The organism is Stenotrophomonas sp. P5_A8, from assembly GCF_056400545.1.
The window spans coordinates 1-47598 of record NZ_JBFULB010000002.1; the positions used below are offsets into that span (position 1 = coordinate 1).

Consider the following 47598-nt stretch of genomic DNA (forward strand, 5'->3'; position numbering starts at 1 on the left):
GAGTATCACGCCAGTGCGCGCAGTGGCGTCTACGGCGGATACCAGGACTGGATCGATCGTCCGGGGCGGTTCCGCTCGCTCGGGGACGGCCAGATCGACTTCAAGGCGATCTTCTCCAAATTCGCCCAATACGATTTCCCCGGCTGGGCGGTGCTGGAGTGGGAGTGCTGCCTGAAGCACCCGGAAGACGGCGCACGCGAAGGCGCCGCCTTCATTCGCGACCACATCATCCACGTGACCGAGCGCGCCTTCGACGACTTTGCCGACAGCGGCACCGATCCTGGATCACTGCGCCGCATGCTGGGGATCTGAGCCATCACTGCCTGGGAGGGCAAGCCATGAGGCACACCATGTCGCGCTTGGGCGCGATGATGTTTCTGCAGTTCTTCATCTGGGGCGCGTGGTTCGTGACCCTGGGAACGTACCTGGTGCAGGGGCCGTTGCAGGCCACTGCGAGCCAGGTGGCGACGGCCTTCCTCAGCCAGTCCATCGGCGCCATCGTCGCGCCGTTCCTGGTCGGCCTGATCGCCGACCGCTACTTCGCGGCGCAGCGCATTCTCGCGGTGCTGCATCTGGCCGGCGCGGTGCTGATGTGGCTGGCGTCCACGGCAACCGACTTCCGCATGTTCTTCGCCTGCGTCATGGGCTACATGCTGCTGTTCATGCCGACGCTGGCATTGGCCAACAGCGTGGCGATGCGGCACATGCAATCGCCTGAGAAACAGTTCCCGCTGGTGCGGGTGGCCGGCAGCGTCGGCTGGATCGTGGCGGGCGTGCTGATCGGCTGGCTGGGCTGGGAACAGGCACACCGGCTGGAGCTGACGTTCCAGATGGCCGCGATGGCGTCGCTGGCCCTGGGCCTGTATGCCTTCACCCTGCCGCACACGCCGCCGCTGGCGCAACAGCGCGATGCCGGTCTCGGGCAGATCCTGGGGCTGGATTCGCTGCGACTGCTGAAGTCGCGCGCCTACCTGGTCTTCTTCCTTTCCTCCATCGCCATCTGCGTCCCGCTGGCGTTCTACTACAACTTCACCAATCCGTATCTCAACGATCTGGGCGTACGCAGCGCCGCCGGCCTGCAATCGCTGGGCCAGGTGTCCGAGGTCCTGCTGATGCTGGCCATGCCGTTCCTGTTCGTGCGGCTGGGGGTCAAGACCATGCTGGCGGTGGGCATGGCCGCGTGGGTGGTGCGCTACGTCCTGTTCGCCTTTGGCGATGCGGGCGGCGGTTTCTCCCTGCTGGTGATCGGCATCGTGCTGCATGGCATCTGCTACGACTTCTTTTTCGTCACCGGGCAGATCTACACCGATGCGCATGCCGGCCCTGCCGCACGCAGCAGCGCGCAGGGCTTCATCACCCTGGCCACTTACGGCGTTGGCATGCTGATCGGCACGTTCCTGTCCGGCGCGGTGGTGGAGCACTACACCACGGCGGCGGGCCCGGACTGGCAGAAGATCTGGCTGTTCCCGGCAGGTGTCGCGCTGGTCGTGTTGGTCGCCTTCCTGCTGCTCTTCCGCGACCGGCCGGTGGTCGCGGTCGCCCCTTCCACCCCCTGAGGACCGCACCCGATGCCCAAGCTTGGAATTGCCATCGTCGGTACCGGCATGATCGGCGCCGTACATCGCCGCGCGGCGCTGCTGGCCGGTGCGGAGATCCGTGGCGTGGCCGCCTCGTCACCGCAACGCGCACGCGACGTGGCGCAGGCGTGGGGTGTTGCGCATGCCTATCGGGACATCGAAGAGGTGGTCGCCGATCCACAGGTGCAGGTGGTGCACGTCTGCACGCCCAACCATCTGCACCGCGCCATGGCGCAGGCGGCACTGGAAGCCGGCAAGCACGTGGTCTGCGAAAAGCCGCTGGCGACGACGCTGGAAGACGCCCAGGCCCTGGCTGCACTGGCCGCCTCGAACGGGCTGGTCGCCACGGTGCCCTTCGTCTACCGCTACCACCCGGTGGTGCGCGAGGCACGAGCACGCATCGCGCAGGGCGAACTGGGGCCGCTGCACCTCATCCACGGCAGCTACCTGCAGGACTGGCTGCTGGACCCGGCCAGCAACAACTGGCGCGTGGACCCGGCGCTGGGCGGCGCGTCGCGCGTGTTCGCCGACATCGGCTCGCATTGGTGCGACCTGGTGGAATGGGTCAGCGGCGAGCGTTTCGTCGACGTCAGCGCGGCCTTCGCCACCGTGATCGCCGAGCGCAGCACCGACACCGGGCAGAGCTTCACCACAGCGGCGGCCGGTGGCGCGATGCAGGCGGTTGCGAGCGAGGACGTGGCGGCGGCGATGTTCCGCACTGGCGCCGGCACATTGGCATCGTTGACGGTCAGCCAGGTATCGGCCGGGCGTCGTAATCGCCTCTGGTTCGAGATCGACGGTGCCAGGGCCAGCGTGGCATTCAACCAGGAAGACGCCGAGCGGCTGTGGATCGGCCTGCCCGACCAGCGCGAGGAAGTCTTCGTCCGTGGGCCGGGCGCCGGCAGTGCCGAGCAACGCCGGCTGTCGGTGTTGCCCGCCGGGCATGCGCAGGGCTACGGCCAGTGTTTCGAGGCGTTTGTCGCCGACACCTATCGCGCCATCGAAGGTGAGCACCCGCAGGGCCTGCCCACCTTCGAAGACGGCGTGCGCTCGGCGCTGATCGTCGACCGCGTCATTGCATCGGCCAGGACACGCGCCTGGACCACCATCGGCTGAATCCCGGGAGACCCTCTTGATGAACACCTCTGTTCGCGGAACTGCAATTCTCGCCCTGCTGCTCGCTGCCCTGCCCGCCTTCGCGCACGACGTCGTCGCCCCGCGAGCGCCCATCGCGGTGCAGATGTACTCGTTGCGCAACGCCGGCTCGCTGGACCAGCAGCTGAAGATCGTCCATGACGCGGGCGTGGGTGCGGTGGAAACGGTGGGCACGCAGGGCGTCAGCGCCGCCGAACTCAAGCAGCTGCTGGACCGATACGCGATCAAGGCGATTTCGTCGCACGTGCCCCTGGCCGAGCTGCGCAAGGACCTGGCCGGCGTGGTGGCCTTCAACCGGTCGATCGGCAACACCACGCTGGTGGTGCCTTACCTGGACGCGAAAGATCGGCCGACGGACGCCGCGGGCTGGACCGCACTGGGCCAGGAACTGGGCCGGATCTCCAAACAGGTACGGGGCGAGGGCATGCGCCTGGCCTACCACAATCACGACTTCGAGCTGGTCGACTTCAATGGCAGGACCGGTCTGGACCTGTTGTTCGCCGCCGCCGGGTCTGACCTGCAGACCGAGCTGGATCTTGCCTGGGTGGCGCGCGCCGGCTACGACCCGGCGGTGATGCTGGGCAAGTTCCGCGGCCGGCTGTTCGCAGTGCATGCCAAGGACAATGCGCCCAAAGGCCAGGCCGAAGACGAAGGCGGTTTCGCCGCGGTCGGTCAGGGCGTGCTCGACTGGAACGCGATCCTGCCCGCCGCAGCGGATGCCGGCGTGCAGTGGTACATCATCGAGCACGACCAACCCCGTGATCCTGCCAAGGTCATCAAGACCGGTGCCGATTACCTGCGCGAACACCTGACCGTCAGCCCGCCCGCCCGCGCACCGCGCTAGCCCGCAAAGGAGCCCTGCTTGAAAACGACCCTGACACTGACGCTGGCCCTTTGGGCGGTAACGCATGCGCCATCGGCGTGGTCCAAGGACGACCCGGCTGCGGGCGCGACGCTGTATGCGGCCCACTGCACGGCCTGCCACGGCGCGGATCGCGCGGGCATGCCCGGCGCATTCCCCGCGCTCACCGACATCGGCAAGCGGATGACGCCTGTGCAGATCAAGGAGAAGATCAGCAAGGGCGGCGGGTTGATGCCGCCCTTCTCCCACTTGTCAAAGCAGGAGATCGATGACATCGCCAGTTTCCTGGCGAAGTAGCAGGCCGGCGTTGGCGCCGGCCCTGCGCCGTCAGAGTTCGCGTACCCAGATGTTGCGGTAGCTGACCTTGGCATCGTGTTCCTGCAGGTAGAGCGGCGCGCACCCATGCGGCGCGTACGACGGTGCGCCGATGTACTCGGTCCTGCCCGAGATGACGGTGTCGTCCTGCACCAGCACGCCGTTGTGCAGCACGGTGATGCGGGCCGGTGAGGTGAGTCCGCCGCCTGCCGAGAATCGCGGCGCCCTCCAGACGATGTCGTAAGCCTGCCACTGCCCCGGCGCACGCGAGGCATTCACCCGTGGCATGGCCTGCTTGTAGATCGAGCCGGCCTGGCCGTTGGCGTAGGTCGGGTTGTTGTAGCTGTCCAGCACCTGCAGCTCGTACAGTTCCTGCAGGAAGATGCCGCTGTTGCCCCGGTTCTGACCGTCGAATCCCTTCGTCTCGGTGGGCGTGCGCCACTCGACATGCAGTTGGATGTCGCAGAAGCGCTGCCGGGTGCGGATGCCCTTGCTGCCCGGAACCACTGTGAGTGCGCCATTGGCTACACGCCAAGGTACGCGTCCGCCCTGCTCCGACTCCCAGGCGGAGACATCGTCGCCGTCGAACAGCACGATCGCGTCGGAGGGCGCCCTCCCTTGAGGCGTGGACACGACTGCAGGCACGGGCGTCCACACCTCGGTCTTCGCTGGATCGCGCGCGGGATCGGTCTCGGCCTGTGCAAACACGGAGGCCGTGGCCAGCAGGCCAGCTGCAACCTGGAGAAGCCTGATCAACGTGTTGCGGTTCATCAGCTGGTCCCCCAGGCGGGCGTGCCAGGCACATAGGGCAGGTCGCCGTCGTAGCGGCCCGGTACTGCGACGTAGCGCAGCACGTCGGTCGCGCCGACCTTCGAGGTGAAGAAGCCGAAGATGGCGAGCTGCTTGATCATGGTGAAGTAATGCGGCATCGCTTCTCCTTCCGCGGCGGTGCCGGTCTCGGTCACGTCGACCGCGTGTTTCCTGGCCTCTGCATCCAGCGCGCGCAGGAGCTCGGCACGGGACTGCGGCGCGAGCGACGCGAACCGGCCGCCAGCGCGCTTGTCGATATCGGCCAGCCCTGCGCGGAACGTCGCCTGCTGCCGGGGCGTGTAGCAGTCGGCAACGAACCGCGCCATGAACAGACCGGCACCGGCGTCCTTCGCCCCCGGCGTTGCCGTGCGCGGCAGGATGGTCTCGGCGATTTCATCCAACGTGCCCACATCGGCGTCGGAGAAAGGCGTCTTCGCCCCTGCGGCGGGCGCCTGTCCCTGGACGAGCGCGGGCAGGCCGACCATGGCCGCGCCGGTGGCGGCGACGATCATCTTCAGGAGTTCGCGGCGATCCATCAGAGGTTCCCCGCTTTCAGTTCGCGCACGGCATGGTCGGCGGCCCGCGCCGTCAGCGCCATGTAGGTCAGCGAAGGATTCACGCAGGCGCTGGAGGTCATGCAGGCACCGTCGGTCACATAGACATTGGGCGCATCCCAGACCTGGTTGTGCTGGTTGAGCACCGAGTTGCTGCGATCACGCCCCATGCGCGCGGTCCCCATTTCGTGGATGCCTTTGCCCGGCGCGTAGTCGTTGTCGTGCATTTCCACGTCCCTGACACCGGCGGCCTCCAGCATCTCGGCAGCATCGGCGGCCATGTCCTTGCGCATAGCCTTCTCGTTGTCGCGCATGGACACGTCCATCGCCAATACCGGCAGGCCCCACTTGTCCTTGCGCTCGGCGTCCAAGCGGATCGTATTGTCGTGGTGCGGCAGCATTTCGCCGAAGCCGGTCATGCCGATGCGCCAGTCACCGGGAACGGTCAACGCCTCCTTCAGGTCGACACCGATGTTGAGCTCGGCGATCTCGCGTGACCACCCGTTACGGCTGGCACCGCCCTGGTAACCGAACCCGCGCAGGTAGCCGCGCTTGTCCGCAGCGACGTTGCGGAAACGCGGAATGTAGAAGCCGCAGGGACGACGGCCGAAGTAGTACTTGTCTTCATACCCGTCGACCCGGCCGGAGGCGCCCGCGCCGAAGTGATGGTCCATCACGTTGTGCCCAAGCTCGCCGGACGAGGAGCCCAGCCCACCGTCCCAGACATCGGTCGCCGAGTTCATCAGCAGCCAGGTCGAATTGAAGGACGACGCATTGAGGAAGATGACCTTGGCCGTGTACTGGTAGGTCTGGCCGGTCTCGGCGTCGATGACTTCCACGCCGCGCGCACGCTTGCGGTCCTTGTCATAGAGCACGTCCTTGACGATCGAAAACGGCCGCAATGTGAGGTTGCCGGTCTTCATGGCCGCCGGCAGCGTCGCCGACTGGGTCGAGAAATAGGCACCAAAGGGGCAGCCCAGGATGCACTTGTTGCGGTACTGGCAATTGACCCGGCCCTGTTCGGGCATGGGCTGGGTGATGTTGGCGGTGCGCGAGTGGATCATATGCCGCGTTCCGCCAAAGGCTTTCCGGATCCTCGCGGCCACATCCTTCTCGACGATATTCAGCGGGATCGGCGGCAGGAACTCGCCATCGGGCAGCACATCCAGCCCCTCCCGGGTACCGGCAATGCCCGCGAACTTCTCCACATGGTCGTACCAGGGTGCGATGTCGGCATACCGGATCGGCCAATCGGTGGCGATGCCGTCCTTGAGGTTCGCCTCGAAATCCAGGTCGGAGAAACGATAGCTCTGCCGCCCCCACATCAGCGAGCGACCGCCGACGTGATAACCGCGGAACCAGTCGAACCGCTTGGTTTCGATGTACGGCGATTCCTTTTCGTTGGCCCACATTCCCTCGAGGTTCTCGGCAAGCGCGTAGTCGCGCATCAACACCGGGTAGTCGGCCTTCATCGCTTGGGTTGGCCGGTTGCGGTGTGGAAAATCCCACGGCTCCTTCATCGCGTTGACGTAGTCCTTGACGTGCTCGATGTTGCGTCCGCGTTCCAGCATCAGGACCTTGAGGCCTTTCTCGGTCAGTTCCTTTGCCGCCCAACCGCCACTGATGCCGGAGCCAACGACGATAGCGTCGTAGTGATTGTCTGCCATGGGTTCTACTTCACCTTGGTGGATAGCGTTTCAGACGTCGCAGAGGCGGATCGCCTCGCGCAGCGAGCCGACGGGATCCGGCGCCGCAGGCATGAATTCCTGCGCCAGATAGCCATCGAAACCGGTGTCGCGGATCGCGCGACAGATGGCGGGATAGTGGAGCTCCTGTTGATCTCCGATCTCGTGCCGGCCAGGCACGCCTGCGGTGTGGTAGTGCTTGAAGCACGCGTGATGCTTGCCAATGGTGGCGATGATGTCGCCCTCCATGATCTGCATGTGGTAGATGTCGTACAACAGACCAAAATGATCCGAGCCGAGCCGTTGGCACAGCTCCACGCCCCATGCGGTGTGGTCGCACAGGTAGTCGGGATGATCGACCTTGGAGTTCAGCAGCTCCATCACCAGCACGACGCCGCGCTTCTCGGCGTGCCCAAGGATGCGTTTGAGCCCTGCCTCGGCATGGGCCATGCCCTCCTGGGGGTCCATGCGGTTGCGGTTGCCGGAGAAGCAGATGAGGTTGCGGTAGCCGGCATCGGCCACCAGGTCGATGTGCTGCGTGTAGCGCTCGACCAGCTCCTCGTGGAACTCGCGGCCGGCAAAGCCCTTGGTCAGGCCCAGCTCTGCGCCGTTGCACATCGCGCTGTCCACGCCATGGGCCTTCAGCGTGGGCCAGTCCGCCGGCCCCACCAGATCGATGGCGGCGAACCCGATGGCCTTCACCGTCTGGCAGAGCTGGGCAATCGATTGCTGCGGGAACGTCCAGCGGGCGACGGAGTGCTTCAGGTTGCCCTTGAGCGGCGCGGTGGCTGCGAACGCAGGCAAAACGCCCGCAACCCCCAAGCCAACGCTCCCGATCACCGCCATGCGCAGCGCATGGCGCCGTGTGAGCCCCGGGGCTGGGCCTGGTCCGATCAAATGGATAGGCATCCACTTTCCGGCCTCCCAACCGGTATGACACGCTGACGATTCGATTTAATGCAATCGATTGCACCATAGAGGAGCGCGTCTTTTTTTTGCAAGACGCAGTGCACTAAAACCCATGCTGCAGAGCACAAAGCCCACGGACGTTTGGCTCGACCTTAGGGCTTACGTCGGTATCGTTGAGCGCTGGGAGAAGCCGACCAACGGTCGGCTCTACGGGTGTGCGTACGGTCTTCCCGCGCACACAAATCCGGTTTCAAGGTCGCCTGCGTTGCCCGAGCCGTTGATCGATCTGCGTTGACCGAGCCGTTGATCGATCTGCGTTGCTCCCTGTGAACAGGCGAAGACCCACAAAAAATCCCCGTAAGAACGGGGATTTTCTTGAAGCTCTGCCGGGACGTACCGGTGCGTTTTGCTTGAAAGGGTTGTGCCTACCAAAAAGGTAAACAACTGCCACCTGCGCTGGCATGCAATGCACCCAGCGTACTACTGCCTCGCGAGTGTCAACAACTTCGCCTACCAGATAAACTTATTGACATCCTTGCCCCCTATCCACTGGGAACACCCGCAATAGCTGGAAGCCAAATCGCACCCTTCCCCTCTGCTGGCATACGACCCAACGAGACGCGTTCGACGCCACCTTTCCAACTCTGGACGGGACGGTCGGATTGACTCAATCATCTGGATCGTCGTGCAGCGGCCGGAACGTTTTGGGTTTGTTGGGGATTCTGCCTRCCGGCGCGTTTCCTGTTGTTCAAGGACCCGACTGCGCTCCGCTTCGGTGCGTGCCAACCCTCCGATCCAGAAACTCCCGGATTACCGGAATGATCTCGTCCGCATGCGTCTCCAGCGCGAAGTGCCCGGTATCGAAAAAGTGGATTTCGGCATCGGGAATGTCGCGCTTCCACGCCTCTGCACCGGCGGGCAGGAAGTACGGATCGTTTCGCCCCCACACGGCAAGCAGCGGCGGCCGATGCGTCCGGAAGTAGGCCTGGAACGCGGGGTAAAGCCGCACATTGGAGGCGTAGTCCAGCAGCAGGTCCAGCTGGATATCCGCGTTGCCGGGCCTGGATACATGCAGCCCCTCAAGGGTGTAGCCATCCGGCGCCACCAGGCTGGGGTCGCGCACGCCTTCCAGGTACTGCCATTTGATCGCAGCGGCCGTGGGGAACTCAGCCAGGGCAGCGCGGTTCTGCGCACTGGGATCGTTCCAGTAGGCGCGGATCGGATCCCACCCTTTCGCCAGGCCGTCCTCGTACGCGTTGCCGTTCTGCGAGATCAGGGCGGTGATCCGCTCTGGATTCGCGCTGGCAAGACGCCATACCACCGGGGCGCCGTAGTCGTGCACTACCAGCGCGTAACGCTCCAGCTTCAGCTGCTCGGTGAAGCGCTGCAGGGTCGCGGCCAGGGTGTCGAAGGTGTAGTCATACGCGCCACGCGCAGGTGCCTCGGTGTAACCGAAGGAGGGCAGGTCCGGGGCGATGACGTGGTACTTGTCCGACAGCGCCTCGATGACGTCCCGGTACATGTACGACGACGCCGCGAACCCATGCAGCAGGAGCACGGTGGGGCCCGAACGGGGGCCGGCCTCCCGATAGAACACCTTGACCTCGCCCACCTGTTCGTAGCGGTACTGGACTTGGGCGTGCGCGGTGGCGGTGGCGGTGGCGGCGAGCAGGGCAGCCGTCGCGCCGAATCGGGCGAGCGTACTCGAAGGAGTCATGAGCGTTTTATGTAACCACATTGGAGTTGATTTGAAGGTTACGCACGGCAGTGGTAACCTGTCAACAACATTTAAAGGGGTTACGAATGATCGACTCAGCTCCATCCCCCGCGCTGTTCGTGGCCAATGATCTGGCGCTCGACTTCATCAACTCGGCCTACGGCCCCAGTACGGCCATGGTGGACGTGTTTCAGGGCGACCAGGCGGCAGTCGACTGGCTGGCCGCGGCGGGCGTCCTGGACGCAGGCGCGGTCCCCATTCCGAAGGGCGTGGCGGCGCTGGCGGCCGCCCTGCGCGACGAAGCACGCGAACTGCTGGCGGCTGCACGGGCAGGTCGACCGTTCCAGGCACCGGTGGTGAACAGGGTGCTGGAGGCTGGCCGACCGATCGTTCAACTGCAGTCGTCCACTGACGGTGCAGGCCCTTGCGTGGTCGAACGGCGCCGCGATGACAGCGCAGAAAGCCTGCTGGAGCCCATCGCAGTGGCGCTGAGCCGGCTCCTCGCCGGTGGCGACCTGCAGCACGTACGCGAGTGTGAAGCGCATGACTGCACACTGCTGTTCCATGACACGACCAAGTCGCGAAAGCGCCGTTGGTGCAGCATGGCGCTGTGCGGGAACCGGATGAAAGTGGCGGCGTTCCGGTCTCGCAAACTGAATCCCCCCGGGTTCGGTGGAGGCCAGTAGGTTTACGTCAGGCCACCACCGCGGCGGCTTGACTGGCTAGTTGCCGATAGTAGTTTGCCTCGGCTTCGGCAGGCCGGATATAGCCGATGGGTTCCAGCTGTCACTGATGGTCGTGCGCACGGTCTTGCCTGGCCTCACACCTTGCAATCCAAGGCGGCGCATCAGTCCCTCGACGGTACAACGCGCCACCGCCGTTCCCTCGCGAGCCAGTTGACGCCAGACCTTCACCGCGCCGTGGACTTGCATGTTGGACTGCCAGACACGCTCGATCTGAGGAGCGAGGAGGTCGTCGCCGTGCGCACGCGAACAGCGCTGTTGCGGATCGCGCCGAAGCGCCGCATACCGTCGATACCCAGACGGGAAATCTGCAGGATCTTGCAGATCGGCTCGCCCCCGAACGCATCCCGATGCGTATCAAAAAGAGCGGAAATGCTTCCCGATCTGGAAGCACCGGGGAGCGTTCACCGRACGCGAACAGACCAAGCCGAACACGGAATTCTGGTGCCATCGTTTACATCCTCTACAAATGGAAGATGGAAACGAGATCAGCACATGGGAGAGCCGCGGCCGCAAATAGCAGAAACCCCGGTAAGTACAGGTACTTACCGGGGCCTTGTCTACATAATTCTGCAGCTAAAAATCAGAACGGAATATCGTCGTCAGCGAAGTCGTCCATCGGCGGCGCCGACTGCGCCGGTGCCTGCTGCGGACGCTGCTGGCCATAACCGCCACCCTGCCCGCCCTGGCGCTGACCGCCGCCACCACCGCCGCCGCCGCCGTACTCCTGGCGCGGGGCTTGCTGGCGCTGCGGACGCTCGCCGCCACCGTAGTTGCCACCGCCGGCAGCAGCACCGCCACCGCCGCCGCCTTCACCGCGGCCGCCCAGCATCTGCATTTCGTCGGCGATGATGTCGGTGGAGTACTTCTCCACACCGTCCTGGCCGGTGTACTTGTCGTAGCGCAGGCTGCCTTCGACGTAGACCGAGCTGCCCTTGCGCAGGTACTCACCGGCGATTTCGCCGAGCTTGCCGAAGAACACCACGCGGTGCCATTCGGTACGCTCCTGCTGGTTGCCATCCTTGTCCTTGCGGACGCTGGTGGTGGCCAGGCTGATGCGGGTGATCGCCATGCCGCCTTGGGTGTACTTCACGTCCGGGTCGTTGCCGAGGTTGCCGACCAGGATGACTTTGTTGATGCCGCGCGCCATAGGGTTGCTCTTCCGTTGTCCGAGGGCAGGCCGCAGTCATATCACAGCCCAAGGCGGGGTGYAGATACGCGGGGCTGCCCCAGGTGAAATGGGGGGGTCCAGAAGGCACCATCTTACCATCGCCGCCGTCCCCGGCCCTGTGGGGATTCCGCCCGGAACCGACCAGATTCCCCCGCACGCCAAGGGCGGCAAGGGCGCTGACGGGTTCCACAGGCCGCTGGCGTAATCCCGCCATCGCCCGCCGGCCGGGCCACGGCCTTGCCGCGCATGGCATCATGCAGATCGTCGTCCCCCGCCGTACCCCAGCAATGACCATCCGAGGCAAAGCCACTTCCCTGGACATCGCCCACCTGGCCGGGGTGTCGCAGCCGACCGTCTCGCGCGCCCTGCGCGGCAGCCCGATGGTCAACCCCGAAACCCGCGAGCGCATCCTGCGCATCGCCCGGGAGCTGAACTACAAGGTCGACAAGAACGCCTCCAGCCTGCGCCTGCGCAATGCCGGCACGCTGGCGCTGCTGTTCTTCGAGGACCCGACCAACGACGACTCGCTGATCAACCCGTTCTTCCACGCCATGCTCGGCTCGATCACCCGCGCCTGCGCGCTGCGCGGCTACGACCTGCTGGTGTCATTCCAGCAGCTGTCCACCGACTGGCAGGCCGATTACGAAGACAGCAACAAGGCCGACGGGATCATCCTGCTCGGCTACGGCGATTACCACGAGTCGCGCGAGCGGCTGCAGCGGCTGGTCGAGCAAGGCACCCATTTCGTGCGCTGGGGCGCGGCCCTGCCCGACCAGCCCGGGGTGTCGATCGGCAGCGACAACTTCCAGGGTGGCTTCGATATCACCGCGCACCTGCTGGACCAGGGCTGCCGGCGGATTGCCTTCATCGGCCATGCGTCCAGCCATTACCCGGAATTCGAGGAGCGCTATCGCGGCCATGTCGCGGCGATGGCCGCGCGCGGGATCACCGCCGAGCCCGGCCTGCAGCACGATGCGATCACCACCGAGCAGGACGGCTTCGATGCCTGCCACGCGTTGCTGGCACGCGGCGAGCAGGTGGACGGGGTGTTCGCGGCCAGCGACCTGATCGCGATCGGCGCCATGCGGGCGTTGCGTGAGCAGGGCCTGCGCATCCCGCAGGACGTGGCGCTGGCCGGCTTCGACGACATTCCGCTGGCGGCCTCGGTGTCGCCCACGCTCACCACCGTGCAGCAGGACACCAAGCAGGCCGGGCAGCTGCTGGTGGAGAAGCTGCTGGCGCTGATCAACGGCGAGGCGGTGGACGGGCAGACCATCGCGGTGAAGCAGGTGCTGCGGGAATCGTCACGGCGCGGTTGAGCGGGTTCAAGCAGGTGGTTTGCTCCAGCCAAACCAGCGGCTGAAGTTCAGAAAGCTACATACCCCCATCGAAGCAGCCGGCCAGATCGCGGCAAGCATGCCCCATACCCAGCGTCGTCTGCCTTGAGCTTGTGCGGCGTTCGCAAGGTGCCAGGCCACACCCAGGTTCACCAGCCATGTCAACGCAAGGGCAAGCCCTTCGCCGTCGTAGCCCATATGAGAAAACGCCATGCCTACGGCGGCGCCTCCCAATACACCCAGAAGCCACATGACAGCCGCGATATCGAGGTGGCGCTTGCCCAGCGACGAGGATGAGAGGGCGGTCATGGGATGGGCGTTGGCTGGGAAGTCCGTGCCGATCGTAGCCCGGGATTGTCGCTCTGTGCCATACAGCATCCCCCCACTCGCCCACCCATCCATGACTTACGGCGGATGCAGCGTCCTCCCTTTGCGCCCATAACTCGCTCTTCAACACAGGGAAAGGTGTCCGCCCCATGCTGCAGATCCGCTCGCTGTCCAAGACCTACGCCAACGGCGTGCACGCGCTCAACGGGGTGACGCTCGATATCCCGCGCGGCATGTTCGGCCTGCTCGGCCCCAATGGCGCGGGCAAGTCCTCGCTGATGCGGACCCTGTCCACGTTGCAGGAGGCCGACAGTGGCAGCGTGACCCTGGAGATTCCCGGCGAGCCGGCCATCGACGTGCTGCGCGACAAGGATGCGGTGCGGCGCCGGCTGGGCTACCTGCCGCAGGACTTCGGGGTGTATCCCAAGGTGAGCGCGCTGGATCTGCTGGAGCACTTCGCCGTGCTCAAGGGCCTCACCCACAAGGGGCAGCGCCGCGAGGTGGTGGACGGGCTGCTGCAGCAGGTGAACCTGTGGGACGCACGCAAGCGCAAGCTGGGCACCTACTCGGGCGGCATGCGCCAGCGCTTCGGCATCGCCCAGGCGCTGCTGGGTGATCCCCGCCTGGTGATCGTGGATGAACCCACCGCCGGCCTGGACCCGGAAGAGCGCAACCGCTTCCTCAACCTGCTGGCCGCCATCGGCGAGAACGTCGCGGTGATCCTGTCCACCCATATCGTGGAAGATGTCACCGACCTGTGCCCGAGCATGGCCATCATGAACAAGGGGCAGGTGCTGCTGACCGGCAAGCCCAGCGATGCGATCGAGGCGCTGCACCAGCAGGTCTGGCGCAAGCAGGTGGATACCGCCGAACTGGCCGGCTATGAAGCCAACCATGTGGTGCTGTCGACGCGGCTGGTCGGCGGGCGTCCGGTGATCCACGTGCACAGCGCCACCAACCCCGGCGATGGCTTCCAGGCGGTCGCCCCTGACCTTGAAGATGTCTATTTCCAGCGGCTGCGCCTGCAGTCGCGCGCTGCCTGACCGGAGCGCGCCCATGATCACTGCCTTCTTCCGCTTCGAGCTGCGCGAGCAGCTGCGCTCTCCCCTGTTCTGGCTGTTGTCGCTGCTGTTCGCCGCGCTGGCCTTCGCCGCGGCCTCCACCGATGCGGTGCAGATCGGCGGTGGCACCGGCAATGTGCACAGCAACGCGCCGATTGTGATTGCCCGCTTCATGGGCGTGTTCACCATATTCGGCATGCTGGTATCCACCCTGTTCGTCAGCAATGCACTGCTGCGCGATTTCGAGCTGGGTACCGCCGAGCTGATCTTCGCCAGCCCGGTCAAACGCCGCGACTACCTGGCCGGGCGCATCCTGGCCGCGCTGTGCGCCGGCCTGCTGTTCTATCTGATCATCGCCGCGGGCCTGTTCCTGGCCCCGTTCATGCCCTGGGTGGACCCGGCGCGGATGGGGCCGGTCTCGCTGCGGGGCTACGCGTGGACGTTCGCCTTCATCGTCCTGCCCAACCTGGTGTTCACCACCGCACTGCTGGCGATGCTGGCCGCGCTGACCCGCTCGATCCTGTGGGTATACATCGGCCTGGTCGGCTACTTCGTGCTGTACGGGGTGAGCGCCTCGTTGCTGCGCGACATCGACAACACCTGGATCGCCACGCTGGCCGAGCCGATGGGCATGCGTGCCGTCGGGCGCACCGTGCGCTACTGGGCGGCCGAACAGAGCAACACCCAGCTGCCGCAGGTGGCCGGTTACCTGTTGGCCAATCGCGCGCTGTGGCTGGGCGTTGCCGCCGCCTTGTTCACGGCGACCTTCGCGCTGTTCCGCACCGAGCGCAGTGGCAGCGGGCGGCGTCGCTGGGGGCGCAAGCCTGCCGCGCCGACGCCTGCGACCGTGCGCCCCACGCAATGGGGGGTACCGCGCATCCGCCCCACCTTCGGTGCGGTCACCGGATGGCAGCAGTACCTGCGTCAGGTCCGCTTCGATACCACCGGCGTGCTGCGCAGCGTGCCGTTCCTGGTGCTGCTGCTACTGGGCCTGGCCAACTTCATTCCCGGCGCGCTGACGCAGGAATCGCTGTACGGCACGCCGATCTATCCGGTCACCGCCGAAATGCTGGCCTTGCTGCAGGGCGCGTACAGCTGGCTGCTGGTGATCATCGTGCTGTTCTACGCCGGCGAGCTGGTGTGGAAGGAACGCACCGCGCGGCTCAATGAAGTCAACGATGCGATGCCGGTGCCCAACTGGGTGCCGCTGCTGGCCAAGTTCACCGTGCTGGTGGTGGTGATCGCCTGCTTCCAGGCGGTGGGCGCGGCGGTGTCGATGCTGCTGCAGCTGGGCCAGGGCTACACGCGGCTGGAGCCGCTGGTGTACCTGCAGACGCTGGCGCTGGGCTCGGTGTTTTACGTGCTGATGGGCGGCATGGCGCTGGTGCTGCAGGTGCTGACCAACAACAAGTTTGCCGGCTACGCGCTGCTGATCGTGGTGATGATCGGCCAGGTCGCGCTCGGCCTGCTGGACTACACCCAGAACCTGTACAACTTCGGCAACTGGCCCAATGCGCCGTATTCGGACATGAACGGCTTCGGCCACTTCCTGGTCGGGCAGCTGGCGTTCCAGAGTTACTGGGCGCTGCTGCTGGCCGCGTTGCTGTGCCTGGCGTCGGCGTTCTGGGTACGCGGGGTCGGAACGGGCCTGCGCCAGCGCATCACCCTGGCCCGCCGTCGCCTGCGCGGCCCGGCCGGTGTGGGCGCGGCGCTGGCCATGGTGGGCTTCGTGGCGGTCGGCGGCTGGCTGTACTGGAACACCAACATCCGCAACGAATTCCTGTCGCCGGACCAGCAGCGCGACCTGCAGGCGCGTTACGAGCGTGAGCTGTCCAAGTACCGCGACCTGCCGCAGCCGCGCATCGTCGCGGTGGACAACCGGGTCGACCTGCATCCGGAAACCCGGTCGGTCACCCTCGATGCCGACTGGACCGTGCGCAACACCCACGCCACCCCCATCACCGACATCCATATCGCGATGGGCGACGACCGGCAGCTCGTTGCCGTGGACCTGGGCGGGCAGACGCTGGGTTTCCATGATGTCGATCTGGGCTACCGCATCTACCACTTGAACAACCCATTGCAGCCGGGCGAAGAGCGCCGCGTGCACTTCCGCGTGGACCAGCACCCCGATGGCATCACCGCCGGGCAGGCCCCCACCGACGTGGTCGAAAACGGCAGCTTCTTCAACAGCCGCATGCTGCCCTCGTTCGGCTACGAAGACGCCGCGCAGCTGGAAGACCGCAACGAGCGCCGCAAGCGCGGGTTGGGCGAACCGACCCGCATGCCCAAGCTGGAAGATGAAACGGCGCGTGCCAACACCTACATCTCCGACGACGCGGACTGGCTCGATTTCCGCACCACGATCTGCACCGCGCCGGACCAGATCGCGCTGGCACCGGGCTACCTGCAGGAGGAGAAGACGATCAATGGCCGGCGCTGCTTCCGCTATGCCATGGACCGGCCGATGCTCAACTTCTACGCGTACCTGTCCGCGCGTTGGCAGGTCAAGCGCGGCATGTACAAGGACATCCCGATCGAGGTGTATTTCGATCCGCGCCACGGCTACAACGTGGACCGCATGATCGAGGCAGTGCAGAAGTCGCTGGCCTACTACGAGGCCAATTTCACCCCGTACCAGCACCGCCAGGTGCGCATCATCGAATTCCCGGGGTACCAGAGCTTCGCGCAGTCCTTCGCCAATACCATCCCCTACTCCGAATCGATCGGCTTCATTGCCGATCTGCGTGATCCGGAGAAGATCGACTACGTGTTCTACGTGACCGCCCATGAGATCGCGCACCAATGGTGGGCGCACCAGGTGATCGGTGCCAACGTGCAGGGCGCGACGATGCTGTCCGAGTCGCTGGCGCAGTACTCGGCATTGATGGTGATGGAGAAGGCCTACGGTCGCCAGCACATGCGGCAGTTCCTCAAGACCGAACTGGACCGCTACCTGTCCGGCCGCGGTGGCGAACGCATCGAAGAGCTGCCGCTGGAGCGTGTGGAGAACCAGCAGTACATCCACTACGAGAAGGGCTCGCTGGTGTTCTACCGCCTGCGCGAAGAGATCGGCGAGGACGCCTTGAACCGCGCGCTCAAGCGTTTCCTGCAGGACAAGGGTTACCAGCAGCCGCCGTACACCACCTCGCGCGAATTGCTGGACTACATCCGTGCCGAGACCCCGGCGGACCGCCAGGCATTGGTGACCGATCTGTTCGAGAAGATCACCCTGTACGACAACCGCCTGCTGGAGGCGAAGGCGCGCAAGCGCGATGACGGCAAGTACGAGGTCACCCTCACGCTGCACGCCGAGAAGCGCTATGCCGACGGCGGCGGCAAGGAAACGCCCGGAAGGATGGACGACTGGGTCGACGTGGGCGTGTTCGCCAACGCGCCGTCGGGCAAGGAGCGCGACCAGAAGGTGCTGTACCTGAAGCGCCACCACATCACCACCGAGTCCCCGACGGTCACCGTGGTGGTGGATGGCAAGCCGGATGAGGCCGGTTTCGATCCGTACAACAAGTTGATCGACCGGGTCAGCGATGACAATCGGCGCAAGGTGAGTCTGTAGGGCCGAGCCGTGCTCGGCCGCACACCCAAGGCAACGGGCCTGCGTCACGCAGGCCCTGCACCGACAGGCTCAGCCTGCGGCGGACACCTGCGCCTCGGCCATCGACTGCAGCACCGCCTCGCTGAACTCGTCAAGCAGGAACGGCTTGGCGATCATCGCCATGCCGGTTTCCAGGAACGCCGAACGTTCCTGCGCCTTCTCCGCGTAGCCGGTCATGAACAACACCGGCAGACCCGGTCGGGATTGCCGCGCGATCTCCGCCAGCTGGCGCCCGTTGAGGCCGGGCAGGCCAACGTCGGTGACCAGCAGGTCGATGCGTCGCGACGAGGCCAGGATGGGGATGGCGCCGTCGGCATCGCCGACCACTTCCACCCGATAACCCAGGTCTTCCAGCACCACGGTGACCAGCATCCGCACCTGGGCGTCGTCTTCAACCACCAGGATGGACTGACCCGACCCCAGCGACACCGTCGGGGTGCTGGCGGCGGGCACCGGCTCGATCGCTGGCTCCACCAGTGGGATATACAGTGAAATGGTAGTGCCCTGCCCGGGCAGGGAATCGATGGCGATGTGGCCGCCGGACTGCTGCATGAAGCCGTACACCATCGACATGCCCAGCCCGGTGCCCTTGCCGATCGGCTTGGTGGTGAAGAACGGCTCGAACGCACGTTCGACCACTTCCGGGGGCATGCCGCTACCGGTATCGGCTACGGCCACCACGGCGTAGTCGCCCGCCGGGATGGTGGCCGACTCGCCCTCGCCCATCGTCACCGAGGAGGTGCGCAGTTCCAGTTCACCACCGCCCGGCATCGCATCGCGTGCATTGATGGCCAGGTTCAACAGGGCGCTTTCAAACTGGTTGGTATCCAGCGCAGCATGCAGCGGGGCGGCGGCGAGGCGGGTATGGACGCGGACGGTTTCGCCCAGGGTGCTGCGCAGCAAGTGCTCGATCGAGCCGACCAGTGCATTGAGTTCCACCGGCCGGGAATCCAGCGACTGGCGGCGCGAGAACGCAAGCAGCCGCTGGGTAAGGCTGGCGGCGCGTTGACTGGAAGCGGTGGCAGTATCCAGGAAGCGCTCCAGGTCATCCACCCGGCCCATTTCCAGCCGCATCCGCACGATGTCCAGCGCGGACAGGATGCCGGTAAGCATGTTGTTGAAATCGTGCGCGATGCCGCCGGTGAGTTGCCCGATGGCTTCCATTTTCTGCGCCTGGCGCAGCGCGGCCTCGCTGGCCTCGCGCGCGGCCATCTGCGCTTCCAGTTCGCGGGTGCGCTCGGCCACCATCACTTCCAGGTCCTGGGCGTGCTGCTGGCTGGTCTCCAGCGCCATCTTGGAGGCGGTGATGTCGGTGACGAAGACGTGGAAACCGTCGGCCACGCCGTCGGCGACAAACCGCGGGGAGTAACGCACTTCGCTGTCGCGCCGCGACCCATCGCGTCGCGGCCAGCTGACCTCGAACACCACTTCCTCGCCCTGCAGCGCGCGCGCCATCGCCGCATTGCGGCTGTCGGACACATCGATGCCCACCACCTCGCTGACATGCCTGCCGATCACCTCGCCGACCGGCAGATCGAACCAGGTTTCATAGGCGCGGTTGGCGAACCGGTAGTGCAGGGAGCGGTCGACGAAGGCGATGAGCACCGGCATCGCATCGGCGATCAGCCGCAGCTCCGATTCACTGCGCACCAGCGCGACCCGGCTGTCGGCCAGCGCCTGCATCTGGTCGCGCACCAGGTACTGCTTCTCGCGCGCGCGCAACGCGCCCTGCACCGAACTCAGCAGCGAAATACTGCCCAGCGGACGGTCCAGCTCGACCACGTTCATCGACTGCGGCAGCAGCCCGTCCACCGGCGAACGCCGATGGGCACGTGGCGAACGCAGCAGGATGAAGGGCAGGTCCGACCAGGCTTCCTGTGCCGACAGCGGCGCGAGCAGCATGTCCGCGCCGGTCGCCACTGCTTCTTCAGTGATCAGCACCACGCCGGCACGCTGGTCGAGCGCCTCGGCCAGCGCGGTCAGGTTGGTGTGGATGCAGGTGACCAGGCCCGCACTGTGCAGCACTGCGGCAATGCTCTGGGCGTCGCGCCCGAACGGCGCGACAATGTGGACGATACTGGTTGCGCCTTCGTCATCCGGCATACGGGTGGCCCAGCAGTTCCGCGCTGTCGCCAACAAATTCCGGAGTGCCGGTGAGGATGCCCCTGAACTCCTTCAACGGACCGCTCAACGCCAGGCCGCGGCCATCGATCTTGAGCTCGCGGATGGTGTCTTCGTGCGCGCCACCGCGGTTCTTGATGACCGAAATCGCCTTGCGAATGCGCCCCTGCGCCTCGAAGAAGCGGAACAGGATCACTGCATCGGCGATGTAGGACACATTGATGCTTCCCGTGGACATGGTGCCGACCAGGCCGTGCTGAGGATTCACCATGAAGGTGACTACGCCCTTCTGGTTGAGATAGGACAACATCTCATGCAACTGCAGCATCAGCTGCTTTTCCTGCGGCATGGCCGCCACGTAGCCATTAAGGCTGTCGATCAGCAGGACGCTGCAGCCGCGCTCCTCGACCGCCTTCTGGATGTTCCAGGAGAACTCGCCGGGCGAGATGTCGGCCGGGTCGATCTGCATGATTTCCAGGCGCCCGGACGCCAGATGCGCGTGCAGGTCGATATCCAGCGCCTTGGCCCGGTTCAGCAGGGTACCGACGCGCTCGTCGAACTCGAAGATGCAGCACTTCTCGCCGCGCTCGCACGCGGCCCAGATGTACTGCAGCGCCACGTTGGTTTTACCGCTGCCGGCCGGGCCGGTGAGTAGAGTGCAGGTGCCGCGCAGGGGACCGCCGCCGAGCAGGTTGTCGATCTCGTCCACGCCGCTGCCGATCGGGGTGCCTTGGAAATAATCATGATGCTGGTTGGCGATCAGGCGCGGGAACACCTCCAGCCCGCCCTCGCGGATGACCATGTCGTGGTAGCCGGCGACGAAGTCCACACCGCGCAGCTTCTGTACCTGCAGGCGGCGACGCGCCGGACCGAAGTCCAGGGTCAGCCGCTCCAGCGAGATCACGCCATGGCACAGGCTGTGCAACTGGCCGTCGCGGTCCTCACCGGTGGAGGTGAGGTCATCGACCAGGAACACGGTGGCGCTCTTGGGCGCGAAGAACTGCTTCAACGCCAGGATCTGGCGGCGGTAACGCAGCGAATCCTGGGCCAGCAGCCGCAACTCGGACAGCGAATCGAACACCACGCGATTGGGCCGGATGCGGTCCACTTCGCCCAGGATCAGGTTGACGGTTTCATCCAGCTCCACTTCCCACGAATGCAGGACCGACTGCAGGCGTCCGTTGCCCAGCGCGTCCTCGGCCGAGCCGAGTTCGAACAGGTGCAGGCCCTCCAGCGACCAGCCATGCGCGGTGGCAACCTCGCGCAGTTCCTCGGCCGTCTCGGACAGGGTGATATACAGGCAGCGCTCACCGCGCTGCAGCCCTTCGAGCAGGAACTGCAGCGACAGCGTGGTCTTGCCCGAACCGGGCGGTCCCTCCAGCAGGTACAGCCGCCCCTGCGGGAAGCCGCCACGGAGGATCTGATCCAGGCCCTGGATGCCGGTGGTGATGCGTGCGGATTGTGTCTGCATAGGTTCGCCAGTTTCGACGGGGCGAGTCTAGCAACCGCTTCTGTGTAGAAATTGTGTGATCAGCTTCGCTAACTGAAATCGCATTAAGCAAGGTGTGGGCGATGTAAAAACGCGCGGCGGCCTACGCAAAATCCTTGAGGATCTCGCCGATGCCGGCGGCCGAAAGCTCCAACCCCAGGCGCGTGCCGGGATTGACCACCACCCCGTAGCCACCGGGCACCCGCTTGAGCACCTCGAGCATCTGCATGCGGATCGTGTGCGGGGCCTGCTGGGCATGGAAGCCGACGCGCGACATGTGGGTGAATACGGCCACGTGCAGCACGCCCTGCTTGTCGAACAGGAGCGGGTCGAAGCCGCTGCCGTCGGGGGTGACCAGGCTGCCGGTAAGCAGCACCACCTCGGAGGCGACGAACGCCTTCATGAACGGCCCGATCGGCAGTTGGCCGTCCATCGCGGTCTGCAGCAGGGCTTCGATCGGGGTCTGCGGGGGGAGTTCGGTCATGGCGGACGGGCAGCAGGGGGTGACGCATTGTACCGTTGCGGCGGTGGGCGGCCGGCCGCCAGGGGGCCTGCGCGGTAGCCCTCAGCCCGGGTCCCCGATCAGGAACCGATGGAAGGTCGGGTCATCACTGGCCAGTTCGATGGCACGCATGCCCATGCGAGGCAGCGCGCGCGTCCAGTAGGCGTACGCGGCGCCGTCGCCACGGAACACCGCGAGCAGCCATTGGCCCCCATCGGGGCGCACCAGGGCGGTGACGACATGCGCGGCCAGCCCCTGGCGACGGTGCCTGGGCAGCACGAAGAGGTCGGCCAGTTCAGGGCATCGGCGCCCGTCCTGCTCCACCTGGTCCACCAGTACGAACCCGGCAAGCGCATCGTCGACGAACAACAGCCGGGCCCAGGCCGGATCAGCGCGGACCGACGCCCGGACGTCGTTGAGGTCGCAGTCAAACAGGCCGTCTGCGCGTACGTCCTCGCCACTCCAGGCAGACGCTTCAAAGTAGTAGAACTGCATCAGGTGGAACAGACGCTCGGCATCGTCCGGCGTTGCGGGGCGCAGGGAAAATTGGGACATGTAGACAGTGCTCGGCGAGGACCGCAGCATGCGGTCGCGGTGCCGAGTGTAGTGCCCGGCCCACCGCAACGCGGCGGACCGGACGGGTGACAGGCTATTTCGCCAGGCGCCGGGTCCGCGCCTGCTGATCGTCCACCGCTGCCTTCAACTGGGCCTGCAGCGCAGGCTGCTCCACCGGCGCATCCAGCACGAACACGCGCACGCCGTGCGCAGGCACCTCGGTCGTCAGCGTCCGCTTGACCGTCTGGCGCTGCCCGCCCAGGGCATCGCGCCACTGGCCAGCCTGCAGGTAGCGGCTCACCTCGATGCTGCGCGCGGCATCCCCCTTGTTGAGCAGCACCAGCGCCGTCTGGTGGGTGTGGCCCTGCTGCAGCACGCGGAAGAACACCGCTTCATCGCCCTGCAGGCGCTCGTTGACCTGGAGGCCACGCTGCAGCGCCGGTGTGGCTTGGCGCAGCTGCGCGATGCGCTGCAGCGGACCGAAGATCGGGCTCTGCGGGGCGGCGGCGATGCGCTGCTGGCCGAAGTAGGCGCGGTTGCCGGCGTGTTCGGCGCGGCTGCGCATGAACCCCACTTCCGACCCGTAATAGAGCACCGGGATGCCGCGCGCGGTGAACAGCCAGTTGTGCGCGTCGATGAAGCCGTTGTCGGTGGCGTCCAGGCGGGCCATGTCGTGGTTGTCGTAGAAGCTCATCAGCTCGTACGGATTGGCATACGGCCCACCGACCAGGTGCAGCGGCTCGGCCAGGGCTTCAAAGCCCTTCTGTTCCTTGCCGAACACCGAGGACAACGCACCGCGCAGCGGGAAATCCAGCACGCTGACGTTGGCGTTGGCCGGCCAGGTATGCTCGGCAATCGTATTGGCGTCGTAGTCGAAAGCCTCGCCGAACATGAACATGCCCGGATGCGCCGCGCGGATGCGGCTGACGAACGCATGCCACCACGGGTGCGGCAACCAGCCGATGGTATCGATGCGCAGCGCGTCCACGCCCTGCGCGGTCCACTGCAGGTACGCGCCAACCAGGTAGTCCATCACCGCCGGATTGTGCTCGTTGAAATCCGACAGCTCGGCCAGGTTGCCGCTGAAGATCGAGCCGTTCTTGCTATCGACCGGGCCGATGTTGTTGTAGAACGCGTGCAGCGGGTTGTGTGCCGGGTCCAGCTGTTGCGGCGGCAGGTTCTGGTGGTCGGCGATGAGCGTGCCGTCCTTGTCGAAGATCTGCCCGAACTGCGGYTGGCGCGTGGGCATGGTCCAGGCCGGCGAGCCGTGATTGCCGACGATGTCCAGCACCACTTTCAGCCTGGCCGCATGCAGGCCACGGGTAAGCCCGGCAAAATCGAGGTTGGCGCTGGGCAGGTGCTCATCGAGTTTGTAGAAGTTGATGCCCCAGTAGCCGTGGTAGCCGGTCTTGCCGCGATCGGTCAGGGTGCTGCTGCAGCTGATCGGCTTGCTGCCGGTGAAGGCCTCATCGGGGTTGTCCACGATCGGGGTGATCCAGACCGCGCCGAAGCCCAGGTCGCGGATGTAGTCGGCGTTGTCGAGCACGCCCTTGAAGTCACCGCCGAGGTAGCCGATGTTGCCGTCGACCTTGTCCGGGCATGGCACCGGGATGTCGAAGGTGCGGTGCGTGCCGCCCTGGTCGCGGTGGTCATTGGACGGGTCGCCGTTGACGAAGCGGTCGGTGACCACGAAGTACACCGCATCGCTGGCGAACGGTTCGGTGGTGCCCACGTACTCGGGGCGCGGCGCGGCGATGGCCTGGACCGACAACAGCGCAACGGACAGGCCCAGCGACACCCGGGAAAAACCATGCATCAGGCAAGCTCCTGTGTGGAAGGCACGCGCAGCACGCACACGCCGGCCACCAGCAGGCTGGCGCCGCCCAGGGCAAGCACGTGCATCGGATCACCGCCCAGCCAGGTGCGCAGCATGAAGCCCAGCGCGCTGGCGGCGATCAACTGCGGGATGACGATGAAGAAATTGAACAGGCCCATGTAAATGCCCATCTTGGCCGCCGGCACGCTGTCGGACAGCAGCGCATACGGCAGCGACAGGATCGAGGCCCAGGCGAAACCGACGCCGACCATCGACAGCAGCAGCCATTTGGGATCATCGATCACCGCCAACGAGATCAGCCCCAGCCCGCCCAGCCACAGATTGACCAGGTGGCTCCAGCGCAACCCGAGCAGGCGCACCATCGGCGGGATGAGCAGCGCAGCCAGCGCGGCGAAACCATTGTAGGCACCGAACAGTACGCCCACCCAGTTGGCGCCTTCGTTGTACGCCGCCGATGCCGGATCTGTGGAGCCGAAGTGGGTGCCCGCTACCGCGGCGGTGGTGTAGATCCACATCGCGAACAGCGCGAACCATGAGTAGAACTGCACCCACGCCAGCCGCCGCATGGTCTGCGGCATCGCGCGCAGGTCATCGACGATCTGCGCCAGCATGTGCGTGCCCGGCAGCAGGCGCGAGGCGCCCAGCAGCAGGCCGTAGGCCGCGCACAGGCCGGCCAGCACGTACAGCATCTTGTCGCCCCGCTGCCAGGCGATGGTCGCAGCCATCAGCACGCCGGTCAGCAGCCACAGCGCGCTCTGCGCCCACGGCGGCGGACCGGCCCTGCGCGACGACTGCTGCGCGGCCGGCGGTTCGGCATCGGCGAAGCCGGCCAGCTCGGTCGGCGTGTATTCGCGGGTGCGGAACACCGTCCAGCAGATCGCAGCCAGCAGCACACCCGCACCGACGTAGAACGCATAGCGCACCGTGTCCGGCACCTGCCCTGCCCCGGCGGTATTGGCCACGCCGAAGTGGGCCAGGAGGAAGGGCAGGAAGCTGGCCACGATCGCACCGATGCCGATGAAGAAACTCTGCATCGCGTAGCCGGTGGGCCGCTGGCGCGGGGCAAGCTGGTCGCCGACAAACGCGCGAAACGGCTCCATCGACACATTGATCGAGGCATCCAGCACCCACAGCGTGCCGGCGGCAATCCACAGCGTGGGCGAGTTGGGCATCACCAGCAGGGCCAGCGTGGTGAGCAACGCGCCGACCATGAAGTACGGGCGACGTCGCCCCCAGCGCGTCCAGGTGCGGTCGGACCAGTAGCCGATCACCGGCTGCACCAGCAGCCCGGTCAGCGGTGCGGCAATCCACAGCCCGGGCACCGCATCCATCGGTGCGCCGAGGGTCTCGAAGATGCGGCTGGCGTTGGCGTTCTGCAACGCGAACCCGAACTGGATGCCGAGGAAGCCGAAGCACATGTTCCAGATCTGCCAGAACGACAGCGTTGGCTTGGCGGGGCGGCTCATCGGGCAGGCTCTGCGGCAGGGGCGATCGGGGCGATCAGCAGCGCGCTGACCTTGGCCTGGTTGAGCACGCCATCGCGGCCGCCCTTGCCGCCGTTGTAGGTGGCAAAGTGCGCCAGCGCGCTCATGTTGAAGCCCTCCTCCAGCGTGAAGCGGCAGCTGCCCTTGGGCAGGTCGAATTCCGCCGCCGTGGACTCCTGCGGCCCCACGCTGTGCGGCATCACCACGGTGGCACGCTGCGCCGGCTGGCCCGGGCACTGGGCGACCAGCTGCTTCACCGCCGCGGTGACGCCGGTGTTGATCGGGCCATTGGGATTGTCATAGCGCAGGCGGATGCGCACGCGGGTGGGCTGGGTGGCGGACCAGCGCCACGTGGCCGTGCCGGTGAGGCGCTGCTGCGGGCCGACGCAGGTCATCGGGCTGTGCAGGGATTCCAGCGTGCCTTCGCGACGGGTGAGGCTGAGGCAGTGCTGGTGGCCGTCGTCGCGGAGGGAGAGCGGCGGGGCGGTGGTGACCTCGCGGCCATCCAGCCACAACACGTGGCTGGCGGGAACTGGAATCGACCAGGTCTTGCCGCGTTTGACCGGTTTGGGCGCGGTGGGTGTGGTGGGGGCGTAGGCGGCTGCGGAAACAGGAGCGGGAGCAGGAGCAGGAGCAGGAGCAGCCGAGCGTGGCTCGGCTCTACCGGGGACGGCCATTAGTTGCACGGTGACGGTGTTGTTCTTGCGTACGATGTTTTTTGCCACCAGCAACGCGCCATCCAGCTTGCGCGGGCGCTTGAGCACGTAGCGGGTCGTGCCGTCGTCCAGCACGATGCTGCCGCGCTTGCCGAACAGCTGCGGTACCAGCGCGGTCGGTAGTTTCGGGGCGACGCTGCCATCGGCCTCCACGCCGAACACGCCTTCCAGCACCATCGACAGATAGCCGGCCACCGACCACAGCTGGCGCGGCGAGTTGACCACCGGGCCGCTCAACGCGCCTTCGTCGACATGCACGGCCAGGCGGCGCATCTCGTAGTTTTCCATGTTGGAGCCGGCCAAAGCGGTGCCCCGCATCAGTGATTCGATCTCCAGCTGGATGCGGGCGGCGTCATCCAGACGGCGTGCGGCGCGCAGCGCGTACGCACTGACGAACGGCCACACCGCGCGGTTGTGGTAGATCGGCTGCTGCGCTTCCTGCGGCCACACCACCGGGCTGCCGCCTTCCACCGCCGGGTAACTGGCCAGCGCGCGGCGGGCGCGGTCGGCGGGGAACACATCGGCCAGCACGCCCAGCGAAATCGCCAGCAGGTCGTACTTGGCGTAGGGCACCGGGTGCGCGGCGTCGCCGATGTAGCTCATGTACTGGCCGGCGTCCTCGCGCCAGAAGCGCGCGTTGATCTGCGTGGCCAGTGCGTCGGCCCAACCGGCGTAGTCGCTGGCACGGGCATCGCCGCGCTCGCGCGCCAGCCGCTCGGCCAGGCGCAGGGCCTGGTAATGCAGCACGTTGGTGGACAACGCGAACGACTCGCCGATGAAGCGCACGTCCTGGCGGGTCCAGTCCGGGTAGGTCTGTTCGCGCCAGTCCAGGAACGAAGTCTCGCCGCGATACAAGCCGATGCGTGCGTCGAACACCGCCGCGCGATCCTGCGCCAGGGTGGCCTGCAGCGCCTGCCAGACCTGGTCGGCGAAGGGTCGGTCAGCGAGCAGCCCGCGTGCGGCCAGGAACCACACCACGCGGTCGCTGCTGATCGGCCAACTGCCGCCCGAGCCGGTGTCCTGGGCCACGAACAGCCCCGGCGTATGCCCATCGCGCGCGGCCGAGAGCTTGAACTGCAGCGACTGCCGGGTCCGTACCGGATCCAGCCGCGACAGTGCCAGGTCGGCGGCAAAACTCACATCCCGCGTCCACACGTACGGCCAGCGTTCGCCGGTCTGGAAGCAGTCGCACGGGACCTGATTGCCCTGGTTGAAGGCCGGGTCGCGGATCGCATCGACGCGGTCGGCATCCATTTCCTGCTGGGCCAGCGCGAACAGCGCATCGAACAGCACGCTGTCGGTGCGGCTGCGCATCGGCTGCGCAGCGATCGCGACATCGCCCTGCGGCGCATGCAGCTGGAAGCCACCCCCGGCGGCGGAGCTGGCACGCACGGTGCGGCCATCAAAGGTAAGGTCCGCCGCGGTTGCGGTCGAACCCAGCGCCAGCCCAAGGGCAGCGGTCAGGCAGATCATCTTCAGCATCGAAGCGGCGGACCGGCTTGCACCCGTCGGCCTCCCTCCCTCTTTGCACGCGTTGTAGTTACGCAGACCGCCATGGCACTGACCGACGGTTGCGCTCGCGGCCCCCTCCCAGGGTGCCTGGCCCCATGGTAGACGGCGCGCCCGGATGCGCGCCCCTTTGCATACGTATTCATGGCGATGCGGCGTAAGGGCAGGATCTGCGTGGCTATAGTCCGAGCCATGTTCCGGCTGCCTTGGGAGGGGAAATGCCGAGCGTGCGCTATCGCGCCGAGATCTACCGCGATGGCGACGGTGCCGATTTCCGCAGCAACCCGTGCGCCTTCGTGCGCGACACCCGCGAGGTGACCAGTGCCGATGCGCTGACGCTGGTGCTGGCGCCCGGCGGCGGCCAGGCGATCCGCTTTACCCCGTTGTAACCCGATAACGCCCGCATCACCGGTAGTGCCGGCCGCTGGCCGGCTCCCAGGACACCAGACAGAAAGCACACACGGCCAACGACCAGCACGACCGGTCCACACGCGGTAGCACGAATGCGATAACGCGCCTGTAACCGATTCCAACGCTGTAAACGCCATTGAATACGTATGCAGGGTGATTCACGCCGATGGCGCGCTGCCTACCATAGCCACGCAGTCAACGGCCACCGCGCCATGACGCTCCCGGGTCTTCCGGGCAACTACAAAATCGATTGGCAACATTGCCTGGGAGGGGAAAATGTTGAACTGCAAGCGCAGCGCGCTGAGTATCGCGCTGGCCGTCGCCCTGACGCCGTTGATGGCGTCGGCGCAGACCGCCGAACCCACTACGCCGACAGGGACGGCGGCCACCAATCTGGACACGGTGCAGGTCACCGGCATCCGTCGTGGCATCGAGAACGCGATCGCGATCAAGCAGGACGCCACCTCGGTGGTCGAGGCGATCTCGGCCGAGGACATCGGCAAACTGCCCGATGTGAGCATCGCCGAATCGCTGGGCCGCCTGCCCGGCCTGGCCGCCCAGCGCGTGGCCGGCCGTGCACAGGTCATCAGCGTGCGCGGCCTGTCGCCGGACTTCGCCACCACCCTGCTCAACGGGCGTGAAGTGGTCAGCACCGGCGACAACCGCAGTGTCGAATTCGACCAGTACCCCTCGGAACTGGTCAATGGCGTGACCGTGTACAAGACCCCCGATGCGGCACTGGTCGGCCAGGGTCTGTCGGGCACCATCGACATGCAGACCGTGCGCCCGCTCAGCTTCGCTGAGCGCGTGATCGCCATCAGCGGCCGCTACCAGAAGAGCTCGCTGGGCAAGGCCGCCAACGTCGACCCGTACGGCAACCGTTTCAGCGCCAGCTACATCGACCAGTTCCTGGACAACACCTGGGGCGTGTCGATCGGCTACGCGCACAGCGACATGCCGATCCAGGAAAACCAGGTGGGCCTGTACGAGCCGTGGACCACCGAGCAGACCGACCAGGGCAACCGCCCCGGCCTGGCCCCGGGCACGGTGTTCTCCGACGGCATCAAGGCGCTGCGTCGCACGGGCAACAACACACGCGACGGCGTCATGGCCACCGTGCAGTTCCGCCCGTCCAACGTGTGGACCAGCACCCTGGATGCCTTCCACACCGAAGCCGAGCAGATCGACACCGCCAACCAGTTCGAGGTCAACCTCAGCAACTACAACGGCGGTTACAGCCCCGGCCTGCTGATCACCAACCCGCAGGTCAATGCCGATGGCACCTTCGCCGGCGGCGTGGCCACCGGCGTGTACCCGCTGGTGCGCGGCATGTACAACAAGCGCAAGGACAAGATCGACGCGTTCGGCTGGAACAACGAGTTCAACTTCGAGCGGGTCAAGGTGGTCGCCGACGTGAACTACTCCAAGGCCACGCGCAACGAACTGAATCTGGAAAACAACCTGCAGCTCACCCCGATGCCGCAGCTGGACTCGGTCGGCGTGGCGGTCAAGCCGGACGGGTTCTCGCAGATCAGCCCGGGACTGAACTACGCCAATCCCGATGCGCTGTTCCTGACCAACACCATCTACGGCTCCGGCTACGGCAAGGTGCCGATGGTCGAAGACCGCCTGAAGGGCGCTCGCCTGCAGGCCACCTTCGCCCTGCCCGATTCGCTGCCGTGGTTCGCCGACGTGGACGTGGGCGTCAACTACGCCGACCGCCGCAAGGACAAGACCCAGGCCGAAGGCAACATCCTGCTCGGCGACCAGGGCGATGCCAACATCGCCGGCGACCTGCAGTACGCGCCGGTCAACCTGGGCTTTGCCGGCATGGGCTACATCCCGTCGTGGAACGTGCCGGCGGCGGTCGATCGTTACATGGTGTTCGAGCCGACCGACGACCTGTCCTACCTGGTCCCCAAGGCATGGACGGTGCAGGAGAAGATCACCACCGCGTGGTTGCGCGCAAACATCAACACCGACATCGGCGACGTTGGCGTACGCGGCAATATCGGCGTGCAGATGCAGCACACCGACCAGAGTTCGCAGTCCAATTACTGGGACTCCTCGCAGCCGGCCGGCAGCAACGTGCGTCCGTTCAGCGACGGCAAGGCGTACAACGACTGGCTGCCCAGCATGAACCTGGTTTTCATGTTCCCGCACCAGCAGACGCTGCGCTTTGCCGCAGCCAAGCAGGTGGCACGCCCGCGTGTGGACCAGATGCGTTCGTCGCTCGAGTTCGGCGTGGATGTGGCTACCGGCAAGCCCGGCGCCAGTGGCGGTAACCCGCTGCTGGATCCATGGCGGGCCAATGCGCTGGATCTGTCCTATGAGAAGTACTTCGGCGAGAAGGCGTACGTGGCTGCAGCGGTGTTTTACAAGCAGCTGAAGACCTACATCTACACGCAGTCCCAGGACAACTACGACTTCTCGCAGTTCGTCGCCGACTACGCGCCGCCGGTGGGTTCGCCGCCGGCGCAGACCACCGGTACATTCACCGCACCGGAGAATGGCAAGGGTGGAATGCTGCGTGGACTGGAACTGACCGCGTCGTTCCCATTGGACATGTTCTCGCCGTCGCTGCGCGGCTTCGGCGTGCAAGCCAGTGCCACCTTCAACGACAGTGATGTCAGCATCCGTGATCCGGAAAGCGCCTCATCGGTGGGTGATGGTCCGATCAGCCTGCCCGGTCTGTCCAAGCGCGTGTACAACCTGACTGCCTACTACGAGCGCAGCGGTTTCGAGGCGCGCATCAGCCAGCGTCGGCGTTCGGACTTCATCGGTGAGATCGGCAACTTCAACGGCAACCGCACGCTGCGTTACGTGGTCGGCGAGAACGTGACCGATGCGCAGGTGAGCTACACCTTCGCCGAGAGCAGCAGCCTGCACGGGTTGACGCTGCTGCTGCAGGGAAGCAACCTGACCAACGAGCCGTACCGCACCTACGCCGGCACCAAGGACCGTCCGCTGGAATACGTGGAGTGGGGCCGCACCTACATGCTGGGCGTGAACTACACGTTCTGATCGACCGCTGTTGCAGCACCGAAAACCCGCCGCTCCCACGGCGGGTTCTTTTATGTGTGCGGTGCGCGGTCAAGAGTGAACCAGCAGCGTGCTGCCAATACCCACCACTACGATCACCACCAGCAGCACACGCACACTGCGCCGGGCGAAAAGATGCCCGATCTGATCGGCAAGCAGGCTGGCAAACTGACCCATCAACTCCCACATGCATGCCGCCTCAAAGAATCAAAGGTCAATCGAGGCCCACTCGATGAAGCTGCGCCAGTCGCGTGATGCCGAAACGACACACGTTCGATACGCCCGGTTGCCTGAAACCCCGATGATGTAAGTCACAATCTGCCCTGCTGATTTGGCTACGTAGCTCCAACCGGGAACCCACCCCACAGGTTTGGGCACCAGACTGAAGGCGGCCGAGCAGTCCATGATGTGCTTGGTGGCGCCACCCAGCACATCGCCTACGCCAGCATTCATGTTCCAGTTGTCCGCCATCTCCCGGGACCATATTGACGCTGCTACGCTCCGCATGGCGACCTGCTCTTCAGCGTTCGGCCCGGATTGATGAAACGGTGCCCAGAAGGCTTCGGGCGAGGACGGAGCAGCACTTCTCCATGCCGAAACGTCAAACCGCTTTGCCCACATGGCAATGGCATAGTGGCAGGGCGCGCCTGGCGTAGAAAAGCAAACGACCTCCGATGTGCCGCTGTCGAAGTACGCAGCATGAAGGCCGCCGTCAGGCAGAACCACAATCACCGCGGCATGCGTGTCGTAGGCATCGGCCTGCCACCCATCCAGCAGCAGCCCACCGTCCTTGAGCGGCACCGGTTGTGCGACTTGGTCGAAGCGGCTTCGGAACGCGGCGTAATGGTTACCCAGCAGCGTCTTCAGCGAGGTAATTACCGTGGTGTCCTGCATGGCTTCGTCGAGCGTGGGGTTGGTCACCACGTGCGCAGCACCCGCTTCATGCGACGCGGCGATTCCGTTGAACGCGAGCATCAACAGGCCGGCAGCGACGATGTAACGGCAACGGCGCTGAGCCGGTTTTTTGCAGGTGGTCGAATACATGCTGAATCCCCATTACGCGAGCGAGGCTCCAGTCTTCCGCCTGCCTATCCGCCAAACCATGCGAGAACTTGTATATCTATCCGGCGATATCAGTAACTGATTCACCCATCACAGTCTTCGCGATGCAACACCAAACCGTGGCCATTGTGGAGCCGGGGTCTACCCGGCTGCTCTTGACGCCGCAGAAGCGTACCGACCAACGGTCAGTACCTACCCAAGGCGGCGCCTGGCAATGCTCTGCACCTTCCCGCTGCCCCATAAAAAAAGGACGGAACCCCGAAGGTTCCGTCCCGAACGTACCACCACTACCGGAAAAGCTCAGCCCTGGCGCGCGCAGTACATCGCCTGCGGCGGCAGCACCACTTCGTTGCCTTCCACATGGCCGGCATCGGGCCCCGGCACCGACAGCGTCTGCCACGGCCCCACCGGCAACGCCACGCGCACCGGCTCGGCAGACAGGTTGAAGGCCAGCAGCACGGTGTCGCCCGCATGGCGTCGCTCGAACATCAGCACCGGCTCGGCCGTCTCCAGGAACACGATGTCGCCCACCAGCAGCGCCGGCATGGTGTGGCGCCAGGCCAGGAACTGGCGGAAGGCGTTGAGCACCGAATGCGGGTCCTGTTCCTGTACCGCCACCGACGCGGCACGGTGTTCGGCCGGAATCGGCAGCCACGGCTCGCCACTGGTGAACCCGGCCAGCGCCGCATCGGTCCACGGCATCGGCGTGCGGCAGCCGTCGCGGCCCTTGAAGTTCGGCCAGAAGGTAATGCCGTAGGGGTCCTGCAGTGCTTCGAACGGCACGTCGGCTTCGCCCAGGCCCAGTTCTTCGCCCTGGTACAGACAGATCGACCCACGCAGCGAACACAGCAGCGCCACCAACAGGCGTGCCAGCCGCGGCTGCGCCGGGTGCCCGCCCCAGCGGGTTACCGCGCGCTCCACATCATGGTTGGAGATCGCCCAGCACGGCCAACCTTCGGTCATCGTCGCTTCCAGCCGCGACACCGTGTCACGGATGTAGCCGGCGCTGAAATCCTTCACCAGCAGCTCGAAGCTGTAGCCCATGTGCAGTCGGCCCGGCGCGGTGTACTCGGCGGTAGTGGCCAGCGAATCCTCGGCCGAAATCTCGCCCAGGCTCACCGTCCCCGGGTACTCGTCCAGCAGCCCACGCAGGCGCTCGATGAAGCCGATGTTCTCCGGCTGGGTGTTGTTGTAGTAGTGGTACTGGTAGGCGTACGGATTGTCCGCGCTGAACCCTCGGCCCACGCGCTTGTCCGCCGGTTTGGCCGGGTTGTCGCGCAGTTGCGCGTCGTGGAAGCAGAAGTTGATCGAATCCAGGCGGAACCCGTCCACGCCCCTGTCCAACCAGAAGCGCACGTAATCCAGCGTCGCCTGCTGCACCGCCGGATTATGGAAATCCAGGTCCGGCTGGTCCGCGAGGAAATTGTGCAGGAAGTACTGCTCGCGCCGCGGCTCCCACTGCCACGCCACGCCGCCGAAGATCGACATCCAGTTGTTGGGCGGCGTGCCGTCCTCGCGCGGGTCGGCCCACACGTACCAGTCTGCCTTGGGGTTGGTGCGGTCCTGGCGGCTCTCGCGGAACCAGTCGTGGTCGATCGAGGTGTGGCTGAAGACCTGGTCGATCATCAACTTCAGGCCCAGCGCATGCGCCTTGGCCAGCAACCGGTCGAAATCGGCCAGCGTGCCGAACAGCGGATCCACATCGCGGTGGTCGGCGATGTCATAGCCGAAATCGGCCATGGGCGATTTGAAGAAGGGCGAAATCCAGATCGCGTCCACGCCCAGCGCCGCCACGTAGTCCAGGCGTTCGATGATGCCCGGCAGGTCGCCTACCCCGTCGCCGTTGGCGTCGAGGAAACTGCGCGGGTAGATCTGGTAGATGACGGCGCCACGCCACCATGGAGTCTGCGACATTGAGGGCCCCCCTCCGGGCTTCCACGGCACCCGCATCGGGGTGCCATAACGTAGCGACAAGCTTATCCGTGCGTCTCCGGCGATGGCGCCACCTGCATACGTATTCACGCCCCCCGGCCGGCCCGGACCGCCCCGGATGGCCTTCGCGGGCGGAAAACGACCGCACCGCCTATAATTCAGGTCAAGCCTGAAAGTCAGACCGCATGACCATCACCGAAGACACCCGCTCCGCGCTGGGCCTGCCCCAGATCCAGACGCTCGCCGCGCCCGACATGGCCGCCGTCGATGCGCTGATTCGCCACCGACTGTCCTCGGATGTCGTGCTGATCAACCAGATCGCCGACCACATCATTTCCGCCGGCGGCAAGCGCCTGCGGCCGATGCTGGTCATGCTGGCCGGCCATGCGGTCGGCCAGGCCGGCCCCGAGCACCACCAGCTGGCGGCGATCATCGAGTTCATCCACACCTCGACCCTGCTGCATGACGACGTGGTGGACGAATCCAGCCTGCGACGCGGCCGCAGCACCGCCAATGCATTGTGGGGCAACGCCCCCAGCGTGCTGGTCGGTGACTTCCTGTACTCGCGCAGCTTCCAGCTGATGGTCGAGCTGGACCGCATGCCGGTCATGCGCATCTTGGCCGACACCACCAACCGCATCGCCGAAGGCGAAGTGCTGCAGCTGCTGCACGTCCATAACCCGGACACCGACGAGGCCGCCTACCTGCGCGTGATCGAGCGCAAGACCGCCGTGCTGTTCGCCGCCGGCACCCGCCTGGGCGCGCTGGCCAGTGGCGTGGACGAGGCCACCCAGCAGGCGCTGTACGACTACGGCATGGCGCTGGGCTATGCCTTCCAGATCGCCGACGACGTGCTGGATTACTCGGCCAACGCCGAGGAACTGGGCAAGAACCTGGGCGACGACCTGGCCGAAGGCAAGGCCACCCTGCCGCTGATCCACGCGATGGCGCATACCGATGCCACCACCCGGGAGCGCCTGCGCGAGATCGTGCAGAACGGCGACGCCGAGGCGATGCCGGAAGTGCTGGCGGCCATCCACGCCACCGGCGGCCTGGAATACAGCCGCGCCCGCGCGGTCGAATACGCCGATGCCGCCGAGCGTGCGCTCGGCGGCCTGGCCGACAACGATGCCGTCGCCGCCCTGCGCGGCCTGGCCCGTTATGCGGTACAGCGCTCGCATTGACGTAGGACGTGCCGGCCGACGGTCGGCTGCCCTTCCTCCCGGCGCCGCGATGCCTGATGGATGCACCACGCTCCGCGCGGTGCAGCCGACCRACGGTCGGCTCTACSGGAKCGTTCGTACGGGCCGACCGCCGGGGCGAYGTGGTCCCTGTCACGTAGAGCCGACCGTTGGTCGGCTGCTCTTCGYSCCCGCACCACGATCACCGATASATGCACCGCGCCCTGCGCGKTGCAGCCGACCRACGGTCGGCTCTACCGGAGCGTTCGTACGGGCCGACCGMCGGGGCGAYGTGGTCCCTGWCACGTAGAGCCGACCGTTGGTCGGCTGCTCTTCGCGCCCGCACCACGATCACCGATACATGCACCGCGCCCTGCGCGTTCCAGCCGACCGACGGTCGGCGCTACCGGCGTTTTGTCTCGAATCGCTCTTCGAAGAACTCATCCAGCGTCTTCCACGCGCGCTTGGCAGCCCGTTCGTTGTACTGGCAACCCGGGGGGCTGTTGGCGTCCGCTTCAGCGAAGCAGTGCACGGCCCCGCTGTAGTTGGTGAACTCCCAATCAACCTTGGCCGCGTTCATTTCCTGCTCGAAGCTGGCGATATCGTCCTTGCTGACGCTCTTGTCGTCAGCCCCGTTGAGCACCAGCACCGAGGGATGCGTGCCACCGGCCTTGGCCGGCAGCGGCGAGCCGAGGCCGCCATGCAGGCTGACCACGCCCGCCAGCGGCGCCCCCGCCCGGGCCATTTCCAGCACGGTGGTGCCGCCGAAGCAGAACCCGACCGCGCCGATCCGGCTGGCATCCAGCGGCGCCTTGCCGACCTGTGCCTTCAGCACCTCGATCGCCTTCAGCGCCCGCGCGCGCAGCACCGGTCGGTCATTGCGCAGCTTGGTCGCCACCGGCCCGGCCTCGGCGTCGGTCTTCGGGCGTACACCCTTGCCGTACACATCGGCCACCAGCACCACGTAGTCATCGCCGGCCAGCTGTTTGGCCTTGGCGATGGCCGAGTCATTCACGCCCTTCCAGTTCGGCACCATCACCAGCCCCGGGCGCGTGTCGGTGTCGCTGTCGTCGTAAACCAGCACGCCGCTGAAGGTGGTGCCATCCTGCGTCCATTCCACGGGCTTGGCCTGCATCGCCGCCAGCGCGGGCAACGCCGTCATGCCCAACAGCACCGCCGCACCCCACCGCCATTGCTTGTTCATGCGTCTGCTCCCGACAGAAAGAACCCCGAGTGTATGCCGGCCACCTGACGACGCCGTGTAGAGCCGACCGTTGGTCGGCTGCCCTTCGCTCAGTGACCCTTTCGCCGCACCGGGCACGGAAATCGCTCCGCGCCTCGAAACGGATCGCAAAGCCCGCCCGTCAACGGCTCGACGTACGCGCCCCCGATCTGGCAGGCTGGCCGCCCCCCGCGTAAGGAATGCCCCGCATGACCCTGGTTGATCGCTTCCTCGCCGGCCTGCTACCGCGCCTGCCCCAAGAGGATGCGCCGATGTGGGCCTGGACCGAGGGCGCCAGCGGCACCGATCTGCAGCGCCTGCGCGAGCGCTGGCCGCAGGTGCCCGAGAGCCTGCTGGTGCTGCTCGGCCGGGTCGACGGCACCCATTTCCGCACCTACCCCAAGGGCGAGGTGGTGGTGCTGATGCTGGGCTCGGACGTCGGGGAGGGGCGTTACCCCTATTACCTGCGCTCGGCCGATCAGATCGTCGAAGACAGTGCGCAGTGGCAACGCTGGGGCGAGAGCATCCGCTCGATCTACGAAGAATGGCTCGAGGAGGACGCGGAGATACTGGGCGACGGCATCGATGCCGACCTGCCGATGGGCCAGCGCCTGTGCTTCTCGCACTGCATGAACAACGGCGGCACCTCGGTGCTGTACCTGGATTTCGATCCAGCCCCCGGCGGCACAGTCGGCCAGGTGGTGCGCTACCTGCACGACCCGGACAGCTACCGGGTGATCGCCCCGAACTTCGATGCGTACCTGCAGCAGCTCATCGACGGCGATTACGCCTTCATCGACGAAGACGGCTGACCGTCCCATCGCTGCCGATGGTGAAAGCCGCGCATACCCGCGTAGAGCCACGCCATGCGTGGCTGCTCTCGGCGCAGATCGCGCAGCCATGCATGGCGTGGCTCTGCCTGCAAGGGCAGCCGACCAACGGTCGGCTCTACGAAATCCCTATCCCCGGGATGGCGGTGATCGCCTCGGGATCGAACCCGGCCAGCGCGGCGAAATGCCGTCCACGGGCGACATAATCGCGGTACACGCCATAGCTCGGCGCGCCCGGCGACAGCAGCACCACCCCACCCTGCACGCCCAGGGCGGCGCGCGCCACCTGCATCGCCTCGCCGAGGTCGGCGGCGGCATGCAGGCCAAAACGGCCGGCATCGGCCAGCGGCTGCAGCAGTGCATGGATGCGTGGGCCATTGGCACCCATCGTGACGATCTCCAGCGGTGGCACGTCGTGTGCCATGTGCGCCACGAAATCGTGCCAGTCCAAGCCGCGGTCGTGTCCGCCCACCAGCAGCGCAATACGCCGCCCCGCGAAGCACTCCAGCGCCGCCAGGCTGGCATGCGGGGTGGTGCTGATCGAGTCGTTGACGAAGGTGATGCCATCGCACGTGCCGATGGTCTGCAAGCGGTTGGGCAACGGACGGAAGTCCTGCACCGCCGCTGCCAACGCCACCGCGTCCAGGCCCAGCGCCTCCAGCGCGGCCAGCACCGCGCACAGGTTGCCGCGGTTGTGGCGACCGGGCAGCGGCGTATGCGCGGTGTCGAACACCGCCTGCTCACCCCGGTGCACGACATCGCCGCGCATGTGCCAGCCCTGCGGCTGGTTGAACCAGACCACCTCGCTGCGTGGCAGCGACAGCGCCGCCAGGTGCGGATCGGCCGCATTGAGCACGGCTATGCGCGGCTCGCCTTCGGTGACCAGGCGCAATTTGTCTTCGATGTAGCGCGTTTCGCTGCCGTGCCAGTCCAGGTGTTCGGGGAACAGGTTCAGCACGATCGCCACCTGCGGGTGCGCGCCGCTGCGTCCCACTTCGCCGGTCTGGTAGCTGGACAGCTCCACCGCCCAGTAATCCGGGGCGGGCTGCGGATCCAGCACTTCCAGCAACGGCAGGCCGATGTTGCCGACCAGCGCGGTGCGCGCACCCGACGCACGCAGCAGGTGCGCCAGCAGCGCGGTGGTGGTGCTCTTGCCCTTGGTGCCGGTGACGCACACGGTGTCGCGCACGATGCCCTGCGCATCGGCGTGTTCGGCAAACCACAGCGCGGTGCCGCCGATGAACTGCGTGCCGTGCGCGACGGCATACAAGGCTGCCTCACCGTACGGGCTGATGCCCGGCGACTTGATCACCACCTCGAACGCCGCCAGGGCCTCACCGCTCACATCCGAACGCACCTGCAGCACATCGCCCGCGTCGGCGCGCGCGTCGGCGGCTTCAGCCTCCGGGCAGAACAGGGTCAGCGGCAGCGACGGCAGCCGCTGCTGCAGCACGCGCCATGCGGCGCGCCCTTCCCGTCCCCAGCCCCACAAGGCAACGCGCTTGCCCTCAAACTGCGAAATTCGCACGCAGGCGCTCCCAGATCGACGCCGGAATACGGTGCTCGCCTTCCAGCACCAGCAACGGTTCGATGTGCAGCTCGGTGGCATCCAGCTGCGGCTGGATCTGCGCCACGAAGCGCTTCACCAGCGCATCTTCGGCCCACTCCGGACGCGCGGCCAGGGTGGCCATCGCCGCACGCGATTCGCGGCCTTCGCCCACGCATTCGAACGGCTTGTGGTCCTGGAATTCCAGCAGCGCGTCGAAGCCGCCGGCCTGCTCGGGATCATCCAGCAGGTTGCGGCCGAAAATGGCCACCAGGCGCGGCTTGGGCATGAACGGAGCCAGCGCCAGGAACACGAAGTGGCACTTGGGGCAGACCCCGCACCAGCGGTTCACCGGGCGCTCGCCGAGAATGTGGAAGTTGCGGTTGCAGCTGGAAAAATGCGCGTCGTAGTAGTCGCTCCTGGCGAACTGGCGCGCCACCGCCAGCTCCGACAGCGGGCGCAGCAACGAGTAGTAATGCAGGTCGGCGGCGACGTGCTTTTCCAGGTGCTCGCCGAAGGCCTGCTCGAATGCCCAGCCCTTGGACCACTGGTGGTTCACCTCGCCCGTGCCGGGAATCTGGCTGCCGTAGCTGGCCGAGCGCTCGTTGGAGAACACCACCTGGTCCACGCCCTGCAGCAGCGCAGCCAGCACCATGATCGCCGAGTTCACCGCGGTGACCGGGATGTGCCCGTTCCAGGCGCCCTGGCGGTTCAACTCGAACAGCTCCGGGGCCAGCGCGCGGCCGATGTTGAGTGTCGGCAGCCCGGTGCGTTCGGCGCAGGCACGGATCAGCTGTGAACCGCCGATCCACGTCACCGTTTCGGCGATGCCCAATCCGCGCAGCGCTTCGATGCTGACCAGCGAGTCCTTGCCGCCGCCGATGGCGACCAGCGCGTGCTCGCGCAGGCCCACGGCCGGTGCCGCGAAGGCCTCGCCGTCGGCCGGCAGGCGGAAGCGCCCGCGCAGGTTCAGCCCGTTGCGGTAGGCGAACTCGCCCAGGCCGTTGAGGTAGATGTCCTCCACCAGCGCCGCGGTGGCTGCATCGATGGCGTAACCGTCGATGCGTACCTGATCGGGCACCCCGGCCTTGTAGTAGCTCACGCCCGCAATGAGGTGCAGCAGGCGCAGCGCGCGCTGCACGGCCTCGGCGCGGGCGCCGTCCAGCACGAAGGGCGCGCCGGGGATGGTCACCGTCTCGATCAGCTCGGGGCCGTCGTCGAAGGCGTAGACCAGGTGCGCCACGCCGGTATCCGCAGCGAAATCGCAGCGGACGAAGCGGAAAACGGCAACCTGGTGTTTATCGAAAGCAGTCATGGTGTATCCGGTTGAGAAGGCGGCAGGCAGCAGTCAAGGCACGTCATCGATGACGTCCTCGCGCGGCAGCTCGCGCTGGTTGTAGGTGTTGGCCATGACGTAGCCGTACGCACCGGCGTCGGCGATCAGCATCACATCGTCCGGCGCGGTGGACACCGGCAGCTTGCGGCGCTTGCCGAACACATCGCTGGACTCGCAGATCGGGCCGACCACGTCGAACACCGCCTCGGCGTACCCGCCCGACCGGCTCAGGTTCTCGATGTCGTGCCAGGCGTCGTACAGGGCTGGGCGCATCAGCGTGTTCATGCCCGCATCCAGGCCAACGCGACGCACGCCGTCCTTCTCGATCACCTGGGTGGCCGTGGCCAGCAGCACGCCCGATTCAGCCACCAGGTAGCGGCCCGGCTCGATCGCCAGGCGGAACGCCGGGTGCACGGCCTTGACCTCGGCCAGGCCGATCGCCCAGGCGTCCAGGTCGAAGGGCTCATCGTCGGCGCTGTAGGGAATGGGCAGGCCGCCACCGATGTCGATGGTTTCCACGCTGCCGATGCGGCGCGCGAAACCGGCCAGCTCATCGCACATCAGGCGCCAATGCTGCGCGGTTTCCACCCCGCTGCCCAGGTGCGCGTGCAGGCCGACCACGCGGGTACCCAGCTCGCCGGCCAGGCGCACGAACTCATCCACCCGCGCGATCGGCAGGCCGAACTTGGAGTCCTTGCCGCCAGTGCGCACCTTGGCGTGGTGGCCTTCGCCACGGCCCAGGTCCACGCGCAACCACAGCTCGCGGTTGCGGAACAGCTCCGGCCAACGCTGCAGCGCTTCGACATTGTCCACGGTGACGGTCACACCCAACGCGAAGGCCGCTTCGTACTCGGTACGCGGGGCGAAGCTGGGGGTGAACAGCACCCTGCGCGGTGACAGCGTCGGCAGCGTGTTGAACACGTGCTTGAGCTCGCCGTGCGACACGCACTCCAAACCGAAGCCTTCCTGCTCAAGCACCTCCAGGATGGCCGGGTGCGAGTTGGCCTTGATCGCGTAGTAACGCTGGTCGATGGCCTTGATCGCCATCAGCGCGCGTGCGCGGGCACGCACCGTGGGCAGGTGGTAGACATAGCGCGGCGTACCGGCCTGGGCCAGGGTCAGCAGGTGCTCGCGCTGGCCCCGCCACCAGGCGGTGTCGCGCGGACGCACGGTACCGGCGATCTCGCGCCAGCGCGGGCCGAACACCTCGCCTTCTTCGACCGGCATGGCACCGCTGTCGATCAGCTCGGCATGCAGGATCGGCAGCAGGCCGTCGGCGTCGGCTTCATCGATGACGAAGGTCAGGTTCAAGTCATTGGACGACTGCGAAATCATGTGCACGCGTTCGCGGCCGAACGTGGCCCACACATCCGACAGCTTGTGCAGCAGCGAACGCATGCCGCGTCCGACCAGGGTGATCGCCGCGCACGGCACGATGATCTTGACCTTGCAGATCTGCGACAGGTCGGCCGACAACGCGGCCAGCACGTCGGTGCTGACCAGGTTCTCGGACGGATCCAGCGACACAGTCACGTTGGTTTCGGCCGACCCGATCAGGTCCACCGACMGGCCGTGCTTCTTGAACAGCCCGAACACGTCGGCCAGGAAGCCGACCTGCTGCCACATGCCGATGCCTTCCATGGACACCAGCACGATGCCGTTGCGGCGGCTGATCGCCTTCACCCCCGGCACCAGCGCGGCACTGCCGTCGATGCTGGTGCCCGGCAGTTCCGGGCGCTCGGTATCCAGGATCGCCATCGGCACSCCGGCATCGCGGCACGGCTTGATCGAGCGCGGGTGCAGCACCTTGGCACCGGTGGTGGCGATTTCCTGCGCTTCGTAATAGTCCAGCCGGGTCAGCAGGCGCGCGTCGGGCACATCGCGCGGGTTGGCGCTGAACATGCCCGGCACGTCGGTCCAGATTTCCACGCGGCTGGCACCGAGCAGCGCACCGAAGTACGCCGCCGAGGTATCCGAGCCGCCGCGACCAAGAATGGCGGTGCCGCCATCGGCATGCCGCGAAATGAAGCCCTGGGTGATCAGCATGCGGGTCGGCTGGGCGCGGAAGCGCGCGGCCCACGCCGCGTCCGCACGCCACTGGCAGTTCACCGACAGACGCTGCGACCAGTCGCTCTGGTTGGGCTGCGGCGGCAGTGCATCAAGCCATTCACGCGCGTCCATCCAGCCAAAATCCAGGCCACTGGCGCGCAGGTAGGCCGCGCCCACCGTGGAGGACAGCAGTTCGCCCTGGCCCAGCACGTCGGCCTGCCAGTCCAGCGGGCGGGTGGCCGCGCGCGGATCGTCGAGCAGCCCGCTCAGGCCGGCCAGGCGCGCGTCGAGAGCGCCGGCATCCAGCCCCAGTTCCAGCAGGAACTCGCGGTGGCGCGTTACCAGCGCCTCCACGCGGGCACGGCTGTCGGCGGCACCGTCGGCGATGGCGGTCAGCTCGTTGGTCACCCCGGACAGCGCCGACACCACCACCAGCACCCGCGCGCTGGTCTCTTCCGCACGTTTTTTCGCCAGCTTCCCGATCGTGTCCCAGCGGTGACGACGCGACACGGAGGTGCCGCCGAACTTCAGTACGATCCAACGATCGACAAGGGGGGAAGCTGACATGGAAGTAAAGAGGGTTTCGTAGTGGGAGGGGGATTCGCCCGGCACACCGGCCGAACTCCCGATTCTATGCCAAGCCCGGCCCCGGCAGGGCCAGCGGGGCATCGGCGCGACCTCGGTGGGCACGTCCCCATCCCCGGGGATTGATAAGCTGCCCGACCGTTTTGCCGATCCTTGCCGCCATGAGCTCTCGCCGTTTCCTGCAGTTGGACGTGTTTTCCCCCCATCCCGGCGCCGGCAACCCGCTGGCCGTGGTGCTCGACGCCGAGGGCCTGGACGAGGCGGCAATGCAGGCCATCGCCCGCTGGACCCGCCTGCCGGAAACCACCTTCGTGTTCGCCCCCGAAGTGGCCGGGGCCAGCTACCGCATCCGTATGTTCAGCCCGCAGAAGGAAGTGCCGTTCGCCGGCCACCCCAGCGTGGGCACGGCGCATGCGGTGCTCGACGCCGGCCTGGCCGCGCCGGTGGACGGCCTGCTGGTGCAGGACGGCATCGCCGGGGCGCTGCCGCTGCGCGTGGACGGTGACGGCGCGGCCCGCACCATCGCCATCCGCACCCCGCGCGCCAGCGTCGCCGAGGTGACCGAGGCCACCGATCCGCGCCTGCAGGCCGCCCTGCAGGGCTGGGCGCTGGGCGCGCTGCCACCGGCGCGGATGGCCGGCGGGCGCAGCTGGTGGGTGGTGGAACTGCGCGATGAGGCCACCCTGCGCGCGCTCCGCCCGGACTGGGATGCCATTGCCGCGCTCGCCGAAAGCACCGACAGCATGGGCGTGTTCGCCTATGCGCGCAGCCAGGGCCAGGCCTGGGACCTGGCCGTGCGTGCGTTCGTCGGCAATGGCCGACGCTTCGAAGATGCCGCCTCCGGCGCGGCCAACGCGGTGCTGGCCGCCTGGCTGGACAGCCGCGACGCCCTGCCTGGCGGTGCGCGCGACTACGTGGTCAGCCAGGGCCGCGAGGTCGGCCACGATGCGCGGCTCAGCCTGCACATCGATGCCGCTGGCGATGTGTGGTCCGGCGGCCAGGTGCAGACGGTCATCCGCGGCACGCTGGACTGGTGATCAGCGCGCAGCGCTAACCGCGACGTGGCGCCTCAGTGCGTCGCGTCCTCGTACACCGGCCGCCCATCCACCCACGTCGACCGCACCTGCAGTTCGGCCAGTTGCGCCGGCGGCACCGTCAGCGGATCGCGATCCAGCACCACGAAGTCCGCACGCAGCCCCGGCTGCAGTCGCCCCACCTGGCCTTCGTCGTGGCCGGCCCACGCCGCATCGGCGGTGAAACCACGCAGCGCCTCGGCCGCGCTCAGGCGCTGGTCCGGCTGCCAGCCACCGGGCGGTTGCCCGGCGCGATCCTGCCGGGTCACCGCGGCATACAGCCCCAGCCGCGGGTCGACCTGTTCCACCGGGAAATCCGAGCCAAGTGCGATATGCGCCCCGGCGGCGAGCATCCGCCGCCACGCGTACGCGCCCAGAATGCGCTCGGGCCCGACCCGGTCCTGCGCCCAGCCCATGTCCGAGGTCGCATGGGTGGGCTGCATCGATGCGATCACGCCCAGTTCGGCAAAGCGCGGAATGTCCTGCAGCGCGACCACCTGCGCATGCTCGATCCGCCAGCGGTGATCGCGGTCGCTGCGCGGCCCCAGCACGCGCGCGTAGGTATCCAGCGCGATGCGGTTGCCCCGGTCGCCGATCGCATGGGTGGCCACCTGCACGCCACAGCCATCGGCCTTGCGCACGGCGGCCTCGAAGTCGTCCGGCGAGATCACCAGCAGCCCGCGGTTGTGCGGGTCATCGCTGTAGTCGGCCAGCAGCGCCGCGCCACGGCTGCCCAGCGCGCCGTCCATGAACAGCTTCACGCCCTGCATTGCCAGCCGCCCACCGGGATGCCGATACGCGCCCTGCGCGCACAGATCGGCCAGTGCCGCGCTGTTGCCATCGGCATAGGCATCGATGCGCAGCGGCAGCTGGCCGGCATCGGCGAAACGGCGCATCAGTGCCAGGTCCTCGCGCGATACGCCCATGTCATGCACCCCGGTCAGCCCCTGGCTGACTGCTTTGCGCAGTGCTCGGGTGAGCATCTGTTCGCGGGCGGCCTCGCTCGGTGCCGGGATCGCCGCGCGCACCAGCTCCATCGCGCCGTCGATGAATACTCCGCTGGGCTGCTCGCGCGCATCGCGGACGATGCGCCCGCCCGCCGGCTGCCAGCGCCCGGCCAGGGCGCGCTGCCCGGGCTGCTTCGCCAGCGCACGCAGGGCGGCGCTGTTGGCCCAGCCGGCATGTCCGTCGATGCGCCCGAGCCAGACCGGACGCTCCGGGAACGCCGCATCGAGGTCGGCCACGGTCGGGAAATCCGTCTGCGTCCACTGGTTCTGGTCCCAGCCGTTGCCCAGCAGCCAGCCGTCCCGGTTGTCGGCCGCGAAGCGCTGCAGCCGCGCGACGATCTCAGCCTTGCTGGTCGCGCCGGTCAGATCGGCCTGCATCAGCGTGCTGCCGAGGAACATCAGGTGGGCGTACGCATCGATCAGGCCCGGCACCACGGTCGCATCGCCCAGGTCGGTCAGCGCCGCCAGCGGGTACAGCGCAAGCAGCGCCTTGCGCTCGCCCACCGCCAGCACGCGGCCGCTGGCATCGTCCCAGGCCAGCGCGGTAGCGGCCGGTGCATCGGGCTCACCGGTGTGGAGGGTCGCGGCGGTCAGCAGCCGGACATCGGCCTGCGCCTGGGTCGCGCACAGACAGGACAACAGGACAGCCAGAACACGAACGCGCATACGATGCTCCCCGCAACGAAACAGGGGCGACTATGCCGCCCCTGCCGGGTTCACTCAATGCGCACTGCGGCACGCTCAGCTCGCCAGCTCGGCCTCCAGGCTGATCGGCACTGCGCTCAGTGCCTTGGACACCGGACAGTTCTGCTTGGCGTCGTCGGCAATCGCGCGGAACTGCGCCGCATCGATCTTCGGCACCACTGCCTTCACCTTCAGGGTGATCTGCGAAAGCTGCGGGCCGCCTTCCATGGACAGGTCGACCTTGGCTTCGGTATCCAGCGAGGTGGGCACGAAGCCGGCCTCGGTGAGCTTGGCCGACAGCGCCATGGTGAAGCAGCCGGCGTGTGCGGCGGCGATCAGTTCTTCGGGATTGGTGCCCTTCTCATCGCCGAAGCGGCTGCTGAAGGCATAGCGGGTTTTGTCCATCAGGCCGCTCTGTGGCGTGCTCAGTTGTCCCTTGCCTGTCTTGAGGTCACCTTCCCAGTGCGCGGTGGCATGACGCGAAATACCCATCGGTTTGTCTCCTGCGGATGAATGGCAGGGCCAGCATGGACGATGCGGCGTTAGCACCGCGTCGGGCCTGTGTGCCCGCCGTGACGACGCATGCCCCGAGCAGGCCCCGCCTTGCCCGCCGGAAGAAAAATAACCGCTGTTTTCAAGGGGTTTGCGCTGCATCCGGCGCAACGTCCTGGTGCCGCCGCGGTCCCTCCCGGGTGGTCGCGCCCCCTGTTTTCCGGGCATGTACTGATGCACTGCGGTAACCAACAGGCGGGAAATCGCGAATTTTTATGCGATTGCCTATTGGCGGCGCCGCATTGTTGCCCTACATTTCGCTTGCCGACCGGGTTCGGCGCGACCAAACAACCAACCGTTCACGGAACAGGAAACCATGGCAAAGACCGCTAAGAAGGCTGCCCCGAAGAAGGCAGTAAAGAAAGTCGCTACCAAGGCAGCCGCCAAGCCGGCCGCTCCCAAGCCGATCAAGGACGTACTGAGCAAGTCTGGTCTGGTTGCACACATCGTTGAAACGTCCGGCGTTGTCGCCAAGGACGTCCGCGCCGTGCTCGCCTCGCTGGAAGGCGCCGTCGCCGCTTCGGTGCACAAGAAGGGCGCTGGCAGCTTCACCCTGCCGGGCCTGCTGAAGATCACCACCGTCAGCGTCGCGGCCAAGCCGAAGCGCAAGGGCATCAACCCGTTCACCAAGGAAGAGCAGTGGTTCGCCGCCAAGCCGGCCTCCACCAAGCTGAAGGTGCGTCCGCTCAAGAAGCTCAAGGACGCTGCGCTGTAACAGGCGCGTTTCCTGCAGCACCGGACGGGACGGCCTTGGCCGTCCCGTTCTTTTTTGGTTCTTCTCCCGTCTGAGGGAGCGTCTTGTTGCAAGGGCCATCGCAGATTGGGCACGCCGCTGCTCGTGTGGACGGTCAGTGCCGGCGGTGTGTGGATAGGGGCTGTGGCTTCGGTTGGGTTTGTCGCGCGCGTGAGGGCCCCGTAGCGGCCGGTAGGCCCCTGGCGCAAATGTCCCCCGGCCGCGGGGCGGCCTCCTCCTTGATTTTGCCCAGGCGCCTGCCGGCCGCTACGGGGCTCGGCTTGCGGTAAGCAGGTAGAAGCCA

37 protein-coding genes and 2 pseudogenes are annotated in these 47598 nt (G+C 66.5%); 15 read left to right on the forward strand and 24 right to left on the reverse strand.

From position 1 onward, the window contains the following. The 5 genes from AC1DQP_RS00155 to AC1DQP_RS00175 all read left to right on the forward strand — a co-directional run. Nucleotides 1-312, forward strand: a 312-nt coding sequence (locus tag AC1DQP_RS00155) for a sugar phosphate isomerase/epimerase family protein (protein WP_478050913.1), incomplete at its 5' end; no start/stop codon positions are given. A 26-nt stretch (nt 313-338) separates the two neighbouring features. Further along, the gene (locus tag AC1DQP_RS00160) at nt 339-1556 is read left to right on the forward strand and encodes a nucleoside permease (protein ID WP_457319218.1); all 1218 of its coding nucleotides are present in this window, start codon (nt 339-341) and stop codon (nt 1554-1556) included. A 12-nt stretch (nt 1557-1568) separates the two neighbouring features. Beyond that, nucleotides 1569-2693 carry a Gfo/Idh/MocA family protein gene (locus tag AC1DQP_RS00165; protein WP_457319217.1) on the forward strand — a complete coding sequence of 375 codons (1125 nt, stop codon included), beginning with the start codon at nt 1569-1571 and terminating at the stop codon, nt 2691-2693. A gap of 19 nt (nt 2694-2712) precedes the next feature. Further along, nucleotides 2713-3576 carry a sugar phosphate isomerase/epimerase family protein gene (locus AC1DQP_RS00170; RefSeq protein ID WP_478050914.1) on the forward strand — a complete coding sequence of 288 codons (864 nt, stop codon included), beginning with the start codon at nt 2713-2715 and terminating at the stop codon, nt 3574-3576. Nucleotides 3577-3594: 18 nt separating this feature from the next. Next, nucleotides 3595-3891 (forward strand): c-type cytochrome, encoded by a 297-nt coding sequence (locus AC1DQP_RS00175; protein WP_457319215.1) that lies wholly within the window; start codon nt 3595-3597, stop codon nt 3889-3891. Between the two features lie 30 nt (nt 3892-3921). Here the strand turns inward: AC1DQP_RS00175 and AC1DQP_RS00180 are convergent, their stop codons facing one another. The 5 genes from AC1DQP_RS00180 to AC1DQP_RS00200 form a co-directional block, all read right to left on the reverse strand. Continuing rightward, nucleotides 3922-4680 (reverse strand): 3-keto-disaccharide hydrolase, encoded by a 759-nt coding sequence (locus AC1DQP_RS00180; RefSeq protein WP_457319214.1) that lies wholly within the window; start codon nt 4678-4680, stop codon nt 3922-3924. Then, nucleotides 4680-5255, reverse strand: coding sequence for a gluconate 2-dehydrogenase subunit 3 family protein (locus AC1DQP_RS00185; protein ID WP_457319213.1), 576 nt, complete (start codon nt 5253-5255; stop codon nt 4680-4682). The genes AC1DQP_RS00180 and AC1DQP_RS00185 overlap by 1 nt, the downstream gene beginning before the upstream one ends. Continuing rightward, entirely contained in the window at nt 5255-6940 is a 1686-nt protein-coding gene (locus tag AC1DQP_RS00190; protein WP_457319212.1) for a GMC oxidoreductase, read from the reverse strand. Before AC1DQP_RS00190 ends, AC1DQP_RS00185 begins: the two co-directional genes overlap by 1 nt. Before the next feature lie 30 nt (nt 6941-6970). Further along, nucleotides 6971-7867, reverse strand: coding sequence for a hydroxypyruvate isomerase family protein (locus AC1DQP_RS00195; protein ID WP_457319211.1), 897 nt, complete (start codon nt 7865-7867; stop codon nt 6971-6973). Nucleotides 7868-8615: 748 nt separating this feature from the next. Continuing rightward, nucleotides 8616-9584, reverse strand: a complete 969-nt coding sequence (locus tag AC1DQP_RS00200) for an alpha/beta fold hydrolase (protein ID WP_478050915.1) — start codon at nt 9582-9584, stop codon at nt 8616-8618. 86 nt (nt 9585-9670) lie between these two features. On the opposite strand from AC1DQP_RS00200, the gene AC1DQP_RS00205 reads away from it, so the two are divergent. After that, nucleotides 9671-10270 (forward strand): CGNR zinc finger domain-containing protein, encoded by a 600-nt coding sequence (locus AC1DQP_RS00205; RefSeq protein WP_457321581.1) that lies wholly within the window; start codon nt 9671-9673, stop codon nt 10268-10270. 96 nt (nt 10271-10366) lie between these two features. Here the strand turns inward: AC1DQP_RS00205 and AC1DQP_RS00210 are convergent. After that, nucleotides 10367-10686: pseudogene (locus AC1DQP_RS00210) on the reverse strand (IS3 family transposase); the annotation flags it as partial. Between the two features lie 224 nt (nt 10687-10910). Beyond that, nucleotides 10911-11477 carry a single-stranded DNA-binding protein gene (locus tag AC1DQP_RS00215; RefSeq protein WP_478050916.1) on the reverse strand — a complete coding sequence of 189 codons (567 nt, stop codon included), beginning with the start codon at nt 11475-11477 and terminating at the stop codon, nt 10911-10913. 308 nt (nt 11478-11785) lie between these two features. Between AC1DQP_RS00215 and AC1DQP_RS00220 the strand changes: the two genes are divergently transcribed. Beyond that, a complete protein-coding gene (locus AC1DQP_RS00220) occupies nt 11786-12817 on the forward strand; it encodes a LacI family DNA-binding transcriptional regulator (RefSeq protein WP_256776396.1) in 1032 nt (343 codons plus the stop codon). A 6-nt stretch (nt 12818-12823) separates the two neighbouring features. Here the strand turns inward: AC1DQP_RS00220 and AC1DQP_RS00225 are convergent, their stop codons facing one another. Further along, the gene (locus AC1DQP_RS00225; protein ID WP_457319487.1) at nt 12824-13144 is read right to left on the reverse strand and encodes a hypothetical protein; all 321 of its coding nucleotides are present in this window, start codon (nt 13142-13144) and stop codon (nt 12824-12826) included. A gap of 167 nt (nt 13145-13311) precedes the next feature. Between AC1DQP_RS00225 and AC1DQP_RS00230 the strand changes: the two genes are divergently transcribed. Together AC1DQP_RS00230 and AC1DQP_RS00235 are read left to right on the forward strand one after the other, a co-directional pair. Beyond that, a complete protein-coding gene (locus AC1DQP_RS00230) occupies nt 13312-14205 on the forward strand; it encodes an ABC transporter ATP-binding protein (RefSeq protein ID WP_457319488.1) in 894 nt (297 codons plus the stop codon). A gap of 13 nt (nt 14206-14218) precedes the next feature. Further along, a complete protein-coding gene (locus AC1DQP_RS00235) occupies nt 14219-17797 on the forward strand; it encodes an ABC transporter permease/M1 family aminopeptidase (RefSeq protein WP_457319489.1) in 3579 nt (1192 codons plus the stop codon). A gap of 69 nt (nt 17798-17866) precedes the next feature. Here the strand turns inward: AC1DQP_RS00235 and AC1DQP_RS00240 are convergent, their stop codons facing one another. The 7 genes from AC1DQP_RS00240 to AC1DQP_RS00270 form a co-directional block, all read right to left on the reverse strand. After that, a complete protein-coding gene (locus tag AC1DQP_RS00240; RefSeq protein ID WP_478050917.1) occupies nt 17867-19939 on the reverse strand; it encodes an ATP-binding protein in 2073 nt (690 codons plus the stop codon). Then, nucleotides 19929-21428, reverse strand: a complete 1500-nt coding sequence (locus AC1DQP_RS00245; RefSeq protein ID WP_256776401.1) for a DUF7125 family protein — start codon at nt 21426-21428, stop codon at nt 19929-19931. Before AC1DQP_RS00245 ends, AC1DQP_RS00240 begins: the two co-directional genes overlap by 11 nt. Before the next feature lie 121 nt (nt 21429-21549). Then, nucleotides 21550-21930: an SseB family protein gene (locus AC1DQP_RS00250; protein WP_457318656.1), complete on the reverse strand. Its 381-nt coding sequence runs from the start codon at nt 21928-21930 to the stop codon at nt 21550-21552. 81 nt (nt 21931-22011) lie between these two features. Further along, a complete protein-coding gene (locus AC1DQP_RS00255) occupies nt 22012-22503 on the reverse strand; it encodes a GNAT family N-acetyltransferase (protein WP_256776403.1) in 492 nt (163 codons plus the stop codon). A gap of 94 nt (nt 22504-22597) precedes the next feature. Then, nucleotides 22598-24319, reverse strand: a complete 1722-nt coding sequence (locus tag AC1DQP_RS00260; RefSeq protein ID WP_457318657.1) for an alpha-amylase family glycosyl hydrolase — start codon at nt 24317-24319, stop codon at nt 22598-22600. Continuing rightward, nucleotides 24319-25806: an MFS transporter gene (locus AC1DQP_RS00265; RefSeq protein ID WP_457318658.1), complete on the reverse strand. Its 1488-nt coding sequence runs from the start codon at nt 25804-25806 to the stop codon at nt 24319-24321. The genes AC1DQP_RS00260 and AC1DQP_RS00265 overlap by 1 nt, the downstream gene beginning before the upstream one ends. Then, nucleotides 25803-28022: an alpha-L-rhamnosidase-related protein gene (locus AC1DQP_RS00270; protein WP_478050918.1), complete on the reverse strand. Its 2220-nt coding sequence runs from the start codon at nt 28020-28022 to the stop codon at nt 25803-25805. Before AC1DQP_RS00270 ends, AC1DQP_RS00265 begins: the two co-directional genes overlap by 4 nt. A gap of 233 nt (nt 28023-28255) precedes the next feature. On the opposite strand from AC1DQP_RS00270, the pseudogene AC1DQP_RS00275 reads away from it, so the two are divergent. Next, nucleotides 28256-28438, forward strand: a pseudogene (locus AC1DQP_RS00275) (glycoside hydrolase family 97 C-terminal domain-containing protein); the annotation flags it as partial. Between the two features lie 298 nt (nt 28439-28736). Beyond that, on the forward strand, nt 28737-31484 hold the full coding sequence (locus AC1DQP_RS00280; RefSeq protein WP_457318660.1) for a TonB-dependent receptor: 2748 nt from the start codon (nt 28737-28739) through the stop codon (nt 31482-31484). A 69-nt stretch (nt 31485-31553) separates the two neighbouring features. On the opposite strand, the gene AC1DQP_RS00285 is transcribed toward AC1DQP_RS00280, so the two are convergent. The 3 genes from AC1DQP_RS00285 to AC1DQP_RS00295 all read right to left on the reverse strand — a co-directional run bounded on the left by AC1DQP_RS00285 (nt 31554) and on the right by AC1DQP_RS00295 (nt 34478). Next, a complete protein-coding gene (locus tag AC1DQP_RS00285) occupies nt 31554-31691 on the reverse strand; it encodes a hypothetical protein (RefSeq protein ID WP_457318661.1) in 138 nt (45 codons plus the stop codon). A gap of 18 nt (nt 31692-31709) precedes the next feature. Further along, nucleotides 31710-32546, reverse strand: coding sequence for a hypothetical protein (locus AC1DQP_RS00290; protein ID WP_457318662.1), 837 nt, complete (start codon nt 32544-32546; stop codon nt 31710-31712). A gap of 318 nt (nt 32547-32864) precedes the next feature. Further along, nucleotides 32865-34478 (reverse strand): alpha-glucosidase family protein, encoded by a 1614-nt coding sequence (locus AC1DQP_RS00295; RefSeq protein ID WP_478050919.1) that lies wholly within the window; start codon nt 34476-34478, stop codon nt 32865-32867. Nucleotides 34479-34681: 203 nt separating this feature from the next. On the opposite strand from AC1DQP_RS00295, the gene AC1DQP_RS00300 reads away from it, so the two are divergent. After that, nucleotides 34682-35680, forward strand: a complete 999-nt coding sequence (locus AC1DQP_RS00300; RefSeq protein WP_457321303.1) for a polyprenyl synthetase family protein — start codon at nt 34682-34684, stop codon at nt 35678-35680. A gap of 400 nt (nt 35681-36080) precedes the next feature. Here AC1DQP_RS00300 and AC1DQP_RS00305 read toward each other — a convergent pair whose 3' ends face one another. Further along, on the reverse strand, nt 36081-36881 hold the full coding sequence (locus tag AC1DQP_RS00305) for a dienelactone hydrolase family protein (RefSeq protein ID WP_256777531.1): 801 nt from the start codon (nt 36879-36881) through the stop codon (nt 36081-36083). Between the two features lie 227 nt (nt 36882-37108). Between AC1DQP_RS00305 and AC1DQP_RS00310 the strand changes: the two genes are divergently transcribed. After that, nucleotides 37109-37711 (forward strand): SMI1/KNR4 family protein, encoded by a 603-nt coding sequence (locus AC1DQP_RS00310; protein WP_457319460.1) that lies wholly within the window; start codon nt 37109-37111, stop codon nt 37709-37711. Nucleotides 37712-37847: 136 nt separating this feature from the next. Here AC1DQP_RS00310 and murD read toward each other — a convergent pair whose 3' ends face one another. From murD to AC1DQP_RS00325, 3 genes are read right to left on the reverse strand one after another with little or no spacing between them, the layout of a single operon-like run. Further along, complete coding sequence (gene murD / locus AC1DQP_RS00315; RefSeq protein WP_457319461.1) at nt 37848-39257, reverse strand: UDP-N-acetylmuramoyl-L-alanine--D-glutamate ligase; 1410 nt, start codon at nt 39255-39257, stop codon at nt 37848-37850. After that, nucleotides 39238-40590: a UDP-N-acetyl-alpha-D-muramoyl-L-alanyl-L-glutamate epimerase gene (gene murL / locus AC1DQP_RS00320; protein WP_457319462.1), complete on the reverse strand. Its 1353-nt coding sequence runs from the start codon at nt 40588-40590 to the stop codon at nt 39238-39240. The genes murD and murL overlap by 20 nt, the downstream gene beginning before the upstream one ends. Nucleotides 40591-40623: 33 nt before the next feature. Beyond that, the gene (locus tag AC1DQP_RS00325; RefSeq protein WP_478050920.1) at nt 40624-43227 is read right to left on the reverse strand and encodes a bifunctional aspartate kinase/diaminopimelate decarboxylase; all 2604 of its coding nucleotides are present in this window, start codon (nt 43225-43227) and stop codon (nt 40624-40626) included. Between the two features lie 179 nt (nt 43228-43406). Here AC1DQP_RS00325 and AC1DQP_RS00330 point away from each other — a divergent pair, with 179 nt between their 5' ends. Then, entirely contained in the window at nt 43407-44282 is an 876-nt protein-coding gene (locus AC1DQP_RS00330; protein ID WP_478050921.1) for a PhzF family phenazine biosynthesis protein, read from the forward strand. Between the two features lie 32 nt (nt 44283-44314). Here the strand turns inward: AC1DQP_RS00330 and AC1DQP_RS00335 are convergent, their stop codons facing one another. Next, on the reverse strand, nt 44315-45991 hold the full coding sequence (locus tag AC1DQP_RS00335) for an amidohydrolase (RefSeq protein WP_457320961.1): 1677 nt from the start codon (nt 45989-45991) through the stop codon (nt 44315-44317). 75 nt (nt 45992-46066) lie between these two features. Then, nucleotides 46067-46501 (reverse strand): OsmC family protein, encoded by a 435-nt coding sequence (locus AC1DQP_RS00340; RefSeq protein ID WP_312238668.1) that lies wholly within the window; start codon nt 46499-46501, stop codon nt 46067-46069. A gap of 376 nt (nt 46502-46877) precedes the next feature. Here AC1DQP_RS00340 and AC1DQP_RS00345 point away from each other — a divergent pair, with 376 nt between their 5' ends. Further along, complete coding sequence (locus tag AC1DQP_RS00345) at nt 46878-47276, forward strand: HU family DNA-binding protein (protein ID WP_038689886.1); 399 nt, start codon at nt 46878-46880, stop codon at nt 47274-47276. The last annotated feature ends 322 nt before the right edge of the window (nt 47277-47598 follow it).

Bases quoted from the DNA above. Each gene is read 5' to 3' on its own strand.
- AC1DQP_RS00170 (WP_478050914.1), top strand. From the start codon at position 2,713: ATGAACACCTCTGTTCGCGGAACTGCAATTCTCGCCCTGCTGCTCGCT.
- AC1DQP_RS00340 (WP_312238668.1), bottom strand. From the start codon at position 46,501: ATGGGTATTTCGCGTCATGCCACCGCGCACTGGGAAGGTGACCTCAAG.
- AC1DQP_RS00165 (WP_457319217.1), top strand. From the start codon at position 1,569: ATGCCCAAGCTTGGAATTGCCATCGTCGGTACCGGCATGATCGGCGCC.
- AC1DQP_RS00205 (WP_457321581.1), top strand. From the start codon at position 9,671: ATGATCGACTCAGCTCCATCCCCCGCGCTGTTCGTGGCCAATGATCTG.
- AC1DQP_RS00225 (WP_457319487.1), bottom strand. From the start codon at position 13,144: ATGACCGCCCTCTCATCCTCGTCGCTGGGCAAGCGCCACCTCGATATC.
- AC1DQP_RS00250 (WP_457318656.1), bottom strand. From the start codon at position 21,930: ATGACCGAACTCCCCCCGCAGACCCCGATCGAAGCCCTGCTGCAGACC.
- AC1DQP_RS00310 (WP_457319460.1), top strand. From the start codon at position 37,109: ATGACCCTGGTTGATCGCTTCCTCGCCGGCCTGCTACCGCGCCTGCCC.
- AC1DQP_RS00245 (WP_256776401.1), bottom strand. From the start codon at position 21,428: ATGCAGACACAATCCGCACGCATCACCACCGGCATCCAGGGCCTGGAT.
- AC1DQP_RS00305 (WP_256777531.1), bottom strand. From the start codon at position 36,881: ATGAACAAGCAATGGCGGTGGGGTGCGGCGGTGCTGTTGGGCATGACG.
- AC1DQP_RS00240 (WP_478050917.1), bottom strand. From the start codon at position 19,939: ATGCCGGATGACGAAGGCGCAACCAGTATCGTCCACATTGTCGCGCCG.
- AC1DQP_RS00335 (WP_457320961.1), bottom strand. From the start codon at position 45,991: ATGCGCGTTCGTGTTCTGGCTGTCCTGTTGTCCTGTCTGTGCGCGACC.
- AC1DQP_RS00235 (WP_457319489.1), top strand. From the start codon at position 14,219: ATGATCACTGCCTTCTTCCGCTTCGAGCTGCGCGAGCAGCTGCGCTCT.
- AC1DQP_RS00215 (WP_478050916.1), bottom strand. From the start codon at position 11,477: ATGGCGCGCGGCATCAACAAAGTCATCCTGGTCGGCAACCTCGGCAAC.
- AC1DQP_RS00285 (WP_457318661.1), bottom strand. From the start codon at position 31,691: ATGTGGGAGTTGATGGGTCAGTTTGCCAGCCTGCTTGCCGATCAGATC.
- AC1DQP_RS00185 (WP_457319213.1), bottom strand. From the start codon at position 5,255: ATGGATCGCCGCGAACTCCTGAAGATGATCGTCGCCGCCACCGGCGCG.
- AC1DQP_RS00265 (WP_457318658.1), bottom strand. From the start codon at position 25,806: ATGAGCCGCCCCGCCAAGCCAACGCTGTCGTTCTGGCAGATCTGGAAC.
- AC1DQP_RS00195 (WP_457319211.1), bottom strand. From the start codon at position 7,867: ATGCCTATCCATTTGATCGGACCAGGCCCAGCCCCGGGGCTCACACGG.
- AC1DQP_RS00300 (WP_457321303.1), top strand. From the start codon at position 34,682: ATGACCATCACCGAAGACACCCGCTCCGCGCTGGGCCTGCCCCAGATC.
- AC1DQP_RS00330 (WP_478050921.1), top strand. From the start codon at position 43,407: ATGAGCTCTCGCCGTTTCCTGCAGTTGGACGTGTTTTCCCCCCATCCC.
- AC1DQP_RS00220 (WP_256776396.1), top strand. From the start codon at position 11,786: ATGACCATCCGAGGCAAAGCCACTTCCCTGGACATCGCCCACCTGGCC.
- AC1DQP_RS00160 (WP_457319218.1), top strand. From the start codon at position 339: ATGAGGCACACCATGTCGCGCTTGGGCGCGATGATGTTTCTGCAGTTC.
- AC1DQP_RS00200 (WP_478050915.1), bottom strand. From the start codon at position 9,584: ATGACTCCTTCGAGTACGCTCGCCCGATTCGGCGCGACGGCTGCCCTG.
- AC1DQP_RS00190 (WP_457319212.1), bottom strand. From the start codon at position 6,940: ATGGCAGACAATCACTACGACGCTATCGTCGTTGGCTCCGGCATCAGT.
- AC1DQP_RS00255 (WP_256776403.1), bottom strand. From the start codon at position 22,503: ATGTCCCAATTTTCCCTGCGCCCCGCAACGCCGGACGATGCCGAGCGT.
- AC1DQP_RS00295 (WP_478050919.1), bottom strand. From the start codon at position 34,478: ATGTCGCAGACTCCATGGTGGCGTGGCGCCGTCATCTACCAGATCTAC.
- AC1DQP_RS00180 (WP_457319214.1), bottom strand. From the start codon at position 4,680: ATGAACCGCAACACGTTGATCAGGCTTCTCCAGGTTGCAGCTGGCCTG.
- murL (WP_457319462.1), bottom strand. From the start codon at position 40,590: ATGACTGCTTTCGATAAACACCAGGTTGCCGTTTTCCGCTTCGTCCGC.
- AC1DQP_RS00280 (WP_457318660.1), top strand. From the start codon at position 28,737: ATGTTGAACTGCAAGCGCAGCGCGCTGAGTATCGCGCTGGCCGTCGCC.
- AC1DQP_RS00270 (WP_478050918.1), bottom strand. From the start codon at position 28,022: ATGCTGAAGATGATCTGCCTGACCGCTGCCCTTGGGCTGGCGCTGGGT.
- AC1DQP_RS00345 (WP_038689886.1), top strand. From the start codon at position 46,878: ATGGCAAAGACCGCTAAGAAGGCTGCCCCGAAGAAGGCAGTAAAGAAA.
- AC1DQP_RS00230 (WP_457319488.1), top strand. From the start codon at position 13,312: ATGCTGCAGATCCGCTCGCTGTCCAAGACCTACGCCAACGGCGTGCAC.
- AC1DQP_RS00290 (WP_457318662.1), bottom strand. From the start codon at position 32,546: ATGTATTCGACCACCTGCAAAAAACCGGCTCAGCGCCGTTGCCGTTAC.